We start from the raw sequence: 57,278 nt of genomic DNA, 5'->3' as shown, positions 1-57,278 counted from the left end.
CGCCGGTGGTCAACATCGACCTGAACCGGCCGATGGCGGAGATCCGGGCCGAGCTGACCAAGTACCCGGTGAAGACCCGGCTGTCGCTGACCGGCCCGCTGGTGGTGGCCCGGGACATCGCGCACGCCAAGATCGCCGAGCGGCTGGACGCCGGTGAGCCGATGCCGCAGTACATGCGGGACCACGCGGTCTACTACGCCGGCCCGGCGAAGACCCCCGAGGGGTACGCGTCCGGATCCTTCGGACCGACCACGGCCGGCCGGATGGATTCGTACGTGGAGAAGTTCCAGGCCAACGGCGGCTCGATGGTCATGCTGGCCAAGGGCAACCGGTCGAAGCAGGTCACCGACTCGTGCCAGGAGCACGGCGGCTTCTACCTCGGCTCGATCGGCGGCCCGGCCGCGCGTCTGGCCCAGGACTGCATCCGGCACGTCGAGGTGCTCGAGTTCCCGGAGCTCGGCATGGAGGCGGTCTGGAAGATCGAGGTCGAGGACTTCCCCGCCTTCATCGTGGTGGACGACAAGGGCGAGGACTTCTTCGCGGACGTGACCAAGCCGAACCCGGTCTTCGCGATCGGCCGGCGCTGATCGTTCAGGACGCGCTGGGAACCGGGTCGGCGCTGGCCGGGGCGCTCTCGGACGGGAGCGGTCCGCCCGCGCAGTAACCGGAGAGCGGGTCGAGCCACTCGGCGATCTGGTCCTTGAGCGTGACGTCCAGATCCTTGGTCGCCTTGAGCCCCTTGATGTAGGACCGGTTCTTCGCGGCGGCGTCGATCTTCTTCGCCGAGGTCTCGGCGGCCACCGCGAGCTCTGGATCCTGCGCGTCCTTGGTCTCCTTGCGGATCTGGGCACCGATCGCCTTCAGCTCGTCGGCGGCCGCCTTCTCCGACTTGGTGGCCTCGGCGGTCTCCTTGGCGTCCTTGTTGGCGATCATCCGGCCGAGCTCCGCGCCGAACTCGCCGAACGCCTTGTTCACCACGCCGGTGACCCGTCCGCAGATCTTCGCGGTGTCCTCTGAGTAGTCCGGCGCCAGGGAGACCGACGGCGACGGCGCGGCGAGCACCGACGCGGGGGCGGACGGCTCAGTGAACTGGGGCGTCTCCGCGTCACTGTCGCAGGCGGCGCCGGTCAGCAGTGTGCCGCCGGCGATCACGGCCAGGAGGGCGCGTCGCATCAGGGGTTCCTCTTCATCGAGACCGAAGTCGGGGACCGAACCTCGCCGACGTTATACGAACGGCGCTCCGATCCGCGCTTGTGAGGCAATCGACTGGGTACCGTCCGCTCACCGAGAGAGGATGAAGCGGTGACTGGTTTCCGGATCGAACGCGACACGATGGGCGAGGTCCAGGTGCCCGCCGACGCGCTGTGGCGCGCACAGACCCAGCGGGCGGTGGAGAATTTCCCGATCTCCGGCCGCGGCCTGGAGCCGTCCCACATCCACGCCCTGGCCCGGATCAAGGGCGCCGCCGCCCGGGCCAACGCCGAGCTGGGCGTGCTGGAGAAGGATCTGGCCGACGCCATCGCCACCGCCGCTGCACACGTCGCCGACGGTGGTTACGACGACCAGTTCCCGATCGACGTCTTCCAGACCGGCTCCGGCACCTCGTCGAACATGAACGCGAACGAGGTCATCGCCACCCTGGCGAGCCGGGAGCTGGGCCGCCCGGTGCATCCGAACGACCACGTCAACGCCTCGCAGTCCAGTAACGACGTCTTCCCGTCGTCGATCCACGTGGCCGCGACCGAGGCGGTCGGCCGTGACCTGATCCCGGCGCTGGAGCACCTGGCCGCAGCACTGCACGACAAGGCCGCACTCTGGGCGGAGACGGTCAAGAGCGGCCGCACCCACCTGATGGACGCCACCCCGGTCACCCTGGGGCAGGAGTTCTCCGGTTACGCCCGCCAGATCACCAACGGTGTCGAACGACTGACCGCCACCCTGCCCCGGCTGGGTGAACTACCGCTCGGCGGCACCGCGGTCGGCACCGGGGTGAACACCCCGCCCGGTTTCGCGCCGACCGTGATCCGGCTGCTCGCTGAGGAGACCGGCCTGCCGCTGACCGAGGCGCGGGACCACTTCGAGGCGCAGGGCGCCCGGGACGCGCTGGTCGAGGCGTCCGGCCAGCTCCGGGTGGTGGCCGCCGGCCTCTACAAGATCGCCAACGACATCCGCTGGATGGGCTCCGGTCCCCGGGCCGGTCTGCGCGAGCTGCGCCTGCCCGACCTGCAGCCCGGCTCGTCGATCATGCCGGGCAAGGTGAACCCGGTCGTCCCCGAGGCGGTCCGCCAGGTCGCCGCCCAGGTCATCGGCAACGACGCCGCGGTGGCCTTCGCCGGCACCCAGGGCGATTTCGAGCTGAACGTGATGCTTCCGGTGATGGCCCGCAACGTGCTGGAGTCGATCCGGCTGCTGGCCGCGGTGTCCCGGCTGTTCGCCGACCGGTGCGTGGCCGGGCTGGAGGCGGACGAGGAGATCACCCGGGGGTACGCCGAGGGGTCGCCGTCGATCGTCACCCCGCTCAACAGGCATCTGGGTTACGACGAGGCCGCCGCGATCGCCAAGCAGGCGCTGGCCACCGGCCGTACGATCCGGGAGGTGGTGGTCGAGCGCGGGCACGTCGCGAACGGCACGCTCACCGAGGCTCAGCTGGACGAGGCGCTCGACGTGCTCCGGATGACGCGTCCATGAGGTGAGGCCGGTACCCTTCAACGGTGACTCTACGCTTGTATGACACCGCGACCCGATCGGTCCGGGACTTCGTCCCGTCGACTCCCGGTCTGGCGGGGATCTACCTGTGTGGTGTCACCGTGCAGTCCTCCCCACACATCGGCCACCTCCGTTCCGCCGTCAACTACGACGTGCTGCGCCGCTGGCTGACGCACGAGGGCCTGGAGGTGACGTTCGTCCGCAACGTCACCGACGTGGACGACAAGATCCTGGAGAAGGCGGTCAAGGCGGGCCGGCCCTACTGGGCCATCGCGTACGAGAACCGTCGTCTCCTGGATCGGGACTACTCGGCGCTCAACGTGCTGCCGCCCACCTACGAGCCGCTGGCCACCGGGCACATCACCGAGATGCACGAGCTGATCCAGGAGCTGATCGATCGCGGCCACGCGTACCCGGCCGACGGCGACTGCTCCGACGTCTACTTCGACGTGCGCTCGTTCGCGGAGTACGGCGCTCTGTCCGGTCAGCGCCCCGACGACATGCGCGACCCCGGCGACGCCTCGCCGCGTGACAAGCGCGACCACCGTGACTTCGCCCTGTGGAAGGGTGTGAAGGCGGACGAGCCGCGCGACGCGTACTGGCCGTCCCCCTGGGGCAAGGGCCGCCCGGGCTGGCACATCGAGTGCTCGGCGATGGCCCGGCGCTACCTCGGCGACGAGTTCGACATCCACGGCGGTGGCCTGGACCTGACGTTCCCGCACCACGAGAACGAGGTGGCCCAGTCCAAGGCGGCCGGTCTCGGTTTCGCCCGGTTCTGGGTGCACCACGCCCTGTTGAATCTCGGCGAGTCCAAGATGAGCAAGTCGCTGGGCAACGTGATCGACCTGGACGCGGTGGTCGAAGCCGGCGTCCGCCCGGTCGAGCTGCGTTACTACCTGGGCAGCCCGCACTACCGCTCGCGGATCGACTTCACCGACGAGGCGCTGAAGGAGGCCGCGGTCGCCTACCGGCGCATCGAGGGCTTCGTGCAGCGTGCGGCCGAGGTGGTCGGCAACGGCCGGCCCAAGGCGGTGCCGCCGGCGTTCGCCGAGGCGATGAACGACGATCTGAACACCTCGGCGGCGCTGGCGATCGTGCACGACACCGTGCGGGAGGGCAACACCGCCCTGACCGCCGGCGACGAGCCGGCCATCCGGGGCGCGCTGACCGCGGTCCGGGCCATGCTCGGGGTGCTCGGCATCGACCCGCTCGACAGCGCCTGGGGTGGCGCCGACGGCGGCAACGACCTGAAGCCGGTGGTCGACTCCCTGGTCGCCCTGGCATTGGAACAGCGGGCTTCGGCCCGCGCACGTAAGGACTGGGCGGCCGCCGATTCGGTGCGGGACCAGCTCAAGAACGCGGGTATTCAGGTGGAGGACACTCCGACCGGGCCGCGCTGGACGGTAGGAGAGCAGCACTGATGGCCGGTAATTCGTTCAATGCGAGCAAGCGCACGACGTCGAAGAAGGGCGCCGCGGGCGGCTCCGGTGGCAAGAACAAGGCCGGGCTGAAAGGGCGTGGCAAGACCCTGCCCGCCGACGAGCGGCCCTGGCACAAGGGCTACTCGGGCACCGAGAAACTGCCCGAGAAGACCGCGCGCAAGCAGAACAAGGAGCGTCAGGCGGCCGCCGCCGAGGGCCGTGCGCCCAAGGTCGGCCAGCCCGGCACCAAGGACACCACCTGGGGCCGGGGCGGTGGCCGGGCGCCCGGCATGACCCGCACCCAGGCCGGCCGCGGCGCTCCGGTCCGCGGTGGTGGCCCGCGTGGCCCGAGGATCGCTCCGGGCCGCCGCTCCAACCCCACCAAGGAGGGCCCCGAGCTGCTGCTCGGCCGCAACCCGGTGAACGAGGCGCTCCGCGCGCTGGTGCCGGCGACCGCGCTCTACGTGGCACACGGCATCGACATCGACGACCGGGTCACCGAGATCATCCGCACGTGCGGTGACCGGGCCATCCCGATCCTGGAGATCAGCCGGGCCGAGCTGGACCGCATGACGGGCGGCGTCCTGCACCAGGGCATCGGCCTGCAGGTCCCCCCCTTCGCCTACGAGGACTTCGACGACCTGCTCGCCGCGTCCTTGGAGCAGACCGCCCCCCTCCTGGTCGCGCTGGACGGCATCACCGACCCCCGCAACGTGGGCGCGGTGATCCGGTCGGTGGCCGCGTTCGGAGCCCACGGCGTCTTCATGACCGAGCGCCGAGCAGCGGGCATCACAGCGACGGCCTGGCGCACCAGCGCCGGCGCGGCGGCCCGGGTTCCGGTCTCCCAGGTGGTGAACCTGACCAGGGCCATCAAGCAGGCCCAGAAGGCAGGCTTCACCGCAATCGGCCTGGACGCGGACGGCGAGGTGGACCTCTACGAGCTGGAGGCGGCGGCAGGCCCCCTGATCGTCGTAGTGGGTTCCGAGGGCCGAGGCCTCTCCCGCCTGGTGGGCGAAACCTGCGACCTGAGGGTGAGCATCCCGATGGCCTCAGACGTGGAGTCCCTGAACGCAAGCGTCGCAGCAGCAGTAACCCTCGCCGAGGTGAGCCGCCGCCGCACACAAGGCTGACGTCAGAAGTAGGCGCGCAGGCGGTTGCCATCCGTAAGGAATAGGCGACCGCCTGCAACCGTCGGCGGATAACTGTCATGGCTGGGTTGCCCACCTCCACGAGTAGCCCCCGTGACAGCGTCGACGATCGACAGAGCGGCCCCCATCCCGGAGGGGCTGTAGAGCAGTTCCCCGGCCCGAACAGGCTGCCCGGCCCCATCCGGCAGATGCACGCCCCAGAGCCGTCGCCCGTTCGAGGCATCCAGGCAGATGACGGTCCTCTGCCGGGGAACATAGACGCGTTTCCCGTCAGAGGTGACCGAAGGCGCCGGCCACGAGGACTGCCAAACCACCTTCCCGCTGGCGGCATCCACCGAGGCGAGCCCCCGCCCTGCACCCCCCATGTAGAACCGCCCACCCCCGGGATCGCTGCCGACGGCATAAAGATCCTCCCGAGTGGTCCAGAGAATCCCCCCGGTCCGGACATCGACAGCCCGAGACCCTTCCCTTTGGGTACGCAGCAGAATCCGCCCCCCAGCGGACAACAACCCATGCCCCCGGGTTCCATACAACTTCCACAACCGAGCCCCGGTCCCCAGCCGATGAGCCACCGTGGACGCCTCGTAATCAGGCCGCGTATCCACCACGACAACCCCTCGGTCCACCACCATGTCCTGAGACGGCGCCCCCAGAGCCACTTCCCAGACAGGAGACCCGTCGGCGGCCCGATATACGTTCAGGTAGCTGCGCTGCCCCTCACAGGAGTAGGAGAGCGCAACCAGAAACCCTTCGGACAGAGCCATCCGGGAAACCCCACGCCGGCCCAGCCCCACATGCCACCGGCGAGCCCCCGTAGCCGGGTCATAGGCACCCACCCCACCGGGATCACTGGTGAAGACGCTCCCGTACCCCACAAGCGGTTCCCGCCCCACCTCACACCCGGGATCCCCGTGCGTGGAAACCTCCCACCGCCGCACAACCCGCCCAACCGTGGATCCGTTGAGGCGGCTTTCGCCGGGGTTGAAGAAGGTAAGCCCAGCCCCATACCCCGTCTGCCCCCACTCAGGGCCAGGTATAGGTGCAGGAGCGCCGAGAGCCGCGATCAAAACAGCGGTCAGGAAGGAGTTCACGCAAGATCAACGAGCGAACACCAAGATGAGACTTGATACAACGAAGACCCGCAACCGGAAACCCGCAACCGGCCCGCCCACAGCAATCACCGTGACGCGGGGGTCTGGGGGCTCGGCCCCCAGGAGCGAAATGCGAGGTGACGCTCCGGTCCGCGCACTTTGCGGACAGGAGCCCCCGCCAACGAGCCCCCGGTCGGGATCGAACCGACGACCTCCCGTTTACAAGACGGGTGCTCTAGCCATCTGAGCTACAGGGGCGAACGGCCCCCAGCATAACGTCCCGTATTCCGATCGCCATCTTGGCAGGTCAGGGAAAAAGAAATACGGTGGCGGGGCTGTTCCTTCTACTCGGATCGTCCGGCACGTTCCTGCCGGTGGAAAGGAAGTCGTTTCACCATGGCTACCGTCTCTTATGACAAGGCGTCCCGCATCTATGCGGGCACCGAGCGTCCCGCGGTCAACGAGCTTCAGCTCGAGATCGGCGACGGCGAGTTCCTCGTCCTGGTCGGCCCCTCCGGTTGTGGTAAGTCCACCAGCCTGCGCATGCTCGCCGGCCTGGAGGATGTGGACCGCGGTCGCATCCTGATCAACGACAAGGACGTCACGCACCTGCCGCCGAAGTCCCGTGACATCGCGATGGTGTTCCAGAACTACGCGCTGTACCCGCACATGACGGTGTACGAGAACATGGCGTTCGCTCTGAAGCTGCGCAAGACCCCGAAGGCCGAGATCGACAAGGCCGTGAAGGAGGCCGCCGGCCTGCTGCAGCTGGAGGAGTACCTGTCGCGTAAGCCGAAGGCGCTCTCCGGTGGTCAGCGTCAGCGTGTCGCGATGGGCCGCGCGATCGTGCGTAAGCCGCAGGTCTTCCTCATGGACGAGCCGCTGTCGAACCTTGACGCGAAGCTCCGTGTGCAGACCCGTTCGCAGATCGCCTCGCTGCAGGCGAAGCTGGGTGTCACGACGGTCTACGTCACGCACGACCAGGTCGAGGCCATGACCATGGGTCACCGGGTGGCGGTCATGCTGGACGGCGTGCTGCAGCAGGTGGACACCCCGCGGGCGCTGTACGACACCCCCGGCAACGTCTTCGTCGCGGGCTTCATGGGCTCCCCGGCGATGAACATCAAGACGGTTCCGCTGAACGACACCGGCGCCCACTTCGGTTCGCTGACCATCCCGCTGACCCGCGAGCAGATCGCGGCGGCGAAGGAGGGTGGCGAGGGCAAGGTGACCGTCGGTTTCCGGCCGGAGTCCGCTTCGGTGGTCAGCGAGTCGGCCGACGCGCTGCCGATCGTCGTGGATCTGGTCGAGGACCTGGGTTCGGACGCGAACGTCTACGGCCACGCGGACCTGCCGGGCGGTTCGGAGCGGTTCACCGTCCGCACCGAGCGCAAGAGCATGCCGTCGATGGGCGAGACGGTCTACATCAAGCCGCAGACGACGGCGCTGCACGTCTTCAACGCCGGCAGCGGTGTCCGCATCTGACGTAGTTGATCACGAAGGGCGGGTCTCCCCGGAGGCCCGCCCTTCGTGTGTGGAAGAACTTCAGTCGGCGAACGAGTAGACGACGACGTCCTTGTCGGCGACGCATGCGATCACCGACGTGTTCCACGAGCAGCTCTCGGACCGTACGTCCCGGATCTCGCCCATCTCCTTGATCTCGCCGGCCTTGTCGCCGAGGTGGAATCCGGACAGCGCCCGGTTGCCGACCGAGCTGGTCAGGTCGTCGGAGAAGCGCAGCACGTTCCCGGCGTCGAGGCGGGCCGCGACCCCGTCGGTCAGGGTCCAGACCACGGTGCGGTCGACGATCAGCGTGGTGCCCTTGTCGCCGACGGCCAGCAGCCCGTTGTCGCCGACCGGGACGAGTGTCTTGGTGCCGGGTAGGGCGAGGTTCCAGCCGTCGGTGACGATCTCGGTGGCGGCCCGGTCGTAGCCGGTGGTCCGCAGGAAGCAGAGCTGGTCGCCGCAGGGCGCGAGCCCGTCGATGTTCTCCGTGGTCCCGGCCGTGTAGAGGGCGCTGGGTTCGGCGGCGAGGTTCGCCAGGTCGTACTGGAAGATCCGCTTGGGGGTGCCGCTCTCCAGCACGTAGAGCCGGCCGTCCCGGATGGTCACGTCGTCACCGCCGGCGGACACGTTCTCCCGGGTCTGCACGATCTTGCCGGTGCCGAGTTCCCGGACGGTCACCCGCTTGTCGGCGTCGAACTGCACGAACCGTTCGGTGTCGGTCGCGGTCAGGGTGCGCCCGTCGACGGCGGCCGGCCCGTCCAGGTCCTCGGCGGTGGGCATCGGGTGGATCCGGGTGGCGTCCTCGTCGGCTTCGGACCACTTCTCCCGGCCTTCGTCCAGGTCGATCCCGACGAGCCGTTTGCGGTCCCGGTCGGCCCACACCACGGTCTGGGCGCCGAGGTGGATCTCGTCGTTGTAGCCGACCCGCTGCTGCCAGCGCATCCGGCCGGTCCCGGAGTCCAGGACGACCATCCGGGCGGCGCCGGTCGACGACTCGATGCCGGAGAGCAGCACGACTGCCGTCGGTGTCGCGCGCAGGGTCTTCCAGGTGCCGGACTTCCCGGCGGCGACGCTCTCCCACAGCGGCTTGTTCCCGGCCCCGGTGTCGGACGCGAGCACACGCAGGGTGCCCTCCTCGTCGACGCCGGCGAAGTAGGCCCGATCGCCGAGCACCTCGGTGGTGGTGAACGACGAGGTGAACGGGACCGCCGGGGCGAACCGCTCGATCTCCTCGGCCCGGTGGAAGTCGAGCGCCGGATGGGCCGGCCAGAGCAGCACCGTGGCGGCGGTCACGCCGGCGGCCACGACGGTGGCGGCACCGCCGATGAGCAGGCCGCGGCCGAGCCGGTTCGGCTTCTTCCCCGGTTCCAGGACGGTCTGATCGGGGCCGGACGGGCCGGGCCAGGTGTGGCCGGGGTGCACGGCGGGCGCTTCATAGCTGGGCTTTCCCCCGGCGGCGATCGAGGCGGCCTCGGCGGCGGCCCACGGGTCGACCGGTTCCGCGTACTCCATGTCGGCTTTGGTGGGTTCTTCGATCCGGCGAACCGGTTGTTGTGGCACGGTCTCCGACGTGGGGTCCGGTTCGGCCGCCCGGGAGACGCCGACCGCGAACTCGGCCTGCCCCTCGTCCTTGCCCTGACCAGCCATGTTTCCGCCCTCCACCGCCGCCACGGCCCGCCATGCTACCGACCCGGGTGCATTGATCGGTCGGATGATCGACCCCTGGCCGCCTGGCTATCGTGGCGTCATGCGTATCGAACGGGTGACTCTCGCGGCCGAGGTCCATCGGGCGGCGGACCTGTTCGACGCCCCTCCGCGGGAGGCCGCGACCCGGCGTTTCCTCGCCGATCCGACCCATCATCTGCTGCTGGCCTACGACGACGAGGCCCGCCCGGTCGGCATGATCAGCGGGGTGGAGACCACCCATCCGGACAAGGGCACCGAGATGCTGGTCTACGAGCTGGGGGTGGCGCCGGTCGCCCGGCTGCAGGGCATCGGGACGGCTCTGGTGGACGCGCTGGCCGCGATCGCCCGGGAGCGGGGTTGTTACGGCATGTGGGTCGCGACGGAGACCGACAACAAGGCGGCCCAGGCCACCTATCGCCGTGCGGGGGCGACGGAGGAGATGACGTTCACGCTGCTCTCCTGGGATTTAACCGATATCTAGTACGCCGGAGGGGCACCACAGGAGCAGCGGCCACCGCTGTCCGGTCCACGCGAGGTGGGCCGGACTCCGGACCGACCCGCGACCGCCGGGCCGGAGGCGACGGTCACCGGCACCCGGTGCCGAGCGCGAGAGCGCGCGCCGCGTGGACGGCGCCGGCGCGCGCTCTCGCTGGAGTGACGGCTACTTGCTGTCGGTGGGCTCCTCAGCGAGGCGGGGGTCGGTGGCGTCCGAGCCGGCCGACGCGGACGCGGACGCGGCGGGTGCCTTCGTCGCGGTGTCGGTCGCCCCGGCCGAAGCCGCAGCGTCGGTCGCCGTGGCCGAAGCCGAGGCAGCGGGCGCCGACGGGTCGGTGACGACCGCCCCGTCGGTGGCCGGGACGGACGCGGACGCGGATGCGGCCGGCGCCACGGTGTCGGCCGTCGGCTCACCGGCGGCGGCGGCCGTCGGCTCGGTGGACGCCGGCGTCGCCGGTGCCGCCGAGGCGGACGCGGACGGGTCGACGACCACGGCGGTGGACGGGGACGGGTCGACCACCACAGCCGACGCGGACGGGTCGACGACCACGACGGACGGGTCGGTCGCCGCCACCGAGGCGGAGGCCGCGGGAGCCGGGACGGCCGCCGCGTCGTCGTCCTTCGGCTGGCCCTTGGTGGCCTGGGACAACGGCACCGGGGTGCCGCCGCCGGGCATCCCGGCGAATTCGGAACGGACGTCGGCTACCTGACGGGCGAGTTCCGGGGACATCCCGGCGGTCACTCCGGTGGGGGTCAGCCAGCTGATGGCGGGGGTTTCCGGTGCGGATTCGTTCGCCGGGCCGGCCCAGGCGGAAGTTCCCCCGAAGAGGAACAGTCCACTGAGGAGGGCTCCGGCACACCACAACTTGCGCATTGATCTACTCCTGGCCACATCGGACGATGGGTTCGGTCGATTCCCATCAAGTCGGACAAAAGGTGTCAGACGGGGCAACGAGCGCCCCCACGGGCAGGTTCCGGCTGACTACGATTCGTGAACGTGAGTGCCACCCCCGACGAAAAGATCCACAACCGTTCCGAGTCCGATGAGGACACCCGGCCTCACCTGGTGTTGTGCGGCGCCGATGCACTGGTCTTCACCCTCGCCGAAGAGCTGGCCAACTCGCGGCACCGAATCCGCGTCACGGTCATCACCCCGTACCGGATCCGGCCCGATGTCCCTGATCTCTCGTCCCTCGCCGACCGGGGCGTGGTGTGGCGAAAATCGGACCGGCTCGACGAACGCACCTTCCGTGAAGCGGGGCTCGACGGCGCCACCGCACTGGCCCTGGTCATGCCGGACGACGTGGTCAACCTGCACGCCGCTCTCTGTGCCCGCGAGGTCGAGGAGAACCTGCGAGTGGTGGTGCGGATGTTCAACACCGGACTCGGCACCAGCGTGGCCCGGCTCTTCCCGGACTGCGCGGTGCTGTCCGACGCGCAGATGGCGGCGCCGGCCTTCGTGGCGGCGGCCCTGGGCGAGGTCGCGCCGACCCACTTCCGCCTGGCCGGTCGTACGCTGTATGTCGCCCACCGCGAGGACGTTCCACCGAAACTGGTCGTGCTCACCCTGACCGGCGCCGGCGCGGCCGTTCTCCCCGCCGAGCCGGGGCGCGGCGTGGCTCAGCCGTCCGACCTGGTGCTGGCCGAGGCGACCGGGCGGCCACCCGGCGAGGACCTGACCCGGCGCCTGCTCAGCCGGTCCCGGCGCCGGCGCCCGTTCCACGCGATCGGCCGTGCCGTGCGGGCCGCGCTGAGCCGCAAACTCGGCATCGCGGTGCTGATCACGCTGGCCACCACGCTGGTGTCCGGGGTGGTGCTGGCCAAGTACGACGGCGAGGGGCACGGCCTCTGGGAGTCGTTCTACATGACGCTGCTGACCGCGGTCGGCTCGTCCGACGTGGAGGTGGACCGCGATCCGGTCGGCCAGGCCGCCCAGCTGGTGCTGACGATCGCCGGGCTGGCGCTGATCCCGCTGATCACGGCCGCCGTGGTGGACGGCATGGTGAACGCGCGGATCGCCCTCAGCCAGGGCCGGATCGCCGCCGCGCTGAGCGACCACATCGTGCTGGTCGGGCTCGGCAACGTCGGCACGCAGGTGCTGCGCCAGCTCACCGACCTGGGCCTGCGCGTGGTGGCGATCGACCGGGTCGCGGACGCCCGCGGGGTGAAGACCGCTCAGCGGCGCGGCGTTCCGGTGATCATCGGGGACGCCTCCGCGCAGGAGACCCTGCAGGCCGCCTCGATCGACACCTGCCGGGCCCTGGTGGTGCTCTCCACCGACGACCGGGTGAACCTGCAGGCCGCCCTGCAGTCCCGGGCCACCCACGACGACCTGCGGGTGGTGCTGCGGCTCTTCGACGACGACTTCGCCCAGCGGGTCGAGTCGGCCTTCCAGATCAACACGTCCCGTAGCGTGTCCCGGATCTGCGCCCCGATCTTCGCCGCCGCCCTGCTGGAACGCGACGTGCACGCCACCATCCCGGTGGACCGGCACTCGGTGCTGGTGGCCACGGTGACCGTGTCGGCGCTGTCCCCGCTGGACGGCGCCCCGCTGGAACACGCCGACCACCCGGGCGAGGCGCGGGTGATCGGACTGTCGGTGGCCGGTGCGCTCCCCGGGCAGGAGTGGGTCGACTGGGGGCCGGACCGGCGCCGGGTGCTGGCCGAGGGCGACCGGGTCATCGTGGTCGCCCGCCGGGGTGGCCTGCGGGTGCTCGCCGAGCTGGCCAGCCCGCCGCTAGGCCTGGGCCTCGCTGAGTGACTCCGCCTCCACGCCCAGGACGGCCTGCTCGTCCGGCTTGTTGACCAGCACTTCGGTCAGGTAGCCCTGCACCGCCGGGGCCATCCCGACGTCCCGCCCGGCCTTCTCGGAGAGCAGCCACTTGTGCTGGATGATCTGCGAGAAGATCTCCTGCGGCTCCAGCTTGCGCCGCAGGTTGGCCGGGACCGCGCGGACCACCGGCTCGAACACCTCGGTCAGCCAGCGGTGTGCCGCCTGCTGCTCGTCGATGAGGTGGCTCTCGGCCCGGTAGGCGTCCAGGTCGTTGAGCAGCTGACGGGCCTGGTTCTCCTCGGCGTCCAGGCCGGTCAGGCGCATCAGGCGGCGGGTGTGGTACCCGGCGTCGACGACCTTGGGCCGGACCAGGTAACCACCGTCGTGCGAGGTGGACATGGACACCTCGGCGATGTCGAAGCCCATCTCGTTGAGCCGGCGGATCCGCCCCTCGATGTGGTGCCGGGAGTCCCGGGCCACCTCCTGCTCGTAGGTGACCTCGTGCCACAGCCGTTCATAACGCGCCACGATGTCGTCGACGACCGTCTCCGGGTCGATCGACTCGTGCAGCAGCTCGGCGGCCTGCAGGTCCAGGCACTCGCCGAAGATGTTCAGCCGGAGGATCTCGATGTCCTCGCTGCGCTGGCCCTCGGACAGTTTCGGGTAGAGGTTGCCGGTCTCGGCGTCCACCAGATAGGCGGCGAACGCGCCCGCGTCCCGCCGGAACAGCGTGTTCGACAACGAGCAGTCGCCCCAGGAGAAGCCGGTCAGGTGCATCCGCACGATCAGCGCGGCCAGCGCGTCCAGCAGCCGGTTCATCGTGTCCGGGCGCAGCACCCGGGAGAACAGCGCCCGGTAGGGCAGGGAGAACTGGAGGTGCCGGGTGACCAGCACGGTCTCCAGCGGCTCGCCCTCCTTGGTCTGCCGGTCGGTGGCGATGGCGATCGCCTGCACCGCCGGGAAGTCGATCCGCTCCAGGGCGCGGAGCAGGTCGTACTCCTTCTCGGCGATCCGCTCCCGGGTCTCCTTCATCGCGTAGACCACGTCGTTGAGCTTCACGAACCGGACGATGTGCCGGGAGATGCCCTGTGGCAGCGCGACCAGATGATCGGCCGGCCACTCCTCCAGCGGAATGTGCCACGGCAGGTCCAGCAGCGCGGGGTCGATGAGAGCGGAGGTGATGCGCACGTCTCAAGTGTGCCGGTTCGGGCGGCGCGTCGTGCCCGCACGTGGCTCGTTACACAGGTGCGAAACGGCCCACGATGTACGGGAGTGGCATGCGACGCAAGGCAGGTATCGTTTTCGGAGCGTGCGCCGCCCTGGTGCTGGCCGGTTCGGCCGGTGCCCTGGTGGCCGGGAGCAGCGCGGATCCGGCCGGGACCTGGACCGAGGCCGCTGCGGTGGCCCCCACCGCCCCGACTGTCCGGCCCGCTCCGGAGTCCACGATGACCAGCCCGGCTCCGAGTTCATCCCGGATATCCGCCCCGAGTCGTGCTTCCGACTCCGCGGATCGTGTTCTCCGGTCGAGCGCCGCCCCGAAGTCTAAACCTCGTAAAACGGCAAAATCGGACGCCACGCCCGAGCGGCCCCTGGAATCGGCGACCGCGACGCCGTCGAAACGCCAGCGGGTCGGCACGCTGCACCGGGTCGACGAGCTGCTCGGCTACCAGGCCGGCCCGAAGCGCCAGAAGTTCGCCTACCCCGGCGCGTCGTACGTGAAGGTGCACTTCGAACGACTCGACATGCTCCCCGGCGACTACGTGACCGTGTCGAACCCGTCCGGCACCGAGTCGTACCGCTACCAGAACGACGCCGACGGCCGCTGGGCCATGTCGGTCACCGGCGACACCGCGATCGTCGAGGTGCACTGGCAGGACAGCGGTTCCGGCGACACCCTGACGAGTCTCGGCGTCGACATCGACCGGGTGGCCCGGGGCGAGAGCCGCCAGGAGTCGGCGCGGGCCCGGCCGGGGCGCGAGGAGTCGGTCTGCGGCACCGACACCTCGACCGACGCGGTCTGTTACGTGTCGAAGGATCCGGTCGCCTACACCAAGTCGAAGGCCATCGCCCGGCTGCTGATCAACGGCACCGAGCTGTGCACCGGCTGGCGGGTCGGCCCGAAGAACCGCATGATCACCAACAATCACTGCCTGACCAGCTCGGCCGAGGCGTACGACACCGAGGTCTGGTTCAACTACCAGTGCGCCAAGTGCGGTGGCTCCGACGTCTTCAAGCCGACGAAGGTCTGGGGGGACAAGGTGCTGGCCACCGATAAGACCTACGACTACACGCTGTTCAGCGTCAGCGGGTTCGCACAGGTCCAGAAGTTCGGCTACCTCACCCTGGACACCACCCGGCCGAAGCGGGGCCAGGAGCTGTACGTACCCCAGCACCCGTCCGGTGAGCCGGCGAAGATCGCGGGCGGCAAGGGCGAGGCGGCCGGGAACTGCGCGGTCGACAACCCCGACTACACCGGGTACGCGGCCCATTCGGACGTCTCGTACTACTGCGACACCACGGGCGGCTCGTCCGGATCCCCGGTGATCTCCCGCGCCACCCACCGGGTGGTGGCCCTGCACCACTTCGGCGGCTGCCCCAACTCCGGCGTCCGCGGCGATCTGCTGGCGACCCGACTACGCGCGTACCTGTAGGGCCTGTGTGGTGGATCCCGCGGGGCTACGGCGTGGCCCAGCCGGCGCCTGGCGGCATCCGGGTGAAGGACACATACAACACCGGTATGCGACCTTCACCCGGCTGACGCCAGCCACCACCTGGACCTCGCCTCGCACTCGCGGGATCCACCACACAGGCCCTAGCTTGGTAGGGGTGAACGACAAGATCACCCGCAGCTGGTGGCCCGACCTGCTGGCTCTCGCCGCGTTCGCGGCACTGTCCGTGGCGCTGGCCCGCGGGCAGCTGCTGGCCCTGGACCAGCGGGTGGCCGACTGGGCCCTGGCCGACCAGTCGAGCCCGTTCTACTGGACCGCCCGGGTCCTCAACTACCTGGGCCAGGGCGCGCAGGTGCTGATGCCGGTGGCGCTGATCCTGACGTTCCTGCTGTGGCGCCGGACCCGGTCGCTCCGCGCGGTCCTGCCGTTCGTGGCGGCGTTCTTCCTGACCATGGCCACCATCGGCCCGGCGAAGATCTTCTTCGACCGGGCGGCGCCCCGGTTCAAGGGCCCCGACCCGGTGATCATGTTCAACCCGGACGCGGCGGGCGACCTGGCGCGAAGCTACCCGTCCGGCCACGTCGGCAACTCGTTCGTCTGGTACGCGGTGATCGCCCTGCTGCTGGCCGCGGTCCTGAACCGCACTCTCTCACTGCGGGAGAAGTTCCTGGTCCGGGTGCTACCGGTGACGATCGTGCTGATCACCACGGTCTACACCGGCTTCCACTGGCTGACCGACTCGATCGCCGCCCTGTTCCTCGGTTTTGTCCTGGCCCGCCTGTTGGAACGCATCCCGTGGGACCGGATCCCGGTGGACCGGCTGGACCGCCTCCTGACAAAACGCGGTTGACCCGATCCATCGAAGTGGGTCACCGTCCGGGGATGGATGTGAATCGGCGGGCCTGGGAGTCCGCGGGGGAGAAGTACGTCCGGGAGTACGACGAGATCACCGCCGTCGCCGACAACGGGTCGTCGCTGCTCGCACTGGAGCGGGAGCTGCTGCGGGACGTCCTGGCCGCCGCGCCCGAGGTGATCCACTGGCAGAGCGGGAACGCCACCGACGACGTCGCGCTGGTGCGGGCCGGCGCCCGGTCGGTGATCGGCCTGGACTTCAGCGAGACCGCGATCCGGGTGGCCGAGCAGCGGGCCCTGGAGCTCGGGGTGCCGTGCCGCTACGTGCGCACGTCGTTGCCGGGCGCGCCGCTCGCCGACGCCAGCGCCGATCTGGTCTACACCGGCAAGGGCGGCCTGATCTGGATGCCGGACCTGGGGGAGTGGGCCCGCGACATCGCCCGGTTGCTGCGCCCCGGCGGGCATCTTTTCGTGTACGACGAACACCCGGCCGCCCCGCTGTGGAGCTGGGACTCCGACGAGCCGAGGATCCGGCCGGACCGGGACTACTTCGCCGCGGGCCACGTGAACGACTCGTTCCCGGCCGGTGGCGCCGTGCAGGTGCAGCACACGCTGGGTGCGATCGTGACCGCGGTGTCCCGGGCCGGGCTCCGGATCGTGGACCTGACCGAGTACGCGGAGCCGTTCTGGCGGATGGGCGGCGTCACGGCGGCGGCCTGGAACGGGCGCCTGCCGAACGCGTACTCGCTGCTAGCTCGCCTCGACGGGGATGCCGGCGCGTAGCACCGAACGCGGGGTCAGATCGGCGGAGAGGACGACCACGTCGGCCCGGAGACCGGGGGCCAGGGCGCCCAGGGTCTTGTCCAGCCCCAGCAGCCGGGCGGGCGTGGTCGACGCCATCCGGGCCGCGGCGGTCAGCGGCACCCCGGCGGCCACCGCGTTGCGCAGCGCCCCGTCCATGGTCAGGGTGCTGCCGGCGATCGAGCCGTTGACCGCGAGCCGGGCCACCCGATCGGCGACGACCACCTCCTGGCCGCCCAGTTCGTACCGGCCGTCGGGCATGCCGGTGGCGTCCATCGCGTCGGTGACCAGCACGGCGCGGTCCGGCCCGACGTCGGCGACGACGAACTTCACCATGCCCGGGTGCAGGTGGACGTTGTCCGCGATCAGTTCGACGGTGGCGGTGGAGGAGAGCAGGCCGACGACCGGGCCGGGCTCGCGGTGGTGGGTGGGCCGCATGCCGTTGAAGAGGTGGGTGGCGACGGTCGCCCCGGCGGCCACTCCGGCGTGGGTCTGGTCGTACGTCGCGTCGGTGTGCCCGATCGCCGCCAGCACCCCGTGGTCCCGCAGCCGGCCGATGGCGTCGAGGGCCCCCGGCAGCTCCGGCGCGACGGTCATCATCCGGACCACGCCGGCGCCGGCCGTGACCAGCTCGGTGATCTCGTCCATCGACGGATCCCGGAGAAACGAGGGATTCTGCGCCCCGCACCGCACCGCGGACAGGTACGGCCCCTCGAAGTGGATCCCGCCGAGCGTCCCGTCCTCGACCAGTGGCCGGTACGCGTCGACGGCCGACCGCATCAGGGCGAACGGCGAGCTGACCAGGCTGGCCAGGATGGTGGTGGTCCCGTGCCGGCGGTGGAAGGCGGCCGCCGCCCGGGCCGCCGGGGCCGAACCGGTGGTGAACGTGTGCCCGCCGCCGCCGTGACAGTGCAGGTCGACGAAGCCGGGCACGATCACGTCGTCACCCGCGGTGTCGTCCGGCACGATCGCCGCGATCAGGTCGCCGTCGAGATCCAGATGTCCGGTGACGACGGCGTCGGGGGTGACGATCCGGCCGGATACGCGGGTCACGTGGTGCCTTTCAAGGAGTCGAGCGCGAGCAGTGCGGAACCCAGGCAGCCGGCGGCGTCGCCCAGTTCGGCCCGGACGATCTCCGGGACACGGTGGAAGGTGACCCGCTCGGCGAACGCCTTCCGGACCGGGAGCAGCAGGTCGTCGCGGGCCTCGGCGAGCCCGCCACCGAGCACGATCACGCCGGCGTCGTAGAGCGTCTGGGCGGTGAGCAGCCCGTCGGCCAGGGCGTCGACGGCCTCCTGCCAGACCCGGCGGGCCAGGGTGTCGCCGCGGGCGGCCCGGGTGGCCACGTCGAACGCCGTCGCGCCCGGTTCGCTCGCCAGTTCGGCGTACCGCCGCCCGATGGATTTGGCCGAGGCCTCCGCCTCCAGGCAGCCGCGCTGGCCGCAACCGCACAGCCGGCCGCCGAACCGGATCACGATGTGCCCCAGCTCGCCGGCCGCGCCGTGTGCCCCGGGATATCCGGCGCCGTCGACGACCAGGCCACCGGCGATTCCGGTGCCGATGGCCACGAACAGCACGTGCCGCCGTCCCCGCCCGGCGCCCAGCCGGGCCTCGGCCAGCGCGCCGGTGCGCACGTCGTGACCGATGGCGGTGGGCAGACCGAGCCGTGCCACGGCCAGATCCCGCAGCGGTACGTCCCGGAAGCCGATGTTCGCCGACCAGACCGCGACACCGTTCTGTTCGTCGACCACTCCGGGCACCGCGATCCCGGCGGCGACCGGCGTGAACCCGTCCACCTCGGCCCGGTGCGCCAGCGACTCGGCCACCGACAGGATCGTCTGCGTGACCGCCTCCGGCCCGCGGTCGGCGAGCGTCGGGTGACGTTCCTCGTGGTGCACCATGCCGTCCGGGCGGACCAGGGCGCACTTCATCCCGGTGCCGCCCACGTCGAGGGCGACGACTATCGGGTCGCTCACGCGAGGACTACGGAACGGCTGAGGTTGCGTGGGTTGTCCGGGTCGAGCCCCTGGGTGGTGGCCAGGGACAGGGCGACACGCTGCGCCAGGATCAGGTCGGCCATCGGGTCCAGCGGCGCGCGGCCGCTGGTCCAGCGCCCGATCGAGCCGTAGCCGCCGTGGTGCCGGCTGTGCACGAAGGCGGCGCCGGTGCGCTCGACCTCCTCGGCGAGCCCGGCCGGGACGTCACCGAACGCCCACACCGCGCGGCGCGGCCCGGCGATCGCGATCGGCCCGTGCCGGTAGTCCATCGCCGGGTACGACTCGGTCCAGAACCCGGCGGCCTCGCGGCACTTCAGGGCGGCCTCCTCGGCGAGGCCGACGGTCCAGCCCCGGCCGAGGAAGGTGATCTGGTCGACGAGCGACGGGTGCACCGGCAGCGGCAGGCGGATCGCGACCTCGGCATCGGCCGCGGCGGTCTCGATGTCGTGGCCCAGGTGGGCGCGCAGGGTGGCGAGCACGCTGGTGGCGAACCGGGTCTGCACCACCGACTTCTCGTCGGCGAAGTCGAGCACCACGGCGTCGGTGGCCATTTCGGCGGCCGGCTCGGAGCCGGCGGCGGTGAAGACGGTGACCGGGGTGTGCTCGCCGACGGTGCGCATCACGTCGAGGGTCTCGGTGGTGGTGCCGGACCGGGTGATCGCGACCAGCCGGTCGTAGCGCCGCCCGAACGGGAAGTCGGAGGCCTGGAAGGCGTCGGTTTCGCCCTGCCCGGTCTGTTCACGGAGCACGGCGTACGACTTGGCCATGAACCAGGAGGTACCGCAACCGACGACGGCGACCCGTTCCCCGCGGGCCGGTAGCCCCGGCGCCCCGGCTAGTTTCGCCGCCTGCCGCCAGCACTCGGGTTGTGTGGCGATCTCCGCTTTGACATGGCTCATGGCTGTTCCTCACCGGTAGGTGCTGCGCATTAGCGCTCGATTCCCGGGCCTTTCGCGCGTTATTGTGCTCACTACGGCCCTGCCGGGGCAAGGACCAAAGGTCCTTCGCGCAGCAGGAGGCTTTGCTTCCGGGTCTTTCGCGCACTAATGTGCACACACTTATCATGGAACGTGCATCGCGGAGGCTTGGGTGGACCGGTACGCGCGGTGGAATGCCCTGCTTGAGCTACTCACGGAGAGCGGCCGGGTCACGGTCGAGGAGGCCGCTGAGCGTCTCGACGTCTCCCAGGCCACCATTCGCCGCGACTTCGACCAGCTCGCGCAGCAACAGATGATCACCCGGACCCGGGGCGGCGCGGTCGCCAACGGGGTCTCCTACGACCTGCCGCTGCGCTACAAGAGCGCCAAGCACTCCGCCGAGAAACAGCGCATCGGTGAGGCCGCCGCCCGTCTCGTCACGCCCGGCACGGTGGTCGGCCTGAACGGCGGCACCACCATCACCGAGGTGGCCCGCGCCCTCGCGGTCCGCCCGGACCTCAACGCCGGTGGTGAGGGCTCCCAGCTCACCGTCGTCACCAACGCCCTGAACATCGCCAACGAGCTGCTGCTCCGCTCCCGGATGAAGATCGTGGTGGCCGGCGGGGTGGTCCGCCCGCAGTCGTTCGAGGTGGTCGGCCCGCTGGGCGGCGCGCTCCTCAAGGAGGTCACCCTCGACATCGTGCTGCTCGGTGTCGACGCCCTCGACGTGGAGCTGGGCGCGGCCTCGCACCACGAGGGCGAGGCGTCGATGAACAGCCTGATGGTGGCCCGGGCCAAGCGGGTGGTGGTGATCGCCGACTCGTCCAAGCTGGGCGGTCACGCCTTCGCCCGGATCTGCCCGATCAGCAAGGTGGAGACCCTGGTCACCGACTCCGGCGCGCCGGCCGCCACGGTCGCCGCGTTCCGTGAGGCCGGAGTGGACGTCATCACGGCATAATGTGGCCATGCAGCCCGACGAACCGGCGGAGGAACCGCAGCTCACCGAGCGTGAGCTGGAGATCCTCGCCTTCGAGAACCGGTGGTGGAAACACGCCGGCGCGAAGGAGCAGGCCATCCGGGATGCCTTCGGCCTGTCCTCGACGCGCTACTACCAGCTGCTCAACGGCCTGCTCGACAACCCGGCCGCGCTGGCGAAGGACCCGGTGCTGATCGGCCGCTTACGCCGCCTGCGATCGACCCGGGCCCGGACCAGACGGCGTTAGGGCTGATGGGTCTCGGCGTAATTCTGCAGCCAGGCCACCTGCTCCGGGTCGAGTGACGCCCGGACCCGCTTGCGCGCGGTCGCCACGTTCGCCGCGGTGACCGTCGAGGCCTCCAGCGAGTCCCGCATGGCGGCCAGCGCCGACTCCCGGATCAGCGCCGAGCAGTCCGCCGCCGAGAAACCCTCCAGCTCCGCGCCGAGCGCGACCAGGTCGACCGCCTCGTCCAGCGGCACCGCCTTCGACGACGCCCGCAGGATCGCGGTCCGCGCCTCGGCGTCCGGCGGCGGCACGAACACCAGCCGCTCCAGCCGGCCGGGCCGCAGCATCGCCGGGTCGATCAGGTCGGGCCGGTTGGTCGCCCCGATCACCACCACGTTGCGCAGGTCCTCGACCCCGTCCAGCTCGGTCAGCAGCGCCGCCACCACCCGGTCGGTGACCCCGCCGTCGGTGCCCTGGCCACGGGCCGGCGCCAGCGCGTCGATCTCGTCCAGGAAGACCAGGGTCGGCGCCGCCTCCCGGGCCCGGCGGAACAGCTCCCGCACCGCCCGCTCGCTGTCGCCGACCCACTTGCTGAGCAGCTCGGCGCCCTTCACCGACAGCACGTTGGCCTTACCCGTACCGGCGATGGCCTTGACCAGATAGGTCTTTCCGCAGCCGGGCGGGCCGTAGAGCAGCACACCGCGCGGCGGCGACACCCCGAGCCGGGCGAACGTGTCCGGATAGGTCAGCGGCCACAGCACCGACTCGGTGAGCATCTGCTTGACCTCGGCCATGTCCCCGACGTCGTCCAGGGTGACGGCGGCGACCTCCAGGGTGGACTCGGCCATCGACGTCGGCCGGACCACCTCCAGCGCGGCGTGGAAATCGGCCATCGTGACCGTCGGTGAGTCCGAGTCCTTCTGCCGCAGCGCGGCCCGGACACCCGCCTCCCGGGCCAGGGCGCCCAGGTCGGCGGCGACGAACCCGGGAGTACGCCCGGCGACGTCGTCCAGCCGCACGTCCTCGGCCAGCGGCATCCCCCGGGTCAGCACGGTCAGCTGCTCCCGGCGCATCGCCGCGTCCGGCAACGGCACGGTCAGCTGCACCGCCAGCAGGTCGGGGTCGCGCAGCACCGGGTCGACCGACTCGGGTTTGCTGGTGGTGCAGACGACAGCCGTCCCGGAGGCCAGCGTCTCGGCCAGCACCTGCCGGAACACCGTGGAGATCGGCCCCGGTTCCTCGCGGGGCGCCAGCGCCTCGACGTCCGAGATGAGCAGCACGGCCGGTTTCTCCGCGCGCACGGCCGAGGAGATCTCGCGCAACCGCGCGGCCGCCGCGCTGTTGGTGAGAGCCGCCAGCTCCGGCGCCCAGACCGGCCGCACCGTCGCGCCGACCGACGCGCCCACCGCGCGGACCAGCGCCGACTTCCCGGACCCGGAGGGGCCGGAGATCAGCACCCCGAGCGTCACCCGGGTGCCCAGCCGGGCCAGCACCTCACCGTGGTGGAAGCCGAGATCGAGCAGCTCCTCCAGCTCCTTGGCCTGGGACCGGAGACCGGGCAGGTCGTCCAGGCTGGGCGGCGGCACCTCGGGGTCGGTGGAGGCGGGCGCCCCGGACGTGGCCGGCAGCGTGGTGACCGGCGCCTGCGCGACCGGCCCGTCCTGCCAGGCCACCACGGTGTCCATGGTCACCAGCGCGGCCTGGGAATCAGTTTCGGTCACCGTCAGCAGGGTGCTGGTCCACGCGTACCCCACCCGGTTGGCCAGGCTCTTGCGGGCCGCCTCGACCAGCGGTCGGTTCCCGGCGGCGGGCAGCACGTCCTGCGGCAGCAGCGAGACGTCGTCCCCGGTGCTGACCACCTTGCCGAGCAGGGCCAGCCGCAGCATCTCCGGGGAGACCACCGCGACCACCTCGGGCGGGCCGGTCAGCGTCACCCGTTTCGCCGCCACCACCGGGATCGGGGTGACCGTGACCTGGCCACCGTCCCGCATCCCGAGGTTGCCGAGGGTGAGGTCGTCGGCGTAGAGCAGCCCCCGCCCGGCGGTCGTCTCGGCCCGCGCCACGATGCCGGCGGTGATCCGGTTCCCGGCCAGCCGCACCGGATCACCGGGCCGCAGGGCGAGAGCTGAGATCACCTCCGGATGCAGCCGTACGATCCCGCGTCGCGCGTCGAGCGCAGCGGGTCGCAGGGTGACGGTCAGCGTGAGATCATCAGCCACCGTGCATGCCTCCGATGTGTTCGTCTGGGGCCTGGCTCGTCAACGCTAACCGCCCGGGGGTAATCCGTTCATGAGGCTCCGCCACCTAGTCGTCCCGTCGATCGCTCTGGCACTGCTCGCCGGATGCACCGACGACCCACCGGCCACTCCGGCCGCGGGCGCGAGCACACCCGTGATCGAGTCGTCCGAGGTGGTGGTGACCCCGGACGTCTCGCTGGACGTGCCCGGTGGCGACCCCGCCTCGCTCCCGCCCCGCCCCGAGCCCGGCGAGGGCGGCCGGATCCAGCTGAGCCCCGCCGGTCTCGGCCCCTACCAGGTCGGCGAGGCACAGACCGAGCTGGTCGCCGACGAGATCGTCACCGGCCCGGTGGCCGCGAACGGCTGCGCCACCGGCAGCGTCTTCTTCGGCGAGCCGAAGATCCGGTTCGTCGGCGGCACGGTGGCCGAGGTCCGGACCACCGCCGCCACCGCGAGCACCGCGGAGGGGGTGGCGATCGGCGCCGACCAGGCCGCGGTGCAGGCCGCCTATCCGGCCGGCAAGGCGGTGACCGGCGCGGCCGGCGTCACCGGCTGGCAGGTGGTGGAGGAGACCAACACTCTGCTGGTGGAGATCACCGCTGGAAAGGTGACCGCCCTCACCGCGGGTGTGGCCACCACCGTCGAGCAGAACTTCACCGCCGGTCAGGCTTGCTGAGACCGCTGGTCAGGCCTGCTGAGCCGGTCGGCCGGACCGGCTGAGAGGTTTCACAGGCACCGCTCAGCCGCTTCCGGCTAGCGTGTGCGCCATGTCTGCCCTGTCCGCCGGTTTACGCCGTGCGTTACCCCGGCTCAACCGGCGCCGGGTCATTCCCGCGGCGGCCGCCCTCGCGGTGCTGGCCGCCGCGGCCGTCTGGGCCGTCCGTCCCGCCGCCGACGCCTGGACCAGCGAGGATCTGCGGCTGGCCGGCGACGGCGTGGAGCTGGACGCCCGCTTCTACCTGCCCGCCGACCGCGACGGGAAGGTGCCCGCGGTCCTGGTGGCGCACGGTTTCGGTGGCACCAAGGACTCGGTCCGCTCGGACGCCGAGTCGCTGGCCGAGCAGGGTTACGCGGTCCTGACCTACACCGCCCGCGGTTTCGGCCGCAGCACCGGGCAGATCCACCTGGACAGCCCGGACCACGAGGTCAAGGACGCGTCTCTGCTGCTCGACTGGCTGGCGACCCGGCCCGAGGTGACCACCGACGCCGCCGGCGACCCGAGGGTCGCCGTGGTCGGCGGCTCCTACGGCGGCGCCCTGGCCCTGCTGCTGGCCGGCCAGGACCAGCGGGTCGACGCGATCGTGCCGCAGATCACCTGGAACGACCTGGGCCAGTCCCTGGTCCCCGGCGGGGTCTTCAAGAAGAGCTGGGCCGGTTACTTCTTCGGCAACGGCGCCGCCACCCTGACCCTGGGCGGCAGCGGCCGGGGCCAGGAGCAGGGCGATCCGGCATGCGGCCGGTTCGCCGAGGACGTCTGCAAGGCCTACCTGCAGATGGCCACCACCGGCGTGCCGGACGAGACCACCACCGCGCTGCTGCGGGAGTCCAGCCCGGCCACCGTGCTCGACAAGATCAAGGCGCCGACGCTGCTGATCCAGGGCGCGGTCGACAGCCTCTTCCCGCTCTCCGAGGCGGACGCCAACGCCAAGGGCATCGCCGCGGCCGGCACCCCGGTCAAGGTCGCCTGGTTCACCGGCGGCCACGACGGCGGCGAGGGCCCGGGCACCGACTCGGACCGGGTGAAGTACCTCACGCTGCAGTGGCTGGAGCACTACCTCAAGGGCGAGGGCGAGACGCCTGGTGACGCGTTCACCTGGTCCCGGGTGGCCGGTTTCAGCGCGATGGACCGGGATCTGGTCACCAACGGCTACTCGGCCGACGCGTACCCGGGCATCTCCGGCACCGGCACCACCGACGTCACCCTGACCGGGGCGGCGCAGCCGATCGCCAACCCGCCGAACGGGAACCCGGGCGCCATCTCCTCGCTGCCCGGCATCGGCGGCCGGCTCAGTTCGCTGCTCAGCGGCGGTGTCGCGATGGACATCCCGGGTCAGCACGCGAACTGGGAGTCCGCCCCGCTGACCGGCTCGATCGACGTGGCCGGCGCCCCGACGGTGTCGCTGCGGGCCGCGTCGCCGACCGGTGAGGCGACCCTCTTCGTCAAGCTCTACGACGTCGACCCGAACGGCACGTCCACGCTCAGCGCCGGTCTGGTGGCGCCGATCCGGCTCACCGGCCTGCCCGCCGACGTCACCCAGGCCCAGCCGGTCACCGTGACGCTGCCGGCGATCGTCCGGGAGATCGAGGCCGGCCACACCGTCCGGATCACCGTCGCCACCTCCGACCAGGCCTTCCTCAGCCCGGCCACGCCCGCGGTCTACACCGTGGCGGTGGAGTCCACGCTCACCCTGCCGACCCTGGCCGGCACCCCGATCGCCGATCCCGGCAGTGTCTGGTGGTACGCCCTGGCCGGTGTCCTCGGGGTGATCGTTCTCGGTCTGATCGTGCTGCTGCTGATCCGCCGGGTGCTGCACCGCCGCCGGGACGTGACGGTCGTCGGCGAGCACGCCGACACCCCGCTGGTGGTCAAGGGGCTGCGCAAGGCGTACGGCGACGGGTTCGTGGCGGTCCAGGAGATCAGCTTCACCGTCCAGCGCGGCCAGGTCGTCGGCCTGCTCGGCCCGAACGGCGCCGGCAAGACCACCACCCTGCGGGTGCTGATGGGCCTGACCCAGCCGACCGCCGGCGAGATCTACGTCTTCGGCCACCGCCTGGTCTCCGGCGCCCCGATCCTGTCCCGGGTCGGCGCGCTGGTCGAGGGCCCCGGCTTCCTGCCGCACCTGAGCGGCTACGAGAACCTGAAGGCGTACTGGCTGGCCACCGGCCGGCCGTGGGAGGACGCCCGGTTCGAAGAGGCCCTGGAGATCGCCGGTCTGGGCGAGTCGGTGCACCGCAAGACCCGCAAGTACAGCCACGGCATGCGGCAGCGCCTGGCCATCGCCCAGGCCATGCTCGGCCTGCCCGAGCTGCTGGTGCTCGACGAGCCGACCGACGGTCTCGACCCGCCGCAGATCGCCGAGATGCGCCGGGTGCTGCAGCGGTACGCCACCGACGGCCGGGCGGTGCTGGTCTCCAGCCACCTGCTCGCCGAGGTGGAGCAGACCTGTACCCACGCGGTCGTGGTCAACAAGGGCCGGATCGTGGCGTCCGGCCCGGTCAACGACATCGTCGGCGACTCGCCGTCGGTGCAGCTGGACGTCTCCGACGTGCCGGCCGCCACCCGGGTCCTGGAGGAGCTGGGCGTGAAATCGGTGCAGACCGAGGGCGAGTCCAGCCTGATCGTGGACATGAACGGCACGGCCCGCTCCGAGGTGGTCGCGTCGCTGGTCACCGCCGGGATCGGCGTGGACCGTCTGGTGCCCCGCCGGCGCCTGGAGGACGCGTTCCTGTCCCTGGTCGGCGACAACTCCCGAGGAAGTGGGGACCGATGAGCACCGTGGAAGCGGCCGCCGGCTACAAGGCCTCGCGCACGCTGCCGATCTGGGCCGAGGTGCGCCGCCAGGCGTCCCGCCGCCGCACCCAGCTCGCCCTCGGATTCATGGCGTTGCTGCCGGTGATCGTGCTGCTCGCCTTCGAGTTCGGTGGCGGCCGCCGGGACGACGACAACGACGGCGGTGGTGGCGGCGCGTTCAGCAGCATGGCCGACCTGGCCACCTCCGGCGGGTTGAACTTCGCGCTCTTCGGCCTGGCCGTCTCGGCGAGCTTCCTGCTGGTCGTGGTGGTCGCGCTGTTCTTCGGCGACACGGTGGCCAGCGAGGCGAGCTGGGGCAGCCTGCGCTACCTGCTGGCGGTCCCGGTGCCGCGGGCCCGGCTGCTCGGCGTCAAGCTGATCGTGGCCGCCGGGTACTCGGTGCTGGCCCTGCTCACGCTGGTCGGCACCGGCCTGCTGATCGGCACGCTGCGTTACGGCTGGTCCCCGCTCGGCAGCACCATCGCCGCCGAGATCCCGGCCGGCGAGGGTGTGCTGCGACTGCTCGGCATCACCGCGTACCTGGGGACGACCCTGCTGGTGGTGGCCGGTCTGGCGTTCCTGCTGTCGGTGCTGACCGACGCAGCGCTGGGCGCGGTCGGCGGCGCCGTCCTGCTCTTCATCATGTCGAGCATCCTCGACCAGATCGATGCGCTCGGTGACATTCGCAGCGCTCTGCCGACGCACTACGCGGACGCCTGGATGGGTCTGCTCTCCACGCCGGTGCAGACCGAGGACATGGCGAAGGGCGCGATCTCCGCGGTCATCTACGCGACGATCTTCTGGGGGGCGGCCTTCTACCGGTTCACCCGCAAGGACGTCACTTCTTGATTTTGTACGAGTAGGAACAGTCGCCTGACTACGGCGGCAGGCGCAGGCGGTCCGCCGGACCGTCCCCTGCCGCCGGGTCATGCATATGGATATCGGTTGACGGTCCCGCCATCGGCCGATGACATGGTCGGCGTGACGGCTTTCCGGATTCGCCCCGCCCGCCCCGACGATGCCGCGGCTCTGGTCGCCCTGCGCGCTGTCGTCTACCCCTTCCTGGTGCGTGGCGAGGAGTCGATGCGCCGGCTGATCGCCGAGCCGGCGCCGGGCGAGGACTGGGCGGGTTACGCCGCCGAGGTGGACGGCCGGATGGTCGGCTGGGTGGCCGCGCTCCGGGATCCGCGCGCCGAGGACCGGGATTTCGGGCAGATCTCCCAGTGCCATGTCGACCCGGCCCACCGCGGCCGCGGCATCGGTACCGCTCTGCTCACCGAGGCCACCTCCTACCTGCGCTCGATCGGGGTGTCCCGGGCCGCCGCGCGGATCTCACCGGAGGCGGTCGGGTTCGCCGAGCGGCGCGGTTTCCGGGCCTCGTCGCGGGTGATGCGGTTCTCGGCCCGTGACCTGAGTCTGCCGCCCTGCGGGGTGCCCCCGCGGCAGCCCGGAATCAAGCTGTGCTCGGTGCGGGACGTGCCGGAGGCGGCGCTCTACCAGGCTGAGTTGGAGGCGACCGGGGACGTGCCGGAGGAGGTGCCGTCCGGGCCGTCGTCGTACGAGACGTGGTGTCACGAGATCCGTGACGAGCCCGGACTGGACCGGGATTCCAGCACGGTGGCGCTGGCCGGTTCCCGGGTGGTGGCGTTCACCCTGCTGATGCGGGACGGCGAGCGGGGCTGGTCGGACATGACGGCCACCGTCCCGGACCATCGCGGGCGGGGGCTGGCCTACATGGTCAAGGTGGCCACGCTGCGCCGGGCGGCACGGTCCGGGATGCGGATCGCCTACGCGAGCAATGCCGGGGAGAACGCGCCGATGCTGGCCGTGAACACGCGCCTCGGATATCAGCCGGTCGCGACCCAGATCTCCTGCGTCGCTGTGCTCTGAACGTACGAAATAAGGGATTTTTGGAGTATCTTCCCGGGTCGAAGCGTCACTCTCGGAAGGAGGTCGCTCACACCTCGGGAAGACCGTATGGAGATCGCCGAATCTCGTCGTAAGGTGTGGGAAACAACTGAATACCTCATCCAGAGGGGCAGAGGGATACGGCCCGACGAAGCCCCGGCAACCACCGCTAGCTGTGCTCGATGACGAGCAGCGACGTGGCAGGTGCTAATTCCGTCCCCGTTTCGGCAGGTCGCCGCGGGGAAAGATGAGAGGAAACTCTGATGACGTCTGTAGTTGACGCACCCTCGAACACCTCCACCTCCCCCGCGCGCGGTCTGATCTGCCGTGCCTGCGGCGCCGAGTACCCGCTGGCCGCGCAGCACGCCTGTTACGAGTGTTTCGGCCCGCTCGAGGTCGCTTACGACGAGGCGGCGCTCGCGCGGGTGACCCGGGCCCAGATCGAGGCGGGCCCGCAGAACATCTGGCGTTATGCCGCCCTGCTCCCGGCCGGGCAGAACCCGGACACCCGGGTGACGCTGAACCCGGGGATGACCCCGCTGGTGCCGGCTCCGGCCCTGGCCGCGGCGGTCGGCATCGAGGCGCCGTTGTTCATCAAGGACGACTCGCAGAACCCGACCCACTCGTTCAAGGACCGGGTCGTCTCGGTGGCCCTGACCGCCGCCAAGGAGCTGGGCTTCAACCGGTTCTCCTGCGCCTCCACCGGCAACCTGGCCAACTCGGTCGCCGCCCACGCGGCCCGTGCCGGGGTGCCGAGCATCGTCTTCATCCCCTCCGACCTGGAGCAGGGCAAGATCATCACCACCGCGGTGTACGGCGGGGAACTGGTCGCCATCGAGGGCTCCTACGACGACGTGAACCGTCTGTGCAGCGAGCTGGTGGAGACCGACGAGTTCGAGGACACCGCGTTCGTGAACGTGAACGTGCGGCCGTTCTACGCCGAGGGCTCCAAGACGCTCGGCTACGAGGTGGCCGAGCAGCTCGGCTGGCGCATCCCGGCCCAGGTGGTCATCCCGATGGCCTCCGGCGAGCTGCTCACCAAGGTGGACAAGGCGTTCAGCGAGCTGGTCGAGATCGGACTCGCCGAGGCCCCCGAGGGCGGCTGGACCGTCTTCGGCGCCCAGTCCGAGGGCTGCAACCCGATCGCGGTCGCGCTGCACGCCGACACCGACGTGATCACCCCGGTCAAGCCGACGGGCATCGCCAAGTCGCTGAACATCGGTGACCCGGCCGCCGGGCCGTACGCGATCGAGGCCGTCAAGCGCACCGGCGGCTGGATGGACTACGCCAACGACGACGAGATCCGCGAGGGCATCCGGCTGCTGGCCGAGACCACCGGCGTCTTCGCCGAGACCGCCGGCGGCACCACCGTCGCGGTGCTCAAGAAGCTGGTGGCGGCCGGCAAGCTCGACCCGACCAAGGAGACGGTCGTCTACAACACCGGCGAGGGCCTGAAAACCCTCGACGCGGTGGCCGGCCAGGTTGGACCGACACACACGATCAAGCCGTCACTGAAAGGCGCGCGCGAGGCTGGCCTGCTCGGATAGCAGAAAGTAACCGGCGAACCGTCGGTTGGTGAAGATTCCCTCCTCCGAGGACTTGCACTCCGATCTCCGGATCGGCAGGATGCTCTCTGCGGGAGGATGCGACGCCGTACGAGGCCCCTCACCTGGACATTGGCGACAATCTCCGAGGGATCCAACGATCCAGCGCTGACCCACTTGGCTACGTGCCCGGAGGCGCTGTGCGTCCTTCCTCCCGACCAAAGAGCTTGTGCGCCCACGGCCGAAGTGGCAGTTCGAGTGGGTATGCCCCGTCGGCGAGCCCCGCGTTCTTCTCGAACCAGTTGCGCACGCCGTACGACGTGGTCAGGGTGTAGGACCAGCCGCACGCGAGCCAGTAGGCGGGCCAGAAGAGCGGGCCGAGGAATGCGTACTGACCGGCGTGCCGGCACTCGTGGGTGAAGAGCCGGACCCGCCGGTCGTCACTCTCGTCGAGCAGCCACTCCGCGGACCGCTTCGTGATGATCACCGAGCCGACCGTGAAGCACGTCCCGGCGGGGAAGCGGAACCGGTAGTTCTCGGCGATCAGCACCCCGTGCCGCCCGCGCCGGATCCGGGTGCCGGTGGCCGTCGCGACCAGCAGCCCGGCCAGGGTGGTCCCGTTCACCGCGGTCAGCGCGGTCCGGGTGCGATGCCAGGCTTTCACACCCGCCTGCGCATCTGCAGCTCGCTCATCACCGGCACGGTCGGATGCGGCAGGCGGACCCCGGTGTCCTCGAAACCCAATTTCTGGTACGCCCGGACCGCCCGGTCGTTGCCGCAGACCACCTCGAGCATCAGCTGGTCCCGCCCGGCCGCCGCGGACCAGTCGGCGACCGCCTCGATCAGCTGGCCGAGCACCTTGCCGCCGCGGTGGGCCGGGGTCAGGTAGACCGCGTAGATGATCGTGCAGCCCGGCTCCTCGGGCAGCACGGTCCCGCCGGCGTGCCCGATCAGTGGCCCTCCCGGCCCTTTTCCGCCCGGCCCGGCTCCTCCCGGGTCGGCGATGAACTGGGCCGTGCCGAAACCCTCCGCCGACTCCCGGATCCGCTGCCGGTAGCTCTCGTGCGGCCGGGCCACCGCCTGGGCCAGCGTCTCCAGGAAGGCGAGGGGACTGTCCGCCAGCATCTCCAGCCGCAGTGCCCGCATCCGCCCGGCGTCCTCGGGTCGCACCCGGCGCACGGTCCAGTTCTCCATGCGTCATCACTACCGCCGTGGTGTGGCCGTCGGCAACCTGAATGTCTTCACAGCCGCGCCACCGGCCGGGCCGCTCCACCCGCGCTGACCTGCACTTGAAGATCATTGAGGGAAATCCGGGCCGCCTCCGGGCGTTTCGGGGGAGGATGGGGTTTCTTGCACTCGCCATCGGAGAGTGCTAAACAAGTGATTGGCACTCGCGGCTCGTGAGTGCCAGCAGGTCGGGACGGTGGGGTTCCGGTCACGGTGCTGCCATCGGCATCGGGGCACGGAGCCGGTCGTCGCGGGCTATCCGGCTCGGCCTGAGGACGTCACATCGCCAGGTGGTGACGTCCACAGACTTCCTCAACGTGCGGAGAGCGGGGCCGACCAGGCCCGGCACCGCGGATGTCCGGGAGGACAACGCCGTATGGCCAAGATCATCGCATTCGACGAGGAGGCTCGTCGGGGCCTCGAGCGCGGCATGAACCAGCTTGCCGACGCGGTCAAGGTGACGCTCGGCCCGAAGGGCCGCAACGTCGTTCTCGAGAAGAAGTGGGGCGCCCCCACGATCACCAACGATGGTGTGTCCATCGCCAAGGAGATCGAGCTCGAGGACACCTTCGAGAAGATCGGCGCCGAGCTGGTCAAGGAGGTCGCGAAGAAGACCGACGACGTCGCCGGTGACGGCACGACGACCGCGACCGTGCTCGCCCAGGCCCTGGTCCGTGAGGGCCTGCGCAACGTGGCCGCCGGCGCCAACCCGCTCGGCCTGAAGCGGGGCATCGAGGCCGCCGTCGCCAGCGTCTCCGAGGGTCTCTCGCAGATCGCGAAGGACGTGGAGACCAAGGAGCAGATCGCCTCCACCGCCTCCATCTCCGCCGGTGACTCCACGGTCGGCGAGATCATCGCCGAGGCCATGGACAAGGTCGGCAAGGAAGGCGTCATCACCGTCGAGGAGAGCAACACCTTCGGGCTCGAGCTGGAGCTCACCGAGGGCATGCGCTTCGACAAGGGCTACATCTCGGCGTACTTCATGACCGACGCCGAGCGCATGGAGGCCGTCTTCGACGACCCCTACATCCTCATCGCGAACAGCAAGATCTCCGCGGTCAAGGACCTGCTCCCGGTCCTCGAGAAGGTCATGCAGTCCGGCAAGCCGCTGGTCATCATCGCCGAGGACGTCGAGGGCGAGGCCCTGGCCACCCTGGTCGTCAACAAGGTCCGTGGCACCTTCAAGTCGGTCGCCGTCAAGGCCCCCGGCTTCGGTGACCGCCGCAAGGCCATGCTGGAGGACATCGCCATCCTGACCGGTGGCGCCGTCATCAGCGAAGAGGTCGGCCTCAAGCTCGACGCCGCCGACATCTCCCTGCTGGGTTCGGCCCGCAAGATCGTCATCACCAAGGACGAGACCACCGTCGTCGACGGTGCGGGCAACAGCGAGCAGATCCAGGGCCGGGTCAACCAGATCCGCGCCGAGATCGAGCGCTCGGACTCCGACTACGACCGTGAGAAGCTGCAGGAGCGTCTGGCCAAGCTGGCCGGCGGCGTTGCGGTCATCAAGGTCGGCGCGGCCACCGAGGTCGAGCTGAAGGAGCGCAAGCACCGCATCGAGGACGCCGTTCGCAACGCGAAGGCGGCCGTCGAGGAGGGCATCGTCCCCGGCGGTGGCGTGGCGCTGGTTCAGGCCGGCAAGACCGCGTTCGACAAGCTGGACCTGTCCGGCGACGAGGCCACCGGCGCGAACATCGTCAAGGTCGCGCTCGACGCCCCGCTCCGCCAGATCGCCGTCAACGCCGGCCTCGAGGGCGGCGTCGTGGTCGAGAAGGTGCGCAACCTCGAGGCGGGTCACGGCCTGAACGCCGCGACCGGCGAGTACGTGGACCTTCTGGCCGCGGGCATCATCGACCCGGCCAAGGTCACCCGCTCGGCGCTGCAGAACGCCGCGTCGATCGCCGCGCTGTTCCTCACCACCGAGGCCGTCGTGGCCGACAAGCCCGAGAAGAACCCGGCCCCGGCCGGCGCCCCGGGCGGCGGTGACATGGACTTCTGAGTCCAGTCTTGAAAAGGGCGGGTCGCTGACGCGACCCGCCCTTTTTGCTTGCACCTGACGTAGCGGCATGTGGTCTTCTCGATACCCGTGACGTATTCCTCCTTCATGCCTCCCCGTCAGGTCAAGATCGGTGATGCCGCCCGGTTCGCCGGGACCACGCCGCGCTGTCCGGCAATACCACCGGATCGGCCTGCTGCCGGAACCCGAGCGGGGCGCGGACGGCCGCCGTCGCTACGGCTACGACGACGTGATCCGCCTGCTGTGGGTTCGCAAGATGGCGCAGGCCGGCATCGGCCTGGACGACATGCGGGCCGCCTTTGGGGAGAGTCGGGACGTCGGGGAGAGCCGGGACATCGGGGAGGTGCTGGGCCGGCTGGAGGAGACCCTGGCCGCCCAGGAGGCCGCGATCGGACGCCGGCGGGTGGCGGTGCAGCGTCTCCGGGCCGTGGGCAGCCCTCTCGGACTGTTGTCCGAGCTGGTCACCGACCGGCTCGCCGGCCTGCCGCCGGATGCCTTACGCCCGGCGGATGTGGACACGTTGCTGGTCACCGAGCGCATTTTCGGTCCGGCGGGGGCCGCGTTCCAGGCCAGCACGTTCATCGTGCTCGCCACCCATCCCGAGCTGCGGGCCGAGCACGACCGTCTGGACGCGGCCGAGGAGGCCCTGGACGACAGCGTGGCACCCGACGATCCGCGGGTGAAGGAGATCGCCGTGCGGCGGTCCGCCCACACCATGGCCCTGAACCGGGCGGCGCGGGCGGCCGGGCTGGACGAGGCCGACGAGCGGCTCGGCGAGTCCTTCGCCGAGGACATGACCGGCAGCGGGGAGGTCAACCTGGCGAGCGCCACCGAGGCGGTCGCCCGGTTGCCCTACGACTGGTCTCCGGCCCGCAAGCGCTGCATGGAACGCACGACGGAGATCTACGTCGCGGCCCTCGCCGTGGAGTACCCGGTGACCTGCGAGTGACGCCGAAGGGCCCGGCCGTGACGGCCGGGCCCTTCGATCAGGTGGTGGGTCAGATGCGGTGCCGGCCGGGGCGGTGGCGGCCCGGGCGGGTCGTCACCTGGGTGAGCATCAGCAGCCAGCCGCCGATGACCATGGACAGCATGCCCGCGGTGAAGACCGGTGTCAGGTTGGAGCCGGTGGTCGGCAGATCTCCGTTGTCACCGCCGCCGCCGGAGGCGCTCACCCGGATGGTGATGGTGGCCCGGGCGGTGCCGCCTCGCTCGTCCTGAATCGTGTAGGTCATCGTGTCGGTGCCGGTGAAGCCGTCGGGGGCCGCGTACGTGACCGTGTTCCCGGCGAGGGTCGCCGTCCCGTGTTTCGGCTTGCCGATCTTCAGGATGGTGAGTTTCTCGCCGTACGGGTCGGTGTCGTTCTTCAGCGGCTTGAACGAGACCGTCCCGCCCTTCTTCACCGTGTACCGGTCCTTGACCGCGACCGGCGACTGGCTGGCCCCGGCCACCTTGACCGTGATGGTGCCGCTGGTCGGGTTCCCGTCCGGGTCGACGGCCTGGTAGGTGAAGGTGTCGGTGCCGGCGAAGCCCTTGGCGGCCTTGTAGGTGACGGTTCCGTTGGCGTTGAGCTTGGCGGTGCCGTGTTTCGGCTTCCCGATCGACCTGATCGTGATCTTGGTGCCGTTGGTGTCGACGGTCGGCAGCGGGATGCTGATCGCCTTGCCGGGTTCGGCCTCGACGGCCTTGTCGGGCGCGTTCGGGGCGGCGGCGACGGTCACCTTCACGGTCGCGCCGGTGGTCTGCCCGGCGGCGTCCTTGGCGCTGTAGGTGAAGGTGGCGAGCCCGGAGAAGCCGCTCGGCGGGGTGTAGATCACCGAATCGCCGGAGGCCCGTGCGGTGCCGTGGTCGGGTTTGCCGACCGCGGCGAGGGCCAGGGTGCCGTCCGGGTCCAGGTCGTTCTCCAGCACCTTGATCGTGATCGCCTTCTGGTACGCGGTGCGCCGCTCGTCCGCGACCGCGACCGGTTTCCCGTCGGCGGTGACGGTGACGGTCACGGTGCCCTCGGCGGTGCCGCCCGCTCCGTCGCTGATCTCGTACGGGAAGGTGTCGTCGCCGGTCCAGCCGTCCTCCGAGGTGTAACGGATCTTGCCGTCGACGATCTCGGCGGTGCCGTTGCCGGGCGTACCGACGCCGCTGATCTCCAGGGCTTGATCGGTGTTGGGGTCGGTGTCGTTGGCGAGCACGTCGATGTCCACGGGCTGGCCGGTCTTGACCGCCGCGGTGTCCGCCACGGCGACCGGCGGCGCGTTGCCGACGGTGACGGTGACGTTCGCGGTCTGGGTGTTCCCGGCGCTGTCCCGGACCGTGTAGGTGAACGTGTCGGAGCCGTAGTACCCGGTGTTCGGCGTGTAGCGGACCTTGTTCCCGGCGGCCACCACCGCGGTGCCGTGTCCCGGGTCGGTGACGCTGACCAGGGTCAGGGTGCCGCCGTCCGGGTCGGTGTCGTTGGCGGTCACGTCGATGTCGACGGGGGAGCCGGCGCCGGTGGTGGCGGTGTCCGGCTGGATGGTCGGCCCGTTGGAGATGGTCACCGTGACGGTGGCCTCGTCGGTGGCCCCGAGATCGTCGGTGAGTTTGTAGGTGAACGTGTCGGTGCCGGTGGTGACCCCGGCGTTCGGGGTGTACGTCACCTTGCCGCCGGTGAGGGTGACGGTGCCCTTGGCGGCGGGGGTGACGCTGAGCACGGTCAGGACCTGGCCGGTGTTCGGGTCGGTGTCGTTGGTGAGCACGTTCAGGTCGGTGCTGGTGCCCGGTTTCACGGTGAACTTGTCGTCGATGGCGTTCGGGGCCGCGTTGTCGACGGTGATGGTGATCTTCCCGGTGGCCGAGTTGCCGGCCGGGTCGAGGCACGTGTACGTGAAGGTGTCGATGCCGTAGTAGCCGTCGTCCGGGGTGTAGGTGACCACGCCGGCCGCGGTGAAGGTGACCTTGCCGTGTGTCGGGGCGGTGACCGCGGCCAGGGTCAGCGTGTCGCCGTTCGGGTCGCTGTCGTTGGCGAGCACGTTCAGGGAGACCGGCTCGTTGGTGGCGGTGGTGGCGGTGTCCGGTTTGGCTTCCGGCGGCACGTCGACCACGGTCACCGAGACGGTCGCGCCGGCGGTGCCGCCCTTGCCGTCGGAGATCGTGTAGTGGAACGTGTCGGTGCCGTGGTACCCGTCGGCCGGCTTGTAGACGATCTTCCCGTTGACGACCTGGGCGGTGCCGTGGCCGGGCGGGGTGTCGATGGTGATGGTCAGCGGGTCGTTGTTCGGGTCGCTGTCGTTGGCGAGCACGTCGAGGACGTTCGACGCGTTCGAGTTGACGGTGTAGGTGTCGTTCCCCGCGGTCGGCGGGGCGTTGCTGACGGTGATGGTGATCGTGCCGGTGGCGGTGTCGGTGCCGTCCGAGATCGTGTAGGTGAAGGTGTCCGTCCCGGTGAACCCGGGTGCGGGGGTGTAGGTGAGGGTGCCGTCGTTGTTGCGGACCACGGTGCCGTGTCCCGGGGTTCCGGTGGCGGTGACGGTCAGTGTGTCGCCGTTCGGGTCGGTGGAGTCCTTGGCCGGGTCCAGGGTCACCGGTGTCTCGTACCCGGTGCTGGGTGTCAGGTCCTTGGGCACCGGGCGGGCGTTGCCGACGGTGACGGTGACCGTGGCGGTCGACGCCGGGCTGCCGAGGTTGTCCTTGATCCGGTACGTGAACGTCGCGGTCCCGGAGAACCCGGCCGGAGCGGTGTACTCGATCTGCTGCCCGACGATCCGGGCGGTGCCGCGGCTGGGTGTGCTGACCGAGCCGGCTTCGATGCCGAACGGGTCGTTGTTCGGGTCGGAGTCGTTGGCCAGCACGTTGATCAGGACCGTCCCGGCGTACGCGACGGTGGCGGTGTCGTTGACGGCGACCGGCGGACCGTCGGAGACGGTGACCGTCACGGTGCCGGTCGCGGTGCTGTTCTGGCTCTGGCCGTCGGAGATGGTGTACGTGAAGGTGGCCGTGCCCTTGAACCCGGCGGCCGGTGTGTAGACCACCTTGCCGCCGCTCCGCGTGGTGGTGCCGGCCCCGGCCTGGGGCGGGTTGACCGCGGTGAGGGTCAGCGTGTCGTTGTTCGGGTCGGTGTCGTTGGCGACCACGTCGATGGTGATCGGGGTGCCGGAGCCGGTGGTCCGGGCGTCGGCGACCGCGGTCGGGGCGGCGTTCGTGGTGGTGACCGTGGCGGTCTTGGTGTCGTATCCGCCGTACGGGTCGTAGCAGGTGAAGACGAAGTTGTCGGTGCCCCGCCAGCCGGTGTTCGGCAGATAGGTGATCGAGTAGTCCGCGTTCACCACAGTCGTGCCGTGCGCCGGGGCCGACGTCACCGAGGTGGTGAAGGGGCCGGTCGGGTTGTCCGCGTCGGTGGCTTCGGCGGCCACGTCGAGGGTGACCTCGGTGTGGTGGGTGGTCGTCACGTCGTAGGTCTTCGCGACCGGCGAGGCGTTCATCGTCACGTCGGCGGTGTCGGTGTTGTTCGCCGGGCTGCCCTCGGCGCCGGTGCCGGTGACCGTGACGGTCGCGGTGGCGGTGTTGGCCGCGGTGTTGGCCACCGACGCCGGGAAGGTCACCGTGCCGGAGCTGTTCTTCGCGATGGCGGTCAGGTCACAGGTGACCCGCCGGTTGGCGTTGCCGGACACGCAGTTGCTGGGCAGGGTGCCCCCGGTGACGCCGGTGGGCAGGTCGACGGTGGCGATCGGGTGCGGTTCCAGGTCCGCCCCGGCGTTGTCGACCTTGACGGTGTAGTTGACCGTGTACGGCGTCGCGGACCGGTTCACCCGGGTCGGCAGGACGGTCAGGTCCGCGGTCAGGTTGACCTGGGGCTGTTTCACGATCACGGTCGAGGTGTCGCCGGTGCTGTTGAACTGCGACGAGCTGGACGAGCTGCCGTAGAAGGACAGGTTCGGCACGTTGACGATCGAGGTGTTCGGTGCGGTGTTGCTGTTCACCCTGGTGCGGAAGACGACTCTGGTGGTCGTGGTTCTGGGTATGGAACTGATCGAGAAGACCAGTGGTGGCCCGTTGTCCGGGACCGAGGCGCCGGCCACCCTCATCGTGCCGGGGATGTAGGTCATGTTGGTCGGGATCGCGTCGGTCAGCGTGACGTCCCGCGCGGTGTCGAAACCGGAGTTGGTGACGTCGATCGCGTACTCGACGATGTCGCCGGGCAGCAGGTCGCCGCCGTCCACGTCGGTCGGGGTGGTGACCGTGGTCAGGCTGGGCGCGGCCAGGGCGGTGGTGAAGGTGACCACACCCGGGTAGATCGTCTCGCCGCTGGTGCTCAGGTTCAGGGTGGTCGAGGTGGCGTTGTGGGCGAGCTTGCCGGTCGCGTCGAACTGGTCGAGGTCGACACCCATCAGATTTCGGTACGACGGACTGCGGTTGCTGACGATCGCGCCGCCCTCGCTGACCGTGCTGTTGAAGAAGTTGTTGATCGGGTTGGCGGCGTCGCTCATCGACTGGTTGTCGAGTTTCAGGGTGTCGCCGACCTTGCCCAGGTCACCCTCGTAGACGACCGCGCCGATGCTGGCCTGCACGTCGGTGGAGGTGTCCGACGGGGTCTGGAAACCGGACACGGTGATGTCGACCGAGGTGGTGTTGGTGTCGACCACGCCGAAGCCGTCGTAGACGTGCAGGCTCTGCAGGGGCTTGGCGGCGTTCTGGTAGGCGATCACCAGGGACCATCCGGCGTACCTGTCGACGCCGGTGCCGGCCTGGATGTTCGCGACCGTGTAGACGCCCGCGCCGGCCGCGCCCACCGCCGAGGTCACGTCGGCGAAAGCCTGGTAGGGGTGGGTGGTGAGGGTGCTCGGCGCGTACAGCGTCGACGCGGTGACGGTGTTCAGCACCGAGCCGCTGCCGGGCACCTTGAACAGCACCTTGTTGTTGTCGGCCGGGGTGGGCGCCGCGGCGCCGCTGCCGCCGGCGTCCAGGTCGGCGCCCCAGTACAGCCCGGCGAAGAGCACGGTGCTGTTCGCCGGGATGTCGACGTTCGCGGTGCTGTCGTTGAACGTGGCCGGGTCGCCGTCGACGTTGGTGTACTCCATGGTGTAGCCGTTGTTGTTCGACGCCTCGCCGCTGAGAGCGGTCGCGCTGCTCTGCGCGGTGGTGCAGTTGGTGGTGGCTGCCGGACATTGCATGTTGGTGTTGCCGCGTATCAGGATCGCTCCGTTCGCGTTCGCGCTGTATCGCGACGTGAAGGCGTTGGTGATCGCGGCCTCCGCCTCCGGCGCGGAAACGGCGACACCGGCCATGACGGCGAGCGTCATGATGACGAAGGCGGAGAACACCCGGTACGGGCTTGTCCGCATTGCGGCTCCCTGCATTGTCTTCCCTCGGCCTGGGCGGACCCTGACGGTCCGGGTGTGCAAATCACGCTCAGAATGGCCCCGACCGGATCGTGCGCATTGGAGAACTCGGTGGGTATATGCGTCGCCAAGCGGAAAGTCAGACGTCAGACCATGAACAGCGGAGATTCCCTCGCCTGGGTGAACACCTGAAGCGCTAACGTGGGACGGGTGCGTGATCCCTCCGTCTCCCGCTTCTCGGCCGGCCGGCTCTCTCCGATTCGTCGGACAGCCGATCTACGGCGCCTGCGTGACGAGCAGTTCGACGTCCTGGTGATCGGTGGCGGGGTCACCGGCGCCGGCGCGGCCGTCGACGCCGCCTCCCGCGGGCTCAAGGTGGCCCTGGTCGAGGCCCGTGACTTCGCCTCCGGCACGTCCAGCCGGTCCAGCAAACTGATCCACGGCGGCCTGCGCTACCTGGAACAGCTCGAGCTCAATCTGGTGCACGAGGCGCTGACCGAGCGGGGGCTGCTCGCCACCCGGCTCGCTCCGCACCTGGTCCGCCCGGTGCCGATCCTGGTCCCGCTGCCCAGCGCCGCCCTGCCCAAGCGGGCCTGGCAGCGCGGCTACTACGGGCTGGGCGTGGCGGCGTACGACGTCTTCGCCGGGGTCTTCGGTGGTGGCCGGGGCATGCCGTTGCACCGGCACCTGACCCGGTCCGGCGCCCGGCAGCTGTTCCCCAGCCTGAAAGCCGATCAGGTGGCCGGCGCGATCCGCTACTACGACGGGCAGGTCGACGACGCCCGTCTGGTGGTCAACCTGGCCCGGACCGCGGCGAGCCTGGGCGCGGCCGTGGTGACCAGCACCCGGGTGGTCGGTTTTGTGCGCGAGGCCCGGCAGGTGGTCGGGGTCACCGTGCGCGATCTGGAAGCCCCCGATCAAGAGCCTTTTGAGGTACGCGCCCGCACGGTGGTCGCCGCGACCGGTGTGTGGAGCGACGACATGTCACAGATGCTCAGTGACGTCGGGGTGCGCCCGGGCCTGCGGGTCCGGGCGTCGAAGGGGGTGCACCTGGTGGTGCCCCGCTCGGCGATCACCGGCGAGGCCGGGCTGATCCTGCGGACCGCGACCTCGGTGCTGTTCGTCATCCCCTGGGGCGGGCACTGGATCATCGGCACCACCGACACCGACTGGCAGCTCGACCGGGCCCATCCGGCGGCCTCCGCGCGGGACATCCGTTATCTGCTCGACCAGGTCAACGCGGTGCTGGACCGGCCGTTGAGCACCGACGACATCGAGGGTGTCTACGCCGGTCTGCGCCCGCTGCTCTCCGGCGAGGCCGACTCCACCTCGAAGCTGTCGCGGGAGCACGCGGTGGTCGAGCCGATGCTGGGCCTGCTGCTGGTGGCCGGTGGCAAGTACACCACGTACCGGGTGATGGCCGCCGACGTCATCGACCAGGCGGTGCGCCGGCTGGGTGGGGCGGCCCGCCCGTCCCGGACCGCCGAGCTGCCGCTGCTGGGTGCGGACGGTTACGCCGCGGCCTGGCGGGACCGGCAGGACGTCGCCCGGCGGCACGGTGTCACCGGCGGGGTGATCGAGCACCTGCTGGAGCGGTACGGCACGCTCACCACCCACCTGCTGGCGATGATGTCGGCCGACCCGGCCCTGGCCGCGCCGCTGGCCGGCGCCCCGGAGTACCTCGCGGCCGAGGTGGCGTACGCCGCTCTCGCCGAAGGCGCCCTGCACCTGGACGACGTGCTGACCCGGCGCACCCGGATCTCGTTCGAGACCGCGCACCGCGGCGCCGAGTCCGCCGAGCACGCCGCCGAGATCATGGGCGCGGCGCTCGGCTGGGACGCCACGGTCCGGCAGAAGGAGGTCGAGCACTACCTGGCCCGGGTCACCGCCGAGCGGCAGTCGCAGACCATGCCGGACGACGCGACCGCCGACGCCGCCCGGGTCGGTGCGCCGGACGTGCGCGGGCTGGCCGCCGATCGCCGGGAGCCGCTGCTCGAGATCGACCTTTGATCCTCGTCGACGAACCGCTCTGGCCAGGTCGCGGCCACCTCTGGTCGCACCTGGTCAGCGACGTCTCCTTCGACGAGCTGCACGCCTTCGCCGAGATGCTCGGTGCGCCCCGGCGAGCCTTCGACCGGGACCACTACGATATCCCGGAGACACGTTTCCGCAGCGCGCTGTGGCTGGGCGCGACCCTGCTGCCGTCCCGCGAGATCACGGCCCGGCTCCGGGCGGCCGGACTGCGCCGCCCGAAGCACCAGTTCAGGCCAGTTCCTCCAGCTCAGCGGTGAGGTTGGCGCGGGCGCTCTCCTCCCACCGGTCGCGGATCTCGGCGTGCCGGTAGATCGACGGCAGTTTCAGCAGCTCGGTGAGGACCCGGGAGCGCCCGCCCCGGAACGCGTCGTCGGGGACGTGCGCGTACTCCCGGCGGATCGCCGAGGTGTACTCGATGTACCGCTCCCGGTCGGCGGCCAGGATCGACAGGTCGGCGTCGCAGAGCAGCTCACCGTCCGGGTCGTCGTCCTCGGTGGCGTGCCCGGCGGTCAGGCCGACCAGCCGGGCCACCTCGGCGGCCACCTCCTCCGGCGCGCCCAGGCTCTGCAGCAGGCCCGCCGCGAACTCGGCGCTGTCCCGTTCGTTGGCGTCACCGAGGGCCCTCGGGTCGTAGACCGCGTCGTGCAGCCAGGCCGCCAGGCGTACCCGATCGGGGTGGGGTGCCAGGTGAGCGAAGCGATCGACGACGTCGAGCACCGCGCCGAGGTGGCTCACGTCGTGGTAGTGGCGCTGCGGTTCGGTCCAGCGGCCCAGCAGGTACTGAGCGGCCGCATCCAGGTCGGCGTCGTCCGCGGTGGCGCCGGCGCCCCGGGCCGCGGACCGGAAAGCCTCGGTCAGAGATGTCACCCCAGCATCCTGGCACGTAGGTTGATCACATGATCGGCACCGACCGGCTCGCGCCCGTGCTGGCCCGGGCCCGCGCCGGGCTGATGCTGGCGCTGCAGGCCGGTCTCGCCGCCGGTCTCGCCTGGTGGGTGGCGCACGACCTGATCGGCCGGCCGATGCCGTTCTTCGCGCCGATCGCCGCGGTGATCACCCTCGGCTCGTCGGTGGGCCAGCGGTTGCGGCGCACGTCCGAGCTGGTGATCGGTGTCGCCGCGGGCATCGGGCTGGGTGACGGGATCATCCTGCTGATCGGGGCCGGCCCGATGCAGATCGGCCTGATCGTGCTGCTCGCGGTGCTGCTGGCCACCGCGGTCGGCGGCGGGGCCGCGCTGATCGTGCAGTCCGCCTCGTCGGCGGTGCTGGTCGCCACCCTGACCTCGACCACCGGCCAGCCCTGGACCAGGTTCTTCGACGCGCTGGTCGGCGGCGGCATCGCCCTGGTCGTGATGACCGTCCTGCTGCCGCTCAACCCGCTGAACGTGGTCCGCCGGGCCGCCGACCCCGCGCTGCGGGCCTTCGCCGGCGGGCTGCACGACGCGGCCGACGGCCTGGCCGCGGCCGACTCGGCGGTGCTCCAGGGTGTGCTGGACCGGTTGCGGGCCGCCGAGGCCAGCTTCGCCGCTTTCGGTACGGCGATCGAAGCGGCCCGGGAGAACGTGGCCTTCGCACCCGCTCGGTGGCGGGCCCGGGGAGCCTTGGCCCAGTACGTCGAGGGCGCCCCACAGATCACGTATTCGCTGCGCAACGTCCGGGTGCTGCTGCGCCGGGCCCTGATCGCGCTGCAGGACGACGAGCCGGTCCCGGAGCTGCTGCCCGAGTCGATCAGGCATCTCGGCGACGCCGTCGAGCTGCTACGGCACGAGTGGGACCGGGGTGTCGAACCGGTCGCCGCCCGGGAACGGGCACTGCGCGCGGCGACCGAGGCGGGCCGGGCCAATCACCAGGGTGTCGGCTACTCCGGCGGCGTGATGGTGGCACAGACCCGGACCGCGGTCGGCGACCTGCTGCGGGCGACCGGGGTGGAGCACTCGGAGGCGACCCGGCAGGTACGGGCGGCGATCCGGCACGGCCGGGCGGGCTAGGCCGAACCTTGGGCATGTCGGGGGCGCGGGCGGTGACTACGCTGGCGGACATGGCCGACGCCCCCCTCGTTCCTCCGCCGTCCCCGGCCCCGGTTCCGCCGTACCCGGCGATGGCCGACGCGGCCGCCAACCCGGTTCCGGGCCGGCGGACCGGATGGCGTCGCTGGCTGCCGGTCGCCGGTGTGATCAGCCTGATCGCGGCCGCCGCCGTCGGCATGCTGATCTTCCTGGGCTACAACATCGGTGTGCCCGGCCTGATCATCGGCCTGATCGCGGCGATCCTGCCGGTGCCGCTGCTGGCCAGCAGTTTCGTCTGGCTGGACCGCTACGAGCCGGAGCCCACGAAATACCTGGTCTACTGCTTCGCCTGGGGCGCCGCCGTGGCGACCGCGGTGGCCCTGGTTGTCAACAGCAGCTCGGCCTGGCTGCTCGACCGGCTCGGCCTGCCGGAGGCGCTGGTGGCGGTGCTGGTCGCCCCCTTCATCGAGGAGACGATGAAGGTGCTCGGCCCGCTGCTGCTGTTCTGGCGCCGCCGCGGCGAGTGGTCCGGCATCACCGACGGCATCGTCTACTGCGGCCTGTCCGCGCTCGGTTTCGCCATGGTGGAGAACGTGCTCTACCTGGGCGGCCACGGCTACGCGACGGGCGTCGGGGAGTACGGCCCGGCCACCGGCCTGCAGAACGTCTTCCTGATCTTCATCGTGCGGATCCTGTTCACCGGCTTCGCGCACCCGCTCTTCACCGCGATGGCGGGCATCGGCCTGGGCCTGGCCGCCCGCTCCGGCGACCGCACGGTCCGCCGGTTCGCCCCGATCGCCGGCCTGCTCCTGGCGATGATGCTGCACGGCATCTTCAACCTCCTGCCGACCCTGGCCGGGGCCACCCAGGAAACCCTGATCATGTTGTACGGGTACCTCGGCTTCATGGTCCCGTTCTTCTTCGCGGTCGTCGGGTTCGCCATCGCCTGGCGTAGCTGGGAGGGCCGGCTCGCCGAACGGGTGCTGTACCCGTACGCGGAGGCCGGCTGGTTCGCGCCGGCCGAGGTGGCCGCGCTCGGCACCCTGGGGCGCCGGCACGCCGCCCGCGAGTGGGCCAAGCGGGTGGCCGGTGTGCCCGGTCACCGGGCGATGCGGGACTTCCAGTTCGCCGCGACCCGGCTCGCCCTGATCCGCGACGGCCTGGTCCGGGGCCTGTCCCGGACACCCGCCGACCTGCAGCGAGCCGTCGAGGAGGAGCGCGACCTGCTGATCGCGATCACCAACTACCGGTCGGCGTTCGCCGGGCGCGACCCGCAGACGCCGCCGTCGTGGTGGGACGGGCGCAACTACCGGATCACCTTCCCGGACGGGGTGGTGCGGACCGTGGCGCCGCCCGCGGAGCCGGTGATGCCACTACCGATCGTGCTGCCCCCGCCGATGCCGGTCGGCGTCTTCGGGGGCCCGCCGCCTTTCGGAGGCCCGCCCGCTTTTGGTGGCCCTCCGGCGTTCGGTGGCCCGCCTCCGTTCCCGGCTTATCCCGAGCCGCGCCCGGCCTATCCCGAGCAGCCGCCGGGTGACGCGCCGGCCCCGAGGTAACCGGGGTCAGAGGTAGAGGCCGGTGCCGTCCGACTCGACCCGGTCGGCCGCGACCGCGTGCACGTCCCGCTCCCGCAGCAGGACGTAGCCCTTGCCGTGCAGCTCGACCTCGGACCGGTCGTCGGGATCGAAGAGGACCCGGTCACCGACCACGATCGACCGCACGTTGGGGCCGACCCCGACGGCGGTCGCCCAGGACAGTCGCCGCCCGACCGAGGCGGTGGCCGGGATGACGATGCCGGCCGAGGAGCGGCGCTCGCCCTCGCTGCCGTCCTGCCGGACGAGGACGCGGTCGTGCAGCATCCGGATCGGCAGGCCGGTCTCGGTACGGGTGTCGGCGCTCACGCCTGCTGACGGTACGCCGCTGATCCGGGCCCGTTGTTGGCGGGGAAGGCGAGAACAGGCTGACAAGTGGGTCGGCGCGGCGTCGCCTGGGTAAGGCCATCCGGGCGCCTTGGTACTAGCGTGACCAGAGCGTATTCAACGGGCTTAGGGGGTCATGCGGGTGAACCGCTTTGAGCGGGTCCGGGAGAACCTGAAGAAGGCCTACGATTCGGGCCGGGAATCGGTCCGGCAGGCGCGGGCCGAGAAGCCTGCGCCCGAGTCGGACCGCTACGACAACGAGTTCTACCTGCCCCCACCGGACCCGGGCATCGTGCACGGCTCGACCTCCAGCAAGGACGACGCCGACGTGCCGCACTCGCTGCGGATCGCCGCGGCGTGGAGCTGGCGGTTGATCGTGGTCGGGGTGATCGGCTGGGCCCTGCTGCGGTTCATCGGCATGGTCAGCATCGTGGTGGTGCCGCTGGCCATCGCCCTGCTGCTGTCGGCGCTGTTCAGCCCGGCGGTCGGCTGGCTGCTGCGGGCCCGGCTGCCCCGGTCGCTGGCGACGTTCCTGGTGCTGATCGGTGGCATCGCCGCGGTGGCCGGCACGTTGACGCTGGTGGTGAACCAGTTCGTCCAGGGTGTGCCGAAACTGACCGAGAACGCCAGCGCCGGAATCCGGCAGATCCAGGAGTGGGCCCGGACCGGGCCGCTGCATCTCTCCGACGCCCAGCTGGATCAGGCGATCGACGCCGGGCAGGTGTGGATCAACGCGAACACCACGTCGCTGACGTCGACGGGTATCGCCACCGTCGCGACCATCGCCGAGCTGGCCACCGGCCTGCTGCTGGTGATCTTCGCTACCTTCTTCTTCCTGCGCGACGGCCGGGCGATCTGGCGGTTCCTGGTGCGGCTGTTCCCGGTGAACGCGCGCTGGTCGATGGCCGACGCCGGGGACGCCTCCTGGGCCACGTTGGGCGCTTATGTGCGGGCCACCGTGCTGGTGGCGTTCATCGACGCGGTCGGTATCGGGCTGGCGCTGGTGGTGCTGGAGGTGGAGTTCGCGTTCCCGCTGGCCGCGCTGGTGTTCCTGGGCGCGTTCGTGCCGATCGTCGGCGCCAGCATCTCCGGCGCGGTGGCGGTGCTGGTGGCGCTGGTCGACGAGGGCTGGGTGATCGCGCTGATCACACTGGGCGCGGTGATCCTGGTGCAGCAGATCGAGGGCCACGTGCTGCAGCCGCTGATCATGGGCCGGGCGGTGGCGGTGCACCCGCTCGCGGTGATCATCGGCATCGCGTGTGGCGTGGTGCTGGCCGGCATCATCGGGGCGCTGGTGGCGGTGCCGCTGATCGCGGTGCTGAACACCGCCGTACGCAGGCTGGCTCGTCGCCGTCCGGAGGTGCCACCGCATGCCGAAGTGGTGACCGCGACAACCACATGAGAGTCGTCGTCCGGAGGTGCCACCGCATGCCGAAGTGGTGACCGCGACGACCACATGAAAAAGGGGGATCCGCGAGGATCCCCCTTTTTCGACAGAGCGTGGGTCAGGCGGTGGCCACGTTCAGCGCGATCTCGTTGACACCGCGGGCGGCGTCGACGGCCAGCTCGCCGTTGCCGTGCCGGCTGAGAGCCCGGACGGTCCAGGAGCCGGGTGCGGCGAAGAACCGGAAGACACCCTCGGGCGACGAGACCACCTCGGCGGTGAACTCGCCGGAACCGTCCAGCAGGCGCACGTAGGCGCCACCGACGGCCTCACCCTCGGCGTTGCGCACGAAGCCGGTGATCACCGTCTCCTTGGCCAGGTCCACGCTGCTGGGGAGGGGCGCGGACTGGTCGGGCGCGGCGCAGCCGGCCGCGGAAGTGGCGACGTTGGTAGCGGGAGAAGTCATGATCAGGCCTTTCCGGGTTCGTCGCCGAGGGCGATCGGAACGCCGATGAGCGAGCCGTACTCGGTCCACGAACCGTCGTAGTTCTTCACGTTCTCGTGGCCGAGCAGCTCCTTGAGCACGAACCAGCTGTGCGAGGAGCGCTCGCCGATGCGGCAGTACGCGATGGTGTCCTTGCTGCCGTCGAGGCCGGCCTCACCGTAGATCTTGGCGAGTTCCTCGTCGGACTTGAAGGTGCCGTCCTCGTTGGCGGCCTTGCTCCACGGCACGCTGATCGCGGTCGGGATGTGACCGGCCCGCTGCGACTGCTCCTGCGGCAGGTGCGCCGGGGCGAGCAGGCGACCGGCGAACTCGTCGGGGCTGCGCACGTCGACCAGGTTCTTCACGCCGATGGCCTCGACGACCTCGTCCCGGAACGCGCGGATCTCCAGGTCGGGGGCCTTGGCCACGTAGCTGGTCTTCTCCCGGACCGGGACGTCCTTGGTGTAGACGCGGGCGTCCAGCTCCCACTTCTTGCGGCCGCCGTCGATCAGCTTGACCTGCTCGTGGCCGTACAGCTTGAAGTACCAGTACGCGTACGCCGCGAACCAGTTGTTGTTGCCGCCGTAGAGGATCACGGTGTCGTCGTTGGAGATGCCGCGCTCGGAGAGGAGGGCGGCGAACTGCTCCTGGTTGACGAAGTCACGCCGGACCGGGTCCTGCAGGTCGGTCTTCCAGTCGATCTTCACTGCACCGGGGATGTGGCCACCGTCGTAGGCGGTGGTGTCCTCGTCGACCTCGACGAAGACCAGGCCCGGGGTGTCCAGGTTCTGCTCGGCCCACTCGGCCGAGACGAGTGCGGTGTCGCGACTCATCGGTTCACTCCCTTGGGGAAGGTGGGTGGAGGGAGAGTCAGCGCACGAAGTGTTCTCAGTCGCACTCCGCGCGGACCCAGATAGGTGGGATCACGGGCTTCGGTGCGACGGCGCCACTGCCGGGCTAGAAGAAATTGCCCCTGGCTAGGTTGAGCTCGAGAAGGTGCTCAGCACTGAATGGCCCCGTCAGCTGACAGGGCGACACAGGCACGCGGCCACGCGGCACAGGTCGACCGCGCGCCTTTTCGTGAGCAAGGGGCTCATGTGGCCGACCCTACCAGCGTGCTCACGCTACGGAACAGAGCCGACCACGATCCGGGATGACGTGAGGTCAGACACCCGCCGAGGCGAGGGTGACGTCGTTGGCCCCGAAGGTGACCCGCAGGCCCTCCGGTAGCGGCTGCAACTCGCGGATGACCAGGTTCAACGGCAACTCCGGCACGGCCAGCTCGAAGGCCATCTGCTTCACGAAGTTGTTCACCTGCCCCTGGATGAGCGGGTTGTTCGGCAGGTCCTTCGCCGTCACGTCGGAGAAACGAACCTGAACCTTGCCGTCGGCCACCTTCAGGTCGGCGACCCCTTCGAGAGAGATCTTCTGGCTACGCGAGATCGACAGCACCGCCGAGCCCACCACCTTGCCGTCCTTCTCGGTCAGGGTCATGCCCTCCTGGCCGGTGGCGTCGGCGAGCAGCTTGTAGTCGATCGTGCCGACCCCGGTGACCGTGCCGGCCACCACCTCGCCCTGGCCGCTGCGCAGGGCGCTCAACGGCGCCTTGACGTCCTGGGCCTTGATGTCCAGCAGATCCATCGCGACGGTCTCGCCGGTCCCGGTCGGCGCCGAGAAGTCCGGCAGCTGGATCCGGATCTCCTGGTACTCACCCGCGAGGACCTGGGTGAGGAAGGGGACACCGGCGATGGTCACCTCGGGGCGGCTGCTCTTGGCGTTCTGGTTCGCCACCTCCTGCGCCACCTTGTCGGCGATGACGTCCTCGGCGTACGAGTTGCTGAAGCGGTCCAGCACCGCCACCCCGGCACCCAGGACGACCAGCAGAACCACCACGACGATCAGCGCGGCACGACCCCGGCGTCTGCGGGGGCGCTCCGTTCCGTACACCTCGGCCACTTTTCCTCCCGATTCACCCATTGCCCTGAGGAACGTACATGCCCGGGTCGAGGGTTCGATGAAACCGGTGTTACGTGAGGTACCAGTGCACCGAGAGATAGGTGACGAACGCGGTGAGCGCGAATCCGCCGAGCGGGCCCTGCATGTGCCGGGCCAGCCAGAAGGTCGGCGCGTCCCCGGCCAGCCGCCGCCCGGCCTCGCCGAAGTTGACGGCCAGGTCGATCAGGTGCGCGGCGACCGCGGCGATCAGCCCGAGCACCGCGCCCTTGGTCGGGGTGAACGGGTAGACCAGGTAACTGCCGAGCACCGACGCGGCGAGCGTGCCGAGCATCGCGCCGAGGACGATGCCCGTCGCGCCGCGCGGCACCTGGAGGGCGATCCGCGGTTTCGGGAAGACCGCGTCGGCGAGCCGCGCGATCACCAGAGCCGTCCCGGCGCCGACGCAGCAGACCACGATCGCCTGCGAGCCGAGCGGCACCCGGGTCAGCGTGATCAGCAGCGCGTAGGCGATCGTGCCGGCCACGATCAGCAGGGTGGTGCGCCAGGTGTCCTTGGCCCGCTGCCGGTCCTCGGCCCGGATCACCTGCGCGATCATCGCCGCGACGAAACCGGCGAGCGCGGGCCAGATCAGTGGCAGCAGGGCACCGGGCTCACCGGTCGCCGCCAGGTAGTCGGCGGCCAGCGCCGCGATCGCGACGACTCCCGCGGTGATGCCGGCGGCGGGCGGCTGCAGAGCCATGGTCCACGCCAGCAGGCCGAGCAACTGCACACCGAAGAGCACTATGACGTACGACGTACGAGCCCCGGGGCCGGTCACCAGGCTGCCCACGATCAGCGCCGTGGCCAGCAGCAGCGCGAACCCGCCGATCGCGGCCGACAGTTTCGCCCGGACCGGGACGAACTCGATCTCCTCGAACTCGTCGTCCTCGGGGTCGGGCTCCGGCTCGGCCGGGTCCGGTTTCGGCTCCTCCTCGTCCGGGACGGCGCTGTAGACCCCGGCCTTCTGGCGGCCCGGGGTCATGCGCGCGACCTGCTGGGAGGCTTCCGCGTCCCAGGGGTCCTCGTTCGGCATCGAGGGAAACACGACTGCGATCGTGCCAGACCGGTGACCCAGGTCCCAATCGCCCGGGGTGTCGGAGCTCAGGTAAAAGGCTGGTTACGGTTCCGCCGTTCGGTCACCTGCGGGGCGTTCGCTACATCACTTGCGCGTTTGACCGGGCTGTCGAACGTCATGCATCGGTTAAGGTAAGCGCAACCCACCCGTCGGTGACGCCGGGCCCAATCTCCGGTGGCGAAGCGTTCTTCCGCTGCGCAGACCGGGTCACCCGAGCGGCCTTTCGCGCCGCGAGGACGGAGGTGAGTGTGGAGATCCTTCTGCTGGTCACGGCACGTGCTGGCGAGCCCTCTGCCGTACTGCCCGCTCTGGACCTTCTGCCCCACTCGGTTCGTACCGCCCCGCGTGACGTGCGCACGCTGGTGTCCGGGCCCAGCCCCGACGCCGTCCTGGTCGACGCCCGCTCCGAGCTCTCGGAGGCGCGCGCCACCTGCCGCATGCTGCACGCCACGGGCATCGGTGTCCCGCTGATCGCGGTCGTCACCGAGGCCGGCCTGATCGCTCTCAACGCTGACTGGGGCGTTGACGACGTCATCCTGGCCAGCGCCGGCCCCGCCGAGGTCGAGGCGCGTCTGCGCATGTCGGTCGGCCGTCTGAACAACGCGACCGCCGGCGCCGGCGGCTCGATCCGGGCGGGCGAGCTGAACATCGACCCCGACACCTACGCGGCCAAGCTCAAGGGCCGCCCGCTCGACCTCACCTACAAGGAGTTCGAGCTGCTCAAGTTCCTCGCCCAGCACCCGGGCCGGGTTTTCACCCGTGACCAGCTGCTGCGTGAGGTCTGGGGCTACGACTACTTCGGCGGCACCAGGACGGTCGACGTGCACGTTCGTCGTCTCCGCGCCAAGCTCGGCTCGGAGTACGAGTCGATGATCGGCACGGTCCGTCAGGTCGGCTACAAGTTCGTGACGCCCCCGTCCGGCCGGCAGCTGCCGGACAACGAGCCGGTCTCCCTCCCGGTCTGATCTAGGATCAATTCCATGACGAGTCGACAGCCGGTCCGTGTCTCGGATCGGCTGTCGTCGTCTGAATCGGACGATGTGCTGGCCCTGGCCGCCGCGGCCGGCCGGATCGACGGCGTCCACCCCCTCTCCGAGGACGTGGAGCTGCGGGTCCGTGGCGACGTCCCATCCTCGGGCACACACCTCCTCTCCTACGCGTCTCCCGCGGGCGATCGCCTTGCCGGTTACGCCTTCCTGGAGGACGGCTCGGGCGAGCTGATCGTGCATCCGGACTTCCGCCGGGCCGGTGTCGGCACCGAGCTGCTGACCGCGGCCGGGCCGGGCCCGATGCGGTTCTGGGCGCACGGCGACGATCCGGGCGCGGCCGTGTTCGCCGGGCGCAACGGTTTCGAGCGGGCCCGGGTCCTCTGGCAGATGCGCCGGTCGCTGCTGGAGCCGTTGCCCGACATCCCGTTGCCCGACGGGGTCACCGTCCGGTCCTTCCGGCCGGGCAGTGACGAGCAGGCCTGGCTCGACGTCAACGCGCGGGCCTTCGCCCACCACCCGGAGCAGGGCCGCTGGGTCCTCGACGATCTCCTGGGCCGGGAGGCCGAGCCGTGGTTCGATCCGGCCGGTTTCCTGCTGGCCGTCGATGTGGCCGACACCCTCGTCGGTTTCCACTGGACCAAGGTGCACCAGGCGTCCGGTGACGAGCCGGCGATCGGTGAGATCTACGTGCTCGGGGTCGACCCGTCCGGGCACCGGCGCGGGCTGGGCGCGGCACTGAGTGTGGCGGGTCTCCGCCATCTCGCCGGCGCCGGTCTGACGATTGTTACTCTTTACGTCGATGAATCGAACGAGGCCGCTGTGAAGCTCTACCGGCGGCTCGGATTCGAAATTTTCAAGACTGACGTCAATTACCGCCGATAACGGCGAGGATAAGGCTGTGTCTCGGCTAGGTCACGAGTGACCGTATATACCCGACATATCGGGTAGCGGGAGCGCAGTTCACTTTACGGACAACTCTTCTCCGGGGGATGGCTACCTCCTGGGGAATACCTGTTCACGCTCAGTTCACTTACGACCGGGGATCCGGTCACTTCGCCTTCCTAGCTTTTGTGGTGTCAGCCGGTGAGTGACCGGTTGCAAACCCGAGGGGATTATTTCGTGAAGCTCCAGCGGTCCGGTTTCGTGGCCGGCATTGCTTTGACTGCGTCGATCGCGCTCACCGCTTGCGGCTCGGACAACGTGCCGACGGCGGAGGGTGGCTCTTCCGCCGCCCCGGGCAGCTGCATCAGCGGCAGCCTCACGGCTCAGGGTTCCACCGCCCAGAAGAACGCCATGGACGAGTGGATCAAGGCCTACCAGGGTCAGTGCGCCGACTCCAAGGTCGACTACCAGGGCACCGGTTCGGGTGCGGGCATCGAGGCCTTCATCGCCGGCACCGCCGACTTCGCCGGTTCCGACTCGGCCCTGAAGGAGGACGAGCAGCCGCTCGCCGACGCCAAGTGTGTCGGTGGCAAGGCCCTCAACCTCCCGATGGTCATCGGCCCGATCGCCGTGGTCTACAACGTCGAGGGTGTCGACGGCCTCCAGCTGTCCCCCTCGCTCCTGGCGAAGATCTTCGACGGCAAGATCACCAAGTGGAACGACGCCGCCATCGCGGCCGAGAACTCCGGCGCCAAGCTCCCGGACGCCAACATCGAGACCGTCCACCGCGCTGACGAGTCGGGCACCACCGACAACTTCACCAAGTACCTCAGCAAGACCGCCGAGGCCGACTGGAGCCACAGCAACGGCAAGGCGTGGAAGGCCCCGGGCGGCACCGGCGCCAGCAAGTCGGACGGCGTGGCCACCAAGGTCAAGAGCACCCCGAACACCATCTCGTACGTCGAGCTCTCCTTCGCGGAGAACAGCGACCTGCAGACCGCGAAGATCAAGAACGGCGCCGGCGAGTACGCCGAGCTGTCCGGTGAGAGCGCCGGCAAGACCTTCGAGAACGCTGAGGTCAAGGGCACCGACGGCGACCTCGCCCTGTCCCTCGACTACGCCACCACCACCGCGGGTGCGTACCCGATCGTGCTGGTGACCTACGAGATCGCCTGCAGCAAGGGCAGCACCAAGGCCAAGGAGGTTCAGGCCTTCCTGAAGTACACGGCCAGCGCTGAGGGCCAGAAGGCGCTCGGCGAGCTGGGTTACGCCCCGCTGCCGGAGACGCTGCGCGCCAAGGTCGAGGCGTCCGTCGCCGCGATCGCCTGATCAACCGCCAATCCCTCCGATTTGACAGCGAGCGCGCAGATGGGTGACTACCCTTCCCGCTCGGAGAACGCCACTGCCGGCGACCTGGCCGCGACCTCGAGTCGCGGTCAGGGCGCCGGCTACGGCACTTCTCCGAGTAGTTTCAACGAGCCCCCGCTCGGTGGCGGTGGCGCACTGCCCAAGAAGGCCAGATTCTCGATCGAGACGGGCTTCCGGGCCTTGTCCACGGCCTCCGGCGCGATGGTGTTGGTCATCATCGTCGCGATCGCCGTCTTCCTGATCTCCAAAGCAGCTCCCGCCCTCTCCGCGAACAACGCGAACTTCTTCACCGAGCTGAAGTGGTTCCCGAACGAGGCGGACCCGTCGTTCGGTATCGCGGCGCTCGCCTTCGGCACCGTGCTCAGCTCGATCATCGCGCTGATCGTCGCGGTGCCGATCGCCCTGAGCATCGCGCTGTTCCTCTCGCACTACGCGCCCCGTCGCCTGGCCACCCCGCTGGGCTTCGTGATCGACCTGCTCGCCGCCGTACCCAGTGTCGTCTTCGGTCTCTGGGGTCGCGACGTCTTCCAGCAGCCGGTCCGCGACTTCTCGCTCTGGCTCAACGAGTACTTCAGCTGGATCCCGCTGTTCGGTGGGGACGGCCCCTTCGGTCAGTCGATCCTGCTCGGTGGCCTGGTGCTGGCAATCATGGTGCTGCCGATCGTCACCTCGCTGTCCCGCGAGGTCTTCCAGCAGACGCCCGGCATGAACGAGGAAGCCGCCCTGGCCCTCGGCGCCACCCGCTGGGAGATGATCCGGACCGCGGTCGTGCCGTACGGCAAGCCCGGTGTCATCGCCGCGGTCATGCTCGGCCTCGGCCGCGCCCTGGGTGAGACCATCGCCCTGGCCCTGACGCTGAGCATCGCCTTCAACATCTCGTTCAACCTGATCGAGAACGGCGGCAACTCCATCGCCGCCAACATCGCGAACTCCTTCGGCGAGGCCAACGCGACGGGCCGTGGCGCCCTGATCGCCTCCGGTCTGGTGCTCTTCGCGATCACGCTGGTGGTCAACATGACGGCGCGGGCGATCATCTACCGCCGTCGCGAGTTCCGGGACAGTGCCGCATGAGCATCATCGAGAGGGAAGCCCCCGGCGTCGTCATGACGCCGGACAACATCCGGAGCAAGAAGCTCCCGGTGCTGACCAACGTGCTCGTCGCCGTGGTCTCGTTCGCGGTTGCCGCCGCGCTCGTGCTCGGCCTCGACATCGGCAACTGGGTGCTCGTCGTCTTCCTCGGCGCCGTCTTCTACCTGGTCGCGCTCTACTTCGTGGCCAGCTCGGTGGAAGGCTCCCGGGCCGCCACCAACCGCACCATGAAGTCGCTGATCTACGCGGCCTGTGTGCTGGCGATCCTGCCGCTCGCCTCGGTCGTCTGGACGCTCGTCTCCAAGGGCGTCAACCGCCTCGACGGCGACTTCTTCGGCACCTCGATGAACAACATCGGCGCCCGTGACCCGCTGGGTGGCGCCTACCACGCCATCATCGGCACCCTGGAGCAGGTCGGCATCGCCACCCTGATGGCGGTTCCGCTCGGTGTGCTCGGCGCGATCTACCTGGTCGAGTACGGCCGGGGCAAGTTCGCCGGCACCGTCCGCTTCTTCGTCGACGTGATGACCGGTATCCCGTCGATCGTGGCCGGTCTGTTCATCCTGTCGTTCTGGGTGCTCATCGTCAGCCCGTGGTTCAACAACGGCCAGCCCCGGTTCTCCGGTTTCGCCGCCTCGCTCGCCCTGGCGGTGCTGATGCTGCCGACCGTCGTCCGGTCCACCGAGGAGATGCTGCGCCTCGTCCCCGGACCGCTGCGGGAGGGCTCGTACGCGCTGGGTGTTCCCCAGTGGAAGACCATCCTCAAGGTCGTCCTGCCGACCGCGCTGCCCGGCATCGTCACCGGTGTGATGCTCGCCGTGGCCCGCGCCGCCGGTGAGACCGCCCCGGTTCTGCTGGTCGCCGGTGGCGCCGCGGCGATCAACTTCGACCCGTTCGCCGGAAACCAGCAGTCGCTGTCGCTCTTCGTCTACCAGCAGGCCGGAGACGCCTCCAAGTTCGCGCCGGACCGCGCCTGGACCGCCGCACTCACCCTGGTCGTCCTGGTCCTCGTCCTGACCGTCACGGCGAAGCTGCTCGCCCGTCGCAACAAGCTGTCCCGGTAAAGAAGGTGTCTTCCATGGCCAAGCGCATCGAGGCGACGAACGTCTCCTCCTACTACGGCAACTTCAAGGCGATCGACAGCGTTTCGATGACCGTCGAGCCGAAGACGATCACGGCTCTGATCGGCCCGTCGGGCTGCGGCAAGTCGACCTTCCTGCGGTCCATCAACCGCATGCACGAGGTCCTGCCGGGCGCCCGCATCGAGGGCAGCCTGACGATCGACGACCAGAACATCTACGACCCGGACGTGGACGTCACCGCGGTCCGCCGCATGATCGGCATGGTCTTCCAGCGGCCCAATCCGTTCCCCACCATGTCGATCTACGAGAACGCGGTGGCCGGCCTCAAGCTGAACGGCGTCCGCAAGAAGTCGACCCTGGACGACGCGGCCGAGAAGTCCCTGCGCTCCGCGAACCTGTGGGACGAGGTCAAGGACCGCCTCGACCGTCCCGGCGCGGGTCTCTCCGGCGGCCAGCAGCAGCGCCTGTGCATCGCCCGCACGATCGCGGTCCAGCCCCAGGTCGTCCTGATGGACGAGCCCTGCTCGGCCCTGGACCCGATCTCCACGCTGGCGATCGAGGACCTGATGTTCAAACTGAAGGACCAGTTCACGATCATCATCGTCACGCACAACATGCAGCAGGCAGCCCGCGTCAGCGACAAGACCGGCTTCTTCTCCATCGAGAAGACCGGCGACCCCGGCCGCCTGATCGAGTACGACGACACCCAGAAGATCTTCAGCAACCCCACCCAGAAGAAGACCGAGGACTACATCACCGGCCGCTTCGGCTGACCCTCGCCCCACCTGCCGCGTCGCTGGTCGCTGGTCGCCGGTCGCCGGTCCAGCCGGTTCCGGCGGCTCCACCTGCCGAAGCCACAATGCCCGGCGGCTCCGGCTGCCGGTCCCGGGGTATTCCGGCGGCTCCGGCTGTCGGTCCCGGGGTATTCCGGCGGCTCCGGCTGTCGGTCCCGGGG

At 70.2% G+C, this 57,278-nt stretch carries 48 protein-coding genes, 1 tRNA gene, 1 pseudogene and 1 riboswitch (1 of these 51 running past the window's edge); of the genes and pseudogenes, 30 read left to right on the top strand and 20 right to left on the bottom strand.

What is annotated here, in order from left to right; all coding sequences use genetic code 11:
• Window positions 1–587, top strand: partial view of a fumarate hydratase gene (locus Aco03nite_RS19545; protein WP_203796812.1) — the 3' portion only. 1,078 nt of this gene lie to the left of the window's left edge; only the last 587 of its 1,665 coding nucleotides appear in the window; its start codon lies off the left edge, out of view; the stop codon is at window positions 585–587.
• A gap of 4 nt (window positions 588–591) precedes the next feature.
• Here Aco03nite_RS19545 and Aco03nite_RS19540 read toward each other — a convergent pair whose 3' ends face one another.
• On the bottom strand, window positions 592–1,173 hold the full coding sequence (locus Aco03nite_RS19540) for a hypothetical protein (protein ID WP_203796811.1): 582 nt from the start codon (window positions 1,171–1,173) through the stop codon (window positions 592–594).
• A 129-nt stretch (window positions 1,174–1,302) separates the two neighbouring features.
• On the opposite strand from Aco03nite_RS19540, the gene Aco03nite_RS19535 reads away from it, so the two are divergent.
• From Aco03nite_RS19535 to rlmB, 3 genes are read left to right on the top strand one after another with little or no spacing between them, the layout of a single operon-like run.
• Complete coding sequence (locus Aco03nite_RS19535; protein WP_275415880.1) at window positions 1,303–2,688, top strand: class II fumarate hydratase; 1,386 nt, start codon at window positions 1,303–1,305, stop codon at window positions 2,686–2,688.
• 23 nt (window positions 2,689–2,711) lie between these two features.
• Window positions 2,712–4,127 carry a cysteine--tRNA ligase gene (gene cysS / locus Aco03nite_RS19530; protein ID WP_203796810.1) on the top strand — a complete coding sequence of 472 codons (1,416 nt, stop codon included), beginning with the start codon at window positions 2,712–2,714 and terminating at the stop codon, window positions 4,125–4,127.
• A complete protein-coding gene (rlmB, locus tag Aco03nite_RS19525) occupies window positions 4,127–5,257 on the top strand; it encodes a 23S rRNA (guanosine(2251)-2'-O)-methyltransferase RlmB (RefSeq protein WP_203796809.1) in 1,131 nt (376 codons plus the stop codon). The genes cysS and rlmB overlap by 1 nt, the downstream gene beginning before the upstream one ends.
• 2 nt (window positions 5,258–5,259) lie before the next feature.
• Here rlmB and Aco03nite_RS54710 read toward each other — a convergent pair whose 3' ends face one another.
• Together Aco03nite_RS54710 and Aco03nite_RS19515 are read right to left on the bottom strand one after the other, a co-directional pair.
• Complete coding sequence (locus Aco03nite_RS54710; protein ID WP_203796808.1) at window positions 5,260–6,111, bottom strand: outer membrane protein assembly factor BamB family protein; 852 nt, start codon at window positions 6,109–6,111, stop codon at window positions 5,260–5,262.
• A 439-nt stretch (window positions 6,112–6,550) separates the two neighbouring features.
• A tRNA-Thr gene (locus Aco03nite_RS19515) sits at window positions 6,551–6,624 on the bottom strand.
• Between the two features lie 138 nt (window positions 6,625–6,762).
• On the opposite strand from Aco03nite_RS19515, the gene Aco03nite_RS19510 reads away from it, so the two are divergent.
• A complete protein-coding gene (locus Aco03nite_RS19510) occupies window positions 6,763–7,851 on the top strand; it encodes an ABC transporter ATP-binding protein (protein WP_203796807.1) in 1,089 nt (362 codons plus the stop codon).
• Between the two features lie 60 nt (window positions 7,852–7,911).
• Here the strand turns inward: Aco03nite_RS19510 and Aco03nite_RS19505 are convergent, their stop codons facing one another.
• Complete coding sequence (locus Aco03nite_RS19505) at window positions 7,912–9,543, bottom strand: PQQ-binding-like beta-propeller repeat protein (protein ID WP_203796806.1); 1,632 nt, start codon at window positions 9,541–9,543, stop codon at window positions 7,912–7,914.
• A gap of 76 nt (window positions 9,544–9,619) precedes the next feature.
• Between Aco03nite_RS19505 and Aco03nite_RS19500 the strand changes: the two genes are divergently transcribed.
• A complete protein-coding gene (locus Aco03nite_RS19500; RefSeq protein WP_203796805.1) occupies window positions 9,620–10,039 on the top strand; it encodes a GNAT family N-acetyltransferase in 420 nt (139 codons plus the stop codon).
• Window positions 10,040–10,219: 180 nt separating this feature from the next.
• Here the strand turns inward: Aco03nite_RS19500 and Aco03nite_RS19495 are convergent, their stop codons facing one another.
• Entirely contained in the window at window positions 10,220–10,927 is a 708-nt protein-coding gene (locus tag Aco03nite_RS19495; protein WP_203796804.1) for a hypothetical protein, read from the bottom strand.
• Between the two features lie 123 nt (window positions 10,928–11,050).
• Here Aco03nite_RS19495 and Aco03nite_RS19490 point away from each other — a divergent pair, with 123 nt between their 5' ends.
• A complete protein-coding gene (locus Aco03nite_RS19490) occupies window positions 11,051–12,814 on the top strand; it encodes an NAD-binding protein (RefSeq protein WP_239145283.1) in 1,764 nt (587 codons plus the stop codon).
• Here the strand turns inward: Aco03nite_RS19490 and Aco03nite_RS19485 are convergent.
• Window positions 12,791–14,014, bottom strand: coding sequence for a DUF4032 domain-containing protein (locus tag Aco03nite_RS19485; protein WP_203796803.1), 1,224 nt, complete (start codon window positions 14,012–14,014; stop codon window positions 12,791–12,793). The two genes, Aco03nite_RS19490 and Aco03nite_RS19485, sit on opposite strands and share 24 nt — an antisense overlap.
• A gap of 89 nt (window positions 14,015–14,103) precedes the next feature.
• Here Aco03nite_RS19485 and Aco03nite_RS19480 point away from each other — a divergent pair, with 89 nt between their 5' ends.
• The 3 genes from Aco03nite_RS19480 to Aco03nite_RS19470 all read left to right on the top strand — a co-directional run bounded on the left by Aco03nite_RS19480 (window position 14,104) and on the right by Aco03nite_RS19470 (window position 17,130).
• Window positions 14,104–15,477, top strand: coding sequence for a trypsin-like serine peptidase (locus tag Aco03nite_RS19480; RefSeq protein WP_203796802.1), 1,374 nt, complete (start codon window positions 14,104–14,106; stop codon window positions 15,475–15,477).
• Between the two features lie 175 nt (window positions 15,478–15,652).
• Window positions 15,653–16,345 (top strand): phosphatase PAP2 family protein, encoded by a 693-nt coding sequence (locus tag Aco03nite_RS19475; RefSeq protein ID WP_203796801.1) that lies wholly within the window; start codon window positions 15,653–15,655, stop codon window positions 16,343–16,345.
• A 32-nt stretch (window positions 16,346–16,377) separates the two neighbouring features.
• Window positions 16,378–17,130, top strand: a complete 753-nt coding sequence (locus tag Aco03nite_RS19470) for a class I SAM-dependent methyltransferase (protein ID WP_203796800.1) — start codon at window positions 16,378–16,380, stop codon at window positions 17,128–17,130.
• Here the strand turns inward: Aco03nite_RS19470 and nagA are convergent.
• The 3 genes from nagA to Aco03nite_RS19455 are packed head-to-tail and all read right to left on the bottom strand — an operon-like array spanning window position 17,098 to window position 20,044.
• Complete coding sequence (gene nagA / locus Aco03nite_RS19465; RefSeq protein ID WP_203796799.1) at window positions 17,098–18,201, bottom strand: N-acetylglucosamine-6-phosphate deacetylase; 1,104 nt, start codon at window positions 18,199–18,201, stop codon at window positions 17,098–17,100. The two genes, Aco03nite_RS19470 and nagA, sit on opposite strands and share 33 nt — an antisense overlap.
• Window positions 18,198–19,124 carry an ROK family protein gene (locus tag Aco03nite_RS19460; protein ID WP_203796798.1) on the bottom strand — a complete coding sequence of 309 codons (927 nt, stop codon included), beginning with the start codon at window positions 19,122–19,124 and terminating at the stop codon, window positions 18,198–18,200. Before Aco03nite_RS19460 ends, nagA begins: the two co-directional genes overlap by 4 nt.
• A complete protein-coding gene (locus Aco03nite_RS19455; RefSeq protein WP_203796797.1) occupies window positions 19,121–20,044 on the bottom strand; it encodes an SIS domain-containing protein in 924 nt (307 codons plus the stop codon). The genes Aco03nite_RS19460 and Aco03nite_RS19455 overlap by 4 nt, the downstream gene beginning before the upstream one ends.
• A 190-nt stretch (window positions 20,045–20,234) precedes the next feature.
• Here Aco03nite_RS19455 and Aco03nite_RS19450 point away from each other — a divergent pair, with 190 nt between their 5' ends.
• Both Aco03nite_RS19450 and Aco03nite_RS19445 read left to right on the top strand, forming a co-directional pair.
• The gene (locus Aco03nite_RS19450) at window positions 20,235–21,020 is read left to right on the top strand and encodes a DeoR/GlpR family DNA-binding transcription regulator (RefSeq protein ID WP_203796796.1); all 786 of its coding nucleotides are present in this window, start codon (window positions 20,235–20,237) and stop codon (window positions 21,018–21,020) included.
• Window positions 21,021–21,060: 40 nt separating this feature from the next.
• Window positions 21,061–21,285, top strand: a pseudogene (locus Aco03nite_RS19445) (DUF3263 domain-containing protein); the annotation flags it as partial.
• Here Aco03nite_RS19445 and Aco03nite_RS19440 read toward each other — a convergent pair.
• Complete coding sequence (locus Aco03nite_RS19440; protein WP_203796794.1) at window positions 21,282–23,483, bottom strand: AAA family ATPase; 2,202 nt, start codon at window positions 23,481–23,483, stop codon at window positions 21,282–21,284. The pseudogene Aco03nite_RS19445 and the gene Aco03nite_RS19440 overlap by 4 nt on opposite strands.
• Before the next feature lie 70 nt (window positions 23,484–23,553).
• On the opposite strand from Aco03nite_RS19440, the gene Aco03nite_RS19435 reads away from it, so the two are divergent.
• From Aco03nite_RS19435 to thrC, 5 genes are all read left to right on the top strand, one after another.
• Entirely contained in the window at window positions 23,554–24,177 is a 624-nt protein-coding gene (locus Aco03nite_RS19435) for a hypothetical protein (protein WP_203796793.1), read from the top strand.
• Between the two features lie 91 nt (window positions 24,178–24,268).
• Window positions 24,269–26,992, top strand: coding sequence for an alpha/beta fold hydrolase (locus Aco03nite_RS19430; protein ID WP_203796792.1), 2,724 nt, complete (start codon window positions 24,269–24,271; stop codon window positions 26,990–26,992).
• A complete protein-coding gene (locus tag Aco03nite_RS19425) occupies window positions 26,989–27,861 on the top strand; it encodes an ABC transporter permease (RefSeq protein ID WP_203796791.1) in 873 nt (290 codons plus the stop codon). Before Aco03nite_RS19430 ends, Aco03nite_RS19425 begins: the two co-directional genes overlap by 4 nt.
• 132 nt (window positions 27,862–27,993) lie before the next feature.
• Window positions 27,994–28,902, top strand: a complete 909-nt coding sequence (locus Aco03nite_RS19420) for a GNAT family N-acetyltransferase (protein ID WP_239145282.1) — start codon at window positions 27,994–27,996, stop codon at window positions 28,900–28,902.
• 133 nt (window positions 28,903–29,035) lie between these two features.
• A riboswitch (SAM riboswitch) is annotated at window positions 29,036–29,174 on the top strand.
• A gap of 9 nt (window positions 29,175–29,183) precedes the next feature.
• The gene (gene thrC, locus Aco03nite_RS19415; protein WP_203796790.1) at window positions 29,184–30,467 is read left to right on the top strand and encodes a threonine synthase; all 1,284 of its coding nucleotides are present in this window, start codon (window positions 29,184–29,186) and stop codon (window positions 30,465–30,467) included.
• A gap of 178 nt (window positions 30,468–30,645) precedes the next feature.
• Here the strand turns inward: thrC and Aco03nite_RS19410 are convergent, their stop codons facing one another.
• Together Aco03nite_RS19410 and Aco03nite_RS19405 are read right to left on the bottom strand one after the other, a co-directional pair.
• Window positions 30,646–31,128 carry a hypothetical protein gene (locus Aco03nite_RS19410; protein ID WP_203796789.1) on the bottom strand — a complete coding sequence of 161 codons (483 nt, stop codon included), beginning with the start codon at window positions 31,126–31,128 and terminating at the stop codon, window positions 30,646–30,648.
• Complete coding sequence (locus Aco03nite_RS19405) at window positions 31,125–31,658, bottom strand: GNAT family N-acetyltransferase (protein ID WP_203796788.1); 534 nt, start codon at window positions 31,656–31,658, stop codon at window positions 31,125–31,127. The genes Aco03nite_RS19410 and Aco03nite_RS19405 overlap by 4 nt, the downstream gene beginning before the upstream one ends.
• Before the next feature lie 409 nt (window positions 31,659–32,067).
• On the opposite strand from Aco03nite_RS19405, the gene groL reads away from it, so the two are divergent.
• Both groL and Aco03nite_RS19395 read left to right on the top strand, forming a co-directional pair.
• Window positions 32,068–33,690, top strand: coding sequence for a chaperonin GroEL (gene groL, locus Aco03nite_RS19400; RefSeq protein WP_203796787.1), 1,623 nt, complete (start codon window positions 32,068–32,070; stop codon window positions 33,688–33,690).
• A 133-nt stretch (window positions 33,691–33,823) separates the two neighbouring features.
• A complete protein-coding gene (locus tag Aco03nite_RS19395; RefSeq protein WP_203796786.1) occupies window positions 33,824–34,657 on the top strand; it encodes a MerR family transcriptional regulator in 834 nt (277 codons plus the stop codon).
• Window positions 34,658–34,706: 49 nt separating this feature from the next.
• On the opposite strand, the gene Aco03nite_RS19390 is transcribed toward Aco03nite_RS19395, so the two are convergent.
• Window positions 34,707–40,019 carry an Ig-like domain-containing protein gene (locus Aco03nite_RS19390; protein WP_203796785.1) on the bottom strand — a complete coding sequence of 1,771 codons (5,313 nt, stop codon included), beginning with the start codon at window positions 40,017–40,019 and terminating at the stop codon, window positions 34,707–34,709.
• A 207-nt stretch (window positions 40,020–40,226) separates the two neighbouring features.
• On the opposite strand from Aco03nite_RS19390, the gene Aco03nite_RS19385 reads away from it, so the two are divergent.
• Together Aco03nite_RS19385 and Aco03nite_RS19380 are read left to right on the top strand one after the other, a co-directional pair.
• Window positions 40,227–42,026, top strand: a complete 1,800-nt coding sequence (locus tag Aco03nite_RS19385; RefSeq protein ID WP_203796784.1) for a glycerol-3-phosphate dehydrogenase/oxidase — start codon at window positions 40,227–40,229, stop codon at window positions 42,024–42,026.
• Complete coding sequence (locus Aco03nite_RS19380) at window positions 42,023–42,307, top strand: DUF4031 domain-containing protein (RefSeq protein WP_203796783.1); 285 nt, start codon at window positions 42,023–42,025, stop codon at window positions 42,305–42,307. The genes Aco03nite_RS19385 and Aco03nite_RS19380 overlap by 4 nt, the downstream gene beginning before the upstream one ends.
• Here Aco03nite_RS19380 and Aco03nite_RS19375 read toward each other — a convergent pair.
• A complete protein-coding gene (locus tag Aco03nite_RS19375; protein ID WP_203796782.1) occupies window positions 42,279–42,917 on the bottom strand; it encodes an HD domain-containing protein in 639 nt (212 codons plus the stop codon). The two genes, Aco03nite_RS19380 and Aco03nite_RS19375, sit on opposite strands and share 29 nt — an antisense overlap.
• A gap of 29 nt (window positions 42,918–42,946) precedes the next feature.
• Here Aco03nite_RS19375 and Aco03nite_RS19370 point away from each other — a divergent pair, with 29 nt between their 5' ends.
• Both Aco03nite_RS19370 and Aco03nite_RS19365 read left to right on the top strand, forming a co-directional pair.
• Window positions 42,947–44,038 (top strand): FUSC family protein, encoded by a 1,092-nt coding sequence (locus tag Aco03nite_RS19370; protein WP_203796781.1) that lies wholly within the window; start codon window positions 42,947–42,949, stop codon window positions 44,036–44,038.
• Window positions 44,039–44,088: 50 nt separating this feature from the next.
• Window positions 44,089–45,612, top strand: a complete 1,524-nt coding sequence (locus tag Aco03nite_RS19365; RefSeq protein ID WP_203796780.1) for a PrsW family intramembrane metalloprotease — start codon at window positions 44,089–44,091, stop codon at window positions 45,610–45,612.
• A gap of 6 nt (window positions 45,613–45,618) precedes the next feature.
• Here Aco03nite_RS19365 and Aco03nite_RS19360 read toward each other — a convergent pair whose 3' ends face one another.
• Window positions 45,619–45,915 carry a GroES family chaperonin gene (locus tag Aco03nite_RS19360; RefSeq protein WP_203796888.1) on the bottom strand — a complete coding sequence of 99 codons (297 nt, stop codon included), beginning with the start codon at window positions 45,913–45,915 and terminating at the stop codon, window positions 45,619–45,621.
• 196 nt (window positions 45,916–46,111) lie between these two features.
• Here Aco03nite_RS19360 and Aco03nite_RS19355 point away from each other — a divergent pair, with 196 nt between their 5' ends.
• On the top strand, window positions 46,112–47,377 hold the full coding sequence (locus tag Aco03nite_RS19355) for an AI-2E family transporter (protein WP_203796779.1): 1,266 nt from the start codon (window positions 46,112–46,114) through the stop codon (window positions 47,375–47,377).
• 103 nt (window positions 47,378–47,480) lie between these two features.
• Here Aco03nite_RS19355 and Aco03nite_RS19350 read toward each other — a convergent pair whose 3' ends face one another.
• The 5 genes from Aco03nite_RS19350 to Aco03nite_RS19335 all read right to left on the bottom strand — a co-directional run bounded on the left by Aco03nite_RS19350 (window position 47,481) and on the right by Aco03nite_RS19335 (window position 50,883).
• Window positions 47,481–47,825, bottom strand: a complete 345-nt coding sequence (locus Aco03nite_RS19350) for a DUF1416 domain-containing protein (RefSeq protein ID WP_203796778.1) — start codon at window positions 47,823–47,825, stop codon at window positions 47,481–47,483.
• 2 nt (window positions 47,826–47,827) lie between these two features.
• Window positions 47,828–48,676: a sulfurtransferase gene (locus Aco03nite_RS19345; RefSeq protein WP_203796777.1), complete on the bottom strand. Its 849-nt coding sequence runs from the start codon at window positions 48,674–48,676 to the stop codon at window positions 47,828–47,830.
• 186 nt (window positions 48,677–48,862) lie between these two features.
• Complete coding sequence (locus Aco03nite_RS54705) at window positions 48,863–48,940, bottom strand: Ms5788A family Cys-rich leader peptide (protein ID WP_310381372.1); 78 nt, start codon at window positions 48,938–48,940, stop codon at window positions 48,863–48,865.
• A 67-nt stretch (window positions 48,941–49,007) separates the two neighbouring features.
• Complete coding sequence (locus Aco03nite_RS19340) at window positions 49,008–49,799, bottom strand: LmeA family phospholipid-binding protein (protein WP_239145281.1); 792 nt, start codon at window positions 49,797–49,799, stop codon at window positions 49,008–49,010.
• Window positions 49,800–49,869: 70 nt separating this feature from the next.
• A complete protein-coding gene (locus Aco03nite_RS19335; protein ID WP_239145280.1) occupies window positions 49,870–50,883 on the bottom strand; it encodes a hypothetical protein in 1,014 nt (337 codons plus the stop codon).
• Between the two features lie 278 nt (window positions 50,884–51,161).
• Between Aco03nite_RS19335 and Aco03nite_RS19330 the strand changes: the two genes are divergently transcribed.
• From Aco03nite_RS19330 to pstB, 6 genes are all read left to right on the top strand, one after another.
• Window positions 51,162–51,878, top strand: coding sequence for a winged helix-turn-helix transcriptional regulator (locus Aco03nite_RS19330; protein ID WP_203796775.1), 717 nt, complete (start codon window positions 51,162–51,164; stop codon window positions 51,876–51,878).
• Window positions 51,879–51,893: 15 nt separating this feature from the next.
• Window positions 51,894–52,784: a mycothiol synthase gene (gene mshD / locus Aco03nite_RS19325; protein WP_203796774.1), complete on the top strand. Its 891-nt coding sequence runs from the start codon at window positions 51,894–51,896 to the stop codon at window positions 52,782–52,784.
• A 237-nt stretch (window positions 52,785–53,021) separates the two neighbouring features.
• The gene (pstS, locus tag Aco03nite_RS19320; protein WP_203796773.1) at window positions 53,022–54,113 is read left to right on the top strand and encodes a phosphate ABC transporter substrate-binding protein PstS; all 1,092 of its coding nucleotides are present in this window, start codon (window positions 53,022–53,024) and stop codon (window positions 54,111–54,113) included.
• 39 nt (window positions 54,114–54,152) lie between these two features.
• Window positions 54,153–55,223, top strand: coding sequence for a phosphate ABC transporter permease subunit PstC (gene pstC / locus Aco03nite_RS19315; RefSeq protein ID WP_203796772.1), 1,071 nt, complete (start codon window positions 54,153–54,155; stop codon window positions 55,221–55,223).
• Entirely contained in the window at window positions 55,220–56,305 is a 1,086-nt protein-coding gene (gene pstA, locus Aco03nite_RS19310; RefSeq protein ID WP_203796771.1) for a phosphate ABC transporter permease PstA, read from the top strand. Before pstC ends, pstA begins: the two co-directional genes overlap by 4 nt.
• A 14-nt stretch (window positions 56,306–56,319) precedes the next feature.
• The gene (gene pstB / locus Aco03nite_RS19305) at window positions 56,320–57,096 is read left to right on the top strand and encodes a phosphate ABC transporter ATP-binding protein PstB (RefSeq protein WP_203796770.1); all 777 of its coding nucleotides are present in this window, start codon (window positions 56,320–56,322) and stop codon (window positions 57,094–57,096) included.
• Window positions 57,097–57,278: the final 182 nt, after the last annotated feature.

Origin of the sequence: Actinoplanes couchii (assembly GCF_016862075.1) — a bacterium.
GTDB lineage: Bacteria > Actinomycetota > Actinomycetes > Mycobacteriales > Micromonosporaceae > Actinoplanes > Actinoplanes couchii.
Note: the sequence above shows the minus strand (reverse complement) of the source record. Positions and strands in the feature narration are given on the sequence as shown.

Coding starts and splice junctions, on each gene's coding strand:
- thrC (WP_203796790.1), top strand. CDS start 29,184: ATGACGTCTGTAGTTGACGCACCCTCGAACACCTCCACCTCCCCCGCG.
- Aco03nite_RS54705 (WP_310381372.1), bottom strand. CDS start 48,940: ATGAGCCCCTTGCTCACGAAAAGGCGCGCGGTCGACCTGTGCCGCGTG.
- pstB (WP_203796770.1), top strand. CDS start 56,320: ATGGCCAAGCGCATCGAGGCGACGAACGTCTCCTCCTACTACGGCAAC.
- Aco03nite_RS19510 (WP_203796807.1), top strand. CDS start 6,763: ATGGCTACCGTCTCTTATGACAAGGCGTCCCGCATCTATGCGGGCACC.
- Aco03nite_RS19365 (WP_203796780.1), top strand. CDS start 44,089: ATGGCCGACGCCCCCCTCGTTCCTCCGCCGTCCCCGGCCCCGGTTCCG.
- Aco03nite_RS19395 (WP_203796786.1), top strand. CDS start 33,824: ATGCCGCCCGGTTCGCCGGGACCACGCCGCGCTGTCCGGCAATACCAC.
- Aco03nite_RS19425 (WP_203796791.1), top strand. CDS start 26,989: ATGAGCACCGTGGAAGCGGCCGCCGGCTACAAGGCCTCGCGCACGCTG.
- pstA (WP_203796771.1), top strand. CDS start 55,220: ATGAGCATCATCGAGAGGGAAGCCCCCGGCGTCGTCATGACGCCGGAC.
- pstC (WP_203796772.1), top strand. CDS start 54,153: ATGGGTGACTACCCTTCCCGCTCGGAGAACGCCACTGCCGGCGACCTG.
- Aco03nite_RS19370 (WP_203796781.1), top strand. CDS start 42,947: ATGATCGGCACCGACCGGCTCGCGCCCGTGCTGGCCCGGGCCCGCGCC.
- rlmB (WP_203796809.1), top strand. CDS start 4,127: ATGGCCGGTAATTCGTTCAATGCGAGCAAGCGCACGACGTCGAAGAAG.
- Aco03nite_RS19540 (WP_203796811.1), bottom strand. CDS start 1,173: ATGCGACGCGCCCTCCTGGCCGTGATCGCCGGCGGCACACTGCTGACC.
- Aco03nite_RS19350 (WP_203796778.1), bottom strand. CDS start 47,825: ATGACTTCTCCCGCTACCAACGTCGCCACTTCCGCGGCCGGCTGCGCC.
- Aco03nite_RS19430 (WP_203796792.1), top strand. CDS start 24,269: ATGTCTGCCCTGTCCGCCGGTTTACGCCGTGCGTTACCCCGGCTCAAC.
- Aco03nite_RS19455 (WP_203796797.1), bottom strand. CDS start 20,044: ATGAGCCATGTCAAAGCGGAGATCGCCACACAACCCGAGTGCTGGCGG.
- Aco03nite_RS19405 (WP_203796788.1), bottom strand. CDS start 31,658: ATGGAGAACTGGACCGTGCGCCGGGTGCGACCCGAGGACGCCGGGCGG.
- Aco03nite_RS19500 (WP_203796805.1), top strand. CDS start 9,620: ATGCGTATCGAACGGGTGACTCTCGCGGCCGAGGTCCATCGGGCGGCG.
- Aco03nite_RS19470 (WP_203796800.1), top strand. CDS start 16,378: ATGGATGTGAATCGGCGGGCCTGGGAGTCCGCGGGGGAGAAGTACGTC.
- mshD (WP_203796774.1), top strand. CDS start 51,894: ATGACGAGTCGACAGCCGGTCCGTGTCTCGGATCGGCTGTCGTCGTCT.
- Aco03nite_RS19480 (WP_203796802.1), top strand. CDS start 14,104: ATGCGACGCAAGGCAGGTATCGTTTTCGGAGCGTGCGCCGCCCTGGTG.
- Aco03nite_RS19435 (WP_203796793.1), top strand. CDS start 23,554: ATGAGGCTCCGCCACCTAGTCGTCCCGTCGATCGCTCTGGCACTGCTC.
- groL (WP_203796787.1), top strand. CDS start 32,068: ATGGCCAAGATCATCGCATTCGACGAGGAGGCTCGTCGGGGCCTCGAG.
- Aco03nite_RS19355 (WP_203796779.1), top strand. CDS start 46,112: ATGCGGGTGAACCGCTTTGAGCGGGTCCGGGAGAACCTGAAGAAGGCC.
- Aco03nite_RS19360 (WP_203796888.1), bottom strand. CDS start 45,915: ATGCTGCACGACCGCGTCCTCGTCCGGCAGGACGGCAGCGAGGGCGAG.
- Aco03nite_RS19345 (WP_203796777.1), bottom strand. CDS start 48,676: ATGAGTCGCGACACCGCACTCGTCTCGGCCGAGTGGGCCGAGCAGAAC.
- Aco03nite_RS19495 (WP_203796804.1), bottom strand. CDS start 10,927: ATGCGCAAGTTGTGGTGTGCCGGAGCCCTCCTCAGTGGACTGTTCCTC.
- Aco03nite_RS19390 (WP_203796785.1), bottom strand. CDS start 40,019: ATGCGGACAAGCCCGTACCGGGTGTTCTCCGCCTTCGTCATCATGACG.